Source organism: Luteitalea sp. (assembly GCA_009377605.1).
Lineage (GTDB): Bacteria > Acidobacteriota > Vicinamibacteria > Vicinamibacterales > Vicinamibacteraceae > WHTT01.
Genome location: WHTT01000047.1, coordinates 1 through 50,623, shown reverse-complemented (window position 1 = coordinate 50,623; position 50,623 = coordinate 1). Strand labels below are relative to the sequence as shown.

Below are 50,623 nucleotides of genomic sequence, written 5' to 3'. Positions count from 1 at the left end.
GGGCGCGTCAGCCTCCCGCGCCGTCACGGCCGCCTCGGCGAGGCGGCCCTACCTGTTGGCTGTAGAATCCGCGTGGCGCTGCAGATCACTCACCACCATCGGCGCCGATGAAACCACCAACCCATCCCAAGCCCGAGGGTCCCCATCATGCCTCCGATCCACCAGAACTGGGCGTGATCCCCGCCTGGCATCAAGGGAAGCGTGACGTTCATGCCGTAAAGCCCAGTAAGCACGGTGAGCGGCATGAAGATAGTGGCAATGAGCGTGAGCACCTTCATCACCTCGTTCAGCCGGTTCGACATGAACGACAGGTGCGCATCGAGCAGCGCTGTCACGCGGTCGTGGAAGGTATTGGCCTCCTCGGTGAAGCGCACGAGATGGTCATAGACATCGCGGAAGCGGTAGGCCAGCGGCTCCTCAATCGCGACGTACTCGCGGCGAGCGAGCCGCGCCACGGCGTCACGCTGCGGCACCGTGATCCGTTTCAGCAGACCGACATCGCGCTTCAGCTCCATGATTCTTCGGACGATATCTTTGTCTCGTCCTTCCAGTACATCGTCTTCCAGCGCCTCGAGCCGATCTTCGAGCTGGTCCAACTCCGGGGCGTAATGGTCGACCATCGTGTCGACAATGCGATGCATCAGCGCACCCGGGCCTTCACCGAGCAGCCGTTCGTTTCTGATGCATAGGTCTTTGATCCGCGCGATCGAGCGCGACGTGCCGTCGTGCACGGTCACCAGGTAGTGTTGCCCAAGAAAGAAGTCGACGTCGTGGGTGGCAAATGCCTCGCCGCCCGCCTGGTACGCAATGCCGTGAAGAACCAGGTAGAGGTAGTCATCATAGGACTCGATCTTCGGATGATGCACCTCGGCAATCGCGTCCTCGATCGATAGCTCGTGGAACCGGAAGAGGCCGCTCAGCAGGTCTTCAGCCGCGGGTTCGGGCAGCGCGATGTCCACCCAGAGGTTGACGAGGCTGTCTGGCGCCAACCACTGGGGGTCGACGCGGTCGGCCTGTCGTGTATGGTCATCGACGTGGGCGAAGACGCTAATCATCGCTGAGATCGCGGCCTGGGCGATGAGTATACCGGCCGGGCGCCGTCGCGTGGTCACCGGCCGTGGTCACCGGCCGATGTGGTCACCGACCGATTGACACTCGCCTCGGGACGATGGCATCGTCGTCGAAAGAGCAGGGGGCGCCCCTCGAGGGTGCCCGACGCGTAGCCGGAGCGGACGTATAATGAGTTCCTACGCAGCTTCTTCTTTGCAGGGAGCAACCATGCCGACGCAGGCGGTCACCTATGTCGATGCCATTCGGCATCTGCCGGCCGGCAGCACTTTGATCATTCCCGACGTCTCCTGGGCAGAGTACGAGCAGCTTCTAGCTGATCTGGGCGATGGCTACGCCGTCCGACTCACCTACGACCAGGGGAGGTTGGAGATCATGAGCCCTTCGTCCAGGCATGGAAGATACACCGCGTTCGTGTCGCGCGTCGCGGATGTGCTCGCCAGCGAGCTGAAGATGAACGTGGAGAGCTTTGGCTCAACCACCTTCAAGGAGCCGGCTTTGAAGCAAGGCGCCGAGCCTGACACCTGCTTCTACGTGCAACATGCGGCCCAAGTCGTAGGAAAGATGGATCTCGATCTCGCCGTCGATCCACCACCGGACGTCGTCGTCGAAATCGACGTTTCTCACAGCTCCAAACGAAAGCTCGCGTTCTACGCCAAGCTCGGCGTGCCGGAAGTGTGGCGATTCAAAGAGCCACGTGCCTCGATATATCAGCTCACCAGAACGGAATACACCGAAGCCTCGACAAGCCTTGCGTTTCCCGGGCTTACGGCTGACATGCTAACCGCGGTCCTCCTGCAAATCCGGACGGACAGTGCACAGGCTGTGCTCGAGGTATTCCGGGAATCGCTTCGGAAGCTCCGCAAGACATAAGCCCAGCGCCCCGCGATCGGTTGGCGGCCTCGCGTCGTTATTGTATGTAGCCTCTCGGCCTGGGTCGTCTCCCGGGCTCGGCGGCAGCGCGCACGAGGTGCCTCATGGCCAAGAACATCGTCGTCTGCTCCGATGGAACCGGAAACACCGCTATCAAAGGGCGGGGCACGAACGTGTTCAAGCTCTACGAGGCCGTCGACCTCAATGGACATCGTGTCGACCCTGGCCTCAGACCGCAGGTGGCCTTCTACGACGATGGCGTGGGGACGGAGAACTTCAAGCCAATCAAGATCATCGCGGGAATGAGCGGTTATGGATTGAGCCGCAACGTCAAGCAGCTCTACAAGGAGCTGGTTCGCATCTACGACCCAGGAGATCAGATTTTTATCTTCGGCTTCAGCCGCGGCGCGTTCACCGTGCGGACGTTGGCGGGCCTCATCGCCACGTGTGGAATCCTCGACACGTCGAAGACCCCTACGACCCGCGATCTACACCGAGCGGTGGCACGAGCCTATCGCCTCTATCGCTACCGGTATCGCACGTCGCTCGCCCGCGTGCTCTTCGGTCCACCAGACGACAAGCGGCTGGAGGCATTCAAGAAGGCATGCTGCCTGGGTGACGAGGCGCGCATTCGCTTCGTCGGTGTCTGGGATACCGTAGACGCCGTCGGGCTGCCCTTTCACCTCAGCGACATCCTCAACACCGTGGTCTACCGGTACAAGTTCCCGGACTACCGTCTCAGCCCGCTCGTGGACCGCGCGTGCCACGCGCTCGCCCTCGACGATGGGCGCCACTCGTTCAATCCGCTGCTGTGGGATGAAACGCAGGAGGCCAACGGGCGCATCACGCAAGTCTGGTTCGCGGGAGCGCACTCGAACGTGGGCGGCGGCTATCCAAAGCAAGGATTGTCGCTGGTGGCGCTGGACTGGATGATGACAGAAGCAGAGCGAGCCGGCCTGCGCTTCAACGTCGAGGAGCGTGAAGCTTACAGCCAGCACGCGAATGCAGACGACAAGTTGTACGACCCGCGCGCCGGCTTGGGCATCTTCTACCGGTGGAAGCCGCGTGACACCCACGCCATCTGCCAAGCCAACGGCGTTGCACCAAAGGTACATGTCACCGCGCTGGAGCGTATCGCCCACGGCACCGACGACTACGCTCCAGGGAACGTGCCCACGGGTGCGTCGCTGGTCTTCACCTCGTCGTTGCGATCTGAGGCCGATGCCTTCCGGGGCGCACGCACGACGGCGCTTCAAGAGGTCGTGCAGCTGCGATACGCGGAGCCGCTGCTCTCTGGCGTCCGGCGCGCGGTGTTCGTCGGGCGGCTCTCGTACTACCTCTACCTCGTGACGTGCACGCTCGTCCTGATCGCCGCAGCGGGTGGGAACAGCCTCCCCGCCCTGCTCGATCCGGGCACGCTCTTCGCAAACCTGGGCCGTCTCATCGCCGGCTTGGTGACGAGCCCGCTCCAGACGGCGATCGACATTGTCCGGGTGCTCCTGTCGAATCTACGCCTCGCTGCCTGGCTCTCTGCAGGTCTGATTGCCGCGTATGTCATGTCGCTCATCGCAGATCGCACGATGAGCGCGAAGTTCTCCTGTTTCTGGTTCGCCCTCCAGCGCGATCTGAGAGCGGCGTTGAAGCAGGTGCGGCAATCGTTGGTGACACTCGACGGTCAGCATCGTCCCCGTCACGTAGGATGATGCCGAACGTAGGGACAGGGGTGAAAAGGTACCCGGTTCCTTTTCTCAGCGCGCATCACTCTTCAAGCATGAACGGATAGCGGTAATCCGTCGGCGGGACGAACGTCTCCTTGACGGATCGTGTGCTGACCCACCGCAGGAGGTTGAGCTTCGAGCCGGCTTTGTCGTTGGTCCCGGACGCGCGGGCGCCGCCGAACGGCTGCTGCCCGACTACCGCACCGGTGGGCTTGTCGTTGATGTAGAAGTTTCCCGCCGCGTTGCGCAAGATGTCCGCCGCGACACGAATCGCCTGCCGGTCTCGTGCAAAGACGGCTCCGGTGAGCGCGTATGGCGATGTTCGGTCGACGAGCTGCATGGTCTCGACGTAGCGATCATCCTCGTAAACGTAGGCGGTGACGACGGGGCCGAAGATCTCTTCACACAGAAGGCGGTGGGCCGGGTCATCGGTTTCGATGAGCGTTGGCTGTATGAACCAGCCTTGCCGATCATCGGCCTGGCCACCCGCAAGGATCTTTGCGTTGCGCCGTGCCCCCTCGAGGTATCCGCTGATCTTCTCGAACGAGCGCGCATCGATGACGGCGCCCATGAAGTTCCGAAAATCGCGGATGTCGCCCATCGCAATGTCCTCGACCATTGCGACGATACGGTCGCGCACTTCCGGCCAAAGCGAGCGCGGCACGTAGACGCGGCTTGCGGCCGAGCACTTCTGTCCCTGGTATTCGTAGGCCCCCCGGACGATCGCCACCGCAGCCGCGTGCGCGTCCGCTGACCTGTGAACGACGACGAAGTTCTTCCCGCCCGTCTCGCCCACCACGCGCGGGTACGAGCGATAGCGGGCCATCTGGTCGCCGATCGTCTTCCACATCGAGTTGAAGACTTCCGTGCTCCCCGTGAAGTGCACGCCCGCGAGATCTGGGTCCGAGAGCAAGCGCCCTGAGATAGCCACTGCGTCGCCCGGTACGAAGTTGATGACTCCAGGTGGCAGCCCGGCCGCTTCGAGCAGGCGCATCGTGTAGTACGCGCTCAGCACCGAGGTCGACGCCGGCTTCCAGATGACCACGTTTCCCATCAGGGCGGGCGAACCGGTGAGGTTCCCCCCAATGGCGGTGAAGTTGAATGGCGACACCGCGTAGACGAAGCCCTCGAGTGGGCGATACTCCATCGTGTTCCAGACGCCCGCGCTGCTGATTGGCTGCTCTCCATACAGCGCTTGCGCATACGCCGCGTTGAACCGATAGAAGTCGATGAGCTCGCAGGCTGAGTCGATTTCCGCCTGGAACGGCGTCTTCGACTGACCAAGCATGGTCGCGGCGTTGAGCGTGTCGCGCCAGGTCGTTGCGAGCAGCTCTGCCGCACGGAGGAATACGGCGGCGCGGTCTTCCCATGGCCAGCGCGACCACTCCTGGTGCGCCTGCCGTGCCGCCTCCAGGGCGCGCTCGACCAGCTCAGGCGTTGCTCGATGCCAATCAGCCAGCACATGGCCGTGATCGTGCGGCATGACCGCATGTCCCAGGTTACCGGTGCGGTACTCGTTGCCGCCAATGATGATGGGAATCTCGACGCGCTCGGCTGCGATTGCGGCGAGCCGCGCCTTGAGCATCGTACGCTCCCCGGTGCCCGGCGCGTAGGAGCGCACGGGCTCGTTCACGGGCGCGGGCACGTGACGACGGCTTGAAAAGGCGCCAACGGACGAGGGCGCAGCGCCCGGGGAAAGCTCCGCAACGCTGGGTGTTGCGGCGGGGATGTCCTGGGTCGGAGTAGCCATGGGGTCTCAGGTCCTATGTCGTGGTTCGATGAATTCCACACCAATATCCTTTCCAGTTTATCAGCCCCCGGTCCGGGCTTCGAGCACCGCAGGCCGCCTGTCGAGAGACACCTGTCCCCTTTCCGCACACGCGGCTCACAACCAGTCCGGAGAAGGGGCGTTCTGGTTCGGCGACAACGGACGCCTCGGCGGGGCGTCCTACCTTCCGCTCATGGTAGGGCGCGCCGAACGCGCCGTGCTAGTTCCCGAAAACGAGCGCTGTCGCCGGTTCTGGCGCGATGAGGTCCTGCGGACCGTCCTGGTTCTCGCTGGGATTGGACCCACTGCGCTGCAGCCGCTGCTCCAGGCGCGCTCGGAAGCACGCGCCAACCTTCAGGCCCGTCCCATCATGGAGCACAACCTCGTAGTCTCCGCCCCGGGACGCACGGAGCTCGCGTATGCGTGTCACGTTCACAGCGTGACATCGGTGGATGCGCACGAACTGGTCACCGAGCCTGGCCTCGATGTCCTTCATCGTTTCGCGGATCGTGTGAGAACCGTGGTCGAGGTAGAGGCGTGCATAGTTGCGCTCCGCCTCGACCCAGTTGATCTCGTCCGGCCGCACGAACGCGGCGCGCCCCTCGTTGCGCACCACGATACGGCCGGTCATGGCGTCAATCGCTGTTGCCACGGCATCACCTCTCCCAGGGTACGGCGGCCCCAAAGTCACCTGACAAGTCACCCGACAGGGGTCGGCCTCTTTGCTCGATCTGGGACAGGTGCCGTCCGTTATCGGACACCAGCAACACGTCGAGAACCTCCACACGCCCTGCGCTCGTGTGAACGGCATCGCGGGTCGCGCGAGGCGCCAACCGAATCGCGTGTGGCGCTTTGTCCAGCAGTTGCACATGAATACGGCAATCCACCGCTCGCGGGTCCCAGAAGGACATCGATATAGACGTTGGATCAGGCCGTGCGGTGCACAGGCCCAACGTCGGAACAGATCCTGAGACAAGCGAGCGGCGTGCCAGGCGACTGCAGCGCTTTCATCGTCGTGGCAGTCGTCTCACGACCCGAGACAGCACACACCTCCCGGGTGGACATGCGCATGATCTCAACCACGAAGATAGCGCGCGCTCTACGCTCTCTTCCGCCAGTATCGGGCCAGACCTAGCCAGCAGTGCTCGAAGGGAACCGCGAGCGCATACCGTTGGAGCGTTGCCTCATCGACGTGACGTCGGAGCTCGCGACGGAGCTCCCCGACAAACCGCTGTTGTCGCGCCTCATCTGCCGCGCCGGCCTCGGGCGGCTCACTGGCCCCCTCGACGTTGGCGGCCGGCTCATCGAGCAGCCGGCGCGTCGAGACGGCCAGTCGCTCGAGGCGATCGAGCATGTCCGCAAGGTGAGGGCCCGGCGCCGTGAATGGTCCAAAGTGCGTGAGGAACAGCGTGTCTGGCTGCCACGCGCGAATTCCTGCGGTGCTCGTGCGCCACGCTTCGAGGTCGACATCGGGTGGCGGCGTCGGTGGCAGGGCGATGGATGATGAGGGAAGGCGCACCCCTGCCACATCGCCGACCAGCGCCACCCGCGACGCGGCGTCGTAGTAGCTGACGTGGTGCGAGGCGTGGCCGGGCGTGTACAACACGCGCAGCTCGCGGTCGCCAACGGTGAGCGTCTCGCCTCCCTCGAGCGACGTCACGTTGGCCGGCGGCACCGCTTCCACCTCGCCCCACAGCGCTCCCATCTCATCCCCGTACAGGCGACGCGCGCTCTCGAGCAGACGCGTCGGGTCAACGACGTGCTTTGCGCCCCGCTCGTGGACGAAGACGCGTATCCTCGGGTTCTCGCGGACGAGCGTCCCGGTCGCCCCGGCATGGTCCAGGTGGATGTGCGTCAGCAGGATGGCCTCCACGTCCGCCGTGCGGATACCGTTCCCCTCCAACCCGGCCCGCAAGCCGCCGAGCGAAGCCGCCGGTCCGGGATCGACCAGGGTAACGCCCGACGCGCCCTGTAGCACGGCAGTTGCGATGATTCCGGGCGTTTCACGATAGTGAACGTCGACGAACCCAAACCCAGACGCGAGCATCTCCATAGCCGCTCATCGTAGATCAGGCGCCGGCCACACGCTCGACGATGTCGATCCTGCGGTAGCAGAGAGAGGGCGGTCCAAGGGGCCACCCTACCTTCCTGCCGGTTCTGGGGCGCTATACTGGGATCAGTGACCCTGAGACATGGGGTTCTCGAGGGTTTCTGATTCGTACACTATGCCGGATGAGCATCCGCAGACGGGCGAGCTAGTAGACGAGCGGCCGGATCAGCGCACCCAGGAGCCGCCGCTCTTCAAGGTGATTCTCCTCAACGACGACTACACGACGATGGATTTCGTGGTGCTGATCCTCGAGGAGGTGTTTCACAAGTCGCCGGCGGAGTCGTTTCGCATCATGATGAAGGTACACCGGGAGGGGCGCGGGCTCTGCGGGTTGTACCCGTTCGAGGTCGCGGAGACGAAGGTGACGGCGGTTCACGAGCTGGCGCGCCAGTACGGGTTTCCGCTTCGCGCGAGTGTGGAACCGGAATAGAGAACCATGTTTTCCTCTTCAGTTGAGCTCCTGTTGGGTGTCGCGTATCGCGAAGCGGTCTCGCGACGCCACACGCACCTGACGCTGGAGCACTTGTTGTACGTCTTGGCACACGACCCCGAGGGCGAGCGGATCCTCGCCGCGTGCGGCGCGGATCTGCCACGACTGCGCCACGACCTGGACCGCTTCCTGCAGCAGCACGTCGAGACGCATCGACGCGGCGATCAGAAGGAGCCGGAGCAAACGCTGGCGTTCCGGCGGGTGCTCCAGACGGCCGTCCTGCACGTGCAGAGCGCCGGCAAGGGAGAAGTCGAGGCGGGCGACCTACTCGCGGCGCTGATGCAACAGACGCGGTCGCACGCGGCGCAGCTCCTCGAGGCACAAGGCGTCACCCGGCTCGACGTCCTCGAGTACATCACGCACGGCATCGCCAAAGTGCCGATGGTTCGCGAGACGAGCCCGCGCGGACCGGCGCCGGCCGGCTCTGGCGACGAAGGATCCGCCACCGCACGAAATCCGCTCGACGCGTATGCCGTGAACTTGACGGCACGGGCGCGGGCGGGGCGCCTCGACCCGCTGGTCGGGCGCTCACTGGAGCTCCAGCGGACGCTCGAAGTGCTGTGCCGCCGTCGCAAGAACAACCCAGTCTTTGTCGGCGAGGCGGGTGTGGGCAAGACTGCGCTGGCGGAAGGGCTCGCGCAGCGGCTCCTCGAGGAGGACGTGCCGGATGTGCTCGCGGAGGCGAACGTCTACACACTCGACACGACGGCGCTACTCGCCGGCACACGCTTCCGCGGCGACTTCGAGGAGCGATTCAAGGCTGTGATCGGCGCACTAGCCGCGCAGTCGAAGCCGATCCTGTTCATCGACGAGATGCACGCCACGATTGGCGCCGGTGCAACCACCGGCGGGACGATGGATCTCGCCACGCTGATCAAGCCCGTGCTCGTCGCTGGCGAGATCCGCGTCATCGGGGCGACCACGTTCGACGAGTTCAAGCAGATCGAGAAGGACCGCGCGCTCGCCCGCCGGCTGCAGAAGATTGTCGTCGAGGAGCCGTCCGTCGAGGAGACTGTCGCGATCCTCAGAGGGCTGCAGCCGCGCTACGAGGAGCACCACGAGGTGACCTACACCGATGGCGCAATTGACGCCGCAGCCAAGCTTTCGTCGCGGCATCTGCGCGACTATCGGCTGCCGGACAGCGCCATTGACGTGATCGACGAGGCGGGCGCAATGCTGCGCTTGCAGCCGCTCTCGACTGACGCGGGCGCCGCTGCCAACGCAAAGGCGGTGGCGACAGTCACGCTAACGCCCGCTCCAACGCCGCCGCCGAACGAGGACGAGCGCCCACCGCGGCGCCGCGTCGACACGGCAGACATCGAGCGTGTGGTCGCGCGCATCGCACGTATTCCAGAGAAGCAGACCTCGTCATCCGACAAGGCGCGGCTGCGCACGCTCGAGGAAGCTCTCAGGCGCGTCGTCTTCGGCCAAGACGAGGCGGTGCACGCTGTCGCGACAGCCATCAAGCGTGCCCGCGCGGGTCTCGGCAGCCCCGACCGGCCTGCCGGGTGCTTCCTGTTCACCGGGCCGACCGGCGTCGGCAAGACCGAGTTGGCCAAGCAGCTCGGGACCCACCTCGGCAACGAGTTCATCCGCTTCGACATGAGCGAGTACATGGAGAAGCACGCCGTGGCACGGCTGATCGGTGCGCCGCCCGGCTACGTCGGCTTCGAACAGGGCGGCCTGCTCGTCGACGCGATCCGTGCCCACCCCTATAGCGTGCTCCTGCTCGACGAAATGGAGAAGGCGCACCCGGACGTCTACAACATCCTGCTGCAGGTGATGGACCATGCCACACTGACCGACAACGGTGGGCGCAAGGCGGACTTTCGGCAGGTGATTCTCATCATGACGTCCAACGCGGGCTCGCGAGAGATGAGCGCCACGCCAGTGGGTTTTGGGAGCTTGTCGGCGTCGAAGTCAGGCAGAAGCCGCGCGAAGACGGCACTGGAACGAGTGTTCAGCCCGGAGTTCAGAAATCGTCTCGATGCCATCGTCACATTCGGCGACCTCACGCCGGAGGTGGTCGAGACCATTGTCGAGAAGTTCATTCTGCAGCTCGAGGCGCAGCTCGCCGAGCGGCGTGTGGCCATCACGCTCGAGCCGGAGGCGCGCGCTTGGCTCGGGCGCAAGGGGTACGACCCGCACTTCGGCGCACGCCCGCTGGCGCGGGTCATCCAGACCGAGGTGCGAGATCCGCTCACCGACGAGATCCTCTTCGGTCGGCTCGAGCATGGCGGTAACGTGCGTATCAGGCTCGACGGCGAGAAGCTCGCCTTCGACATCACGAGTTAGTGACCGCAATGGACAATCCCTCGAAGGAACGACCGAACGCCGAAACCGATCAGGACATCAAGGTCGTGGACCGCCGTTGGTGGGCGCAGCGTGACGAGCCTGCGTCGACGCGTGCCGATGCCGCAACCAATGAACCGTGGCAGCCAGGCAAGCCCAAATACGTCGAGGAGCTCGAGCTTCGCCTCGCGGAAAAGAATGAGCTCCTGCAGCAGTACATCACCCAGTACAAAGAGGCATCACGGGAGTTCGAGGAGGCGCGCGCACGGCTCAGAAAGGAGGTGGCGCGCGACGCGGAGCTGGGGCGACGCGGGCTCCTCGTCGATCTGCTCGAGGTGATCGACAACCTCGATCGTGCGCTGGAGACGGCGCGGCGCCAATCTGGCACCGAATCGCTCATTCAAGGTGTGGAGCTGGTGCGTCGTCAGTTCTTGCTGAAGCTCGAAACGTATGGCGTCACGCGTCTCGATCCGCTGGGCGAGCGGTTCGACCCCACGCGTCACGAGGCGGTCACGACAGTCCAGACGGCGGAGCCTGGCCAGGACGGTCTCATCACCGGCGTCATCGCCCCGGGCTATCTGATAGGCGCCGAGCTCTTGCGGCCCGCGCAGGTGGCCGTCGCCCAAGCCCCAGCCCTCACGTGAGAGAGAAACGGGGACAGCCCCCGTTTTTCGAATAGCGGAAAACGGGGGCTGTCCCCGTTTTACCATCATGCTCAATCCGGACCGTTACTTCGATCCTGACCCCGCTACGCGGGCGGTTGCCCGCGCGCTCTACGACCGGGCGGCATCGCTTTCCCTCATCTGTCCTCATGGCCACGTCGACCCCAGATTGCTGGCCGACGATCGGGCGTTCTCGGATCCGGCGACGCTGTTGGTGGTGCCGGATCATTACGTGACGCGGATGCTCTACTCGCAGGGGATCTCGCTGGAACGTCTAGGGATCCCCACGCTCGACGGCACGCCAGTCGAAGGAGACCCGCACGAGATCTGGCGGCGCTTCGCCGAGCACTTCCACCTCTTTCGGGCGACACCGACCGGCTGCTGGCTCAAAGAGGAGCTCGAAGGCGTGTTCGGTATCTCGACACCACTTGGCGGCGATACCGCCGACGCCATCTACGACGAGCTCCAAGACAAGCTGGCACGCCCGGAGTTCCGGCCGCGCGCGCTGTTCGAGCAGTTCAACATCGAGGTCCTGTGCACCACCGATGCCGCCACCGATACGCTGGAGCTACACCAACGGCTTCGCGCGTCGGGCTGGAAGGGCAACATCCGTCCCACATTTCGGCCAGACCTCGCGGTTGATATCCTTCACCCGAAGTGGCGGGCCGAGATCACTCGACTCGGTGAGCAAACAGGACAGGAGATTGCCGAGCTCCGCAGGTTCATCACAGCCCTCGAGGCGCGGCGCGCATTCTTCAAGGCACAGGGCGCCACAGCCACGGATCACGCGGTCGTCGCGCCGTACACGCACGAGCTCTCCGAGGCGGAAGCGGCGGCCATCTTCGCGCGTGCCTTGGCAGGGCAAGCCTCCGCGGATGATGCGCGGGCCTTCACGGCGCACATGCTCATGGAATTCGCGCGCATGAGTGTCGAGGACGGGCTAGTGATGCAAATCCACCCGGGCTCGCTCCGCAACCACAATCAGCGCATCTATCAGCGCTTCGGCCCTGACCGGGGCTGTGACATCCCGGTCGCAACCGAGTACACGCGAAACCTGCAGGAGCTGCTCAACAAGTACGGCAACGAGCCAACCTTCACCCTCGTTTTGTTCACGCTCGACGAAACCACGTACACACGAGAGCTCGCGCCGCTGGCAGGCCACTATCCCGCGGTGCGCCTCGGTCCGCCCTGGTGGTTCCACGACTCCATCGAGGGGATGCTGCGCTTCCGGCACGCTGCTACGGAGACAGCCGGCTTCTACAACACGGCCGGCTTCAATGACGACACCCGTGCATTCCCTTCGATTCCCGCGAGGCATGACCTCTGTCGCCGCGTCGATGCGAACTTTCTCGGTCGTCTCGTCACCCGGCACATCCTCGAAGAGGAAGAGGCCCACGAGCTCATCGTGGATCTGTCGTATACGCTGGCGAAGCGGACGTATCGCCTCGGCTGAAACCACCACGAAGAACACGAAGGTTCGTGGTTAACCAGCGACGTGCGGACCATACGTATCAATCGACAACGATTTGATCAGTGCGTACACTGGCCTTCCTGGTGCGAGCGCTAGCCGGTTGACGGCATCGCGGGTAACCGCTGCGAGGAGCCGTCCGTCACCGACGGCAATCTGCACGAGTTGCTCATCTGCATCCTGGGCAACAGCAGCGACACGGCCTTCCAGGATGTTGTGCAGGCTCAGCCCCTCGGGTCGCGTGACGGCGAGAATGACCTCGCGAGCGGGGATGCGCACGCGCAGGTGAGCGCCGACGGGTAGGCCTCGGTCGGGCACGAGCAGACTGCCGCCGGGAAACTGCACGTCCGCGAGCCCACGCGCGTGCTCACGGGCGCGGACCTGCCCGTCGAACACGCTGCCCGCATCCAGCGCATGGCGGGACCAGGGAATGTCCGTGCGGCTCGTGAGGGTCTCGATCGGTCCAGCAGCAACGCCCCGTCCTTGCTCCATCACGAGAACATGCGTCGCAAGACGCACGACGTCGTGGAAATCATGCGTGACCAGCAGAATTGGAATGTGCACGCGTCGCCGCAAGAGATCGAGCTCGTCGTGCAATTTCGTCCGGATCGCCCGGTCAATGGCGGCAAATGGCTCGTCGAGCAGGAGAACCTGTGGATCGCGCGCCAGCGCACGTGCCAGGGCGATGCGCTGTCGCTGCCCGCCCGATAACTCCGCGGGGCGCCGCGATTCGAGCCCGTTCAGGTGCACCGCTGCCAACCAACGGTCCGCTTCCTGGCGCCGTTCCCGTCGCCGCCGCTCGCCCAGTGCCGCCATGACGTTGCCGCGAGCCGTGAGGTGCGGGAACAACGCATAGTCCTGAAAGACCAGTCCCACGCGCCGCCGTTCCGTCGGCACGTGCAGGCCAGACTCTGTGTCCGTCCAGATCTCCCCCGCACAGGCGATGCGGCCCCGCACCGGTCGGTGCAGGCCGGCGATACACCGCAACAGTGTGGTCTTGCCGCTGCCAGATGGCCCGAACACCGCCAGAAGCTCGTCAGGACCGCACGAGAGGCTCACGTCCAATGGAATCGGGACGCGCTGCTGGACGTCGACCATCAACATGGCTGCTTCACGCATGCCGACGTCCAACCCGACGACTCAGGGCGTTGGTCATGGCGAGCGTTACCAGCGCGAGGACGAGAAGCGTCGCCGCCATGATGCCCGCGCCTCGGTCGTCGAACGCTTGCATCTGGTCATAGATGGCGATGCTCAGCGTGCGCGTCTCGGCTGGGATGTTGCCGCCAACCATCAGAACCACACCGAACTCGCCGAGCGTGTGTGCAAACGTCAACACGGCAGCGGTTACGATGCCAGGCCACGCGAGGGGCAGCTCGATGGCGAGCCATGCGCGCCACCACGGCATCCCGCAGCAGGCCGCGGCCTCACGCACGTCGACGGGAACGCTCTCGAACGCGCGCTGGATGGGCTGCACCGCGAAGGGAAGGTTGATCAGCACGGACGCGAGCAGCAACCCCTCGAAGCTGAACGCCAACGACTGGCCGGTCAGTGATGCAAAGAACTGACCTAGCGGCGATCGGGCGCCAAACGCGACCAAGAGATAGAACCCGAGGACGGTCGGCGGCAACACGAGCGGCAGCGCCACGAGCGCCTCGACTGCTCCCCTTCCCGCAAAACGGCGCACGGCCAGCATGCGGCCGACGACCACGCCAATTGGCAGGAGTAAGGCGAGCGTCCCGGCACCGAGCTGAATCGAGAGCGTGAACGCCGTCCAATCCATCTGATATCGCTTTCTCACCCTGTCAGTCGCCGGGCAGGGCGAACCCATACCGGCGTAGCACATCACGCGCCTCGGACGCCTGCAAATAGCGATAGAAGCGTTCCGCGACCGGGCCGGCACGTTCGAGCAGCACCATCCGCTGTCGCAGCGGCGGCTGATCGGCCTCGGGAAGCAGGGCGTAGGTGCCCTTGCCCGCGAGCGGCGGGGCCAGCACGGTCGAGTAGGCAAGTAGCCCGCCCACGGCGTTGCCGGTGGTCGCGAACTGCGCCGCCTGCGCGATGTTCTCGCCCAAGACGAGTGACGGCTGCAGCGGCGCCCAGAGACCTTTGGCGCGCAACACGGCCTCCGCTGCCCTCCCGTAAGGTGCATGCTCCGGATTGGCAATCGCGAATCGGTGGCTTCCGCCGCGCGCCAGCAGCGCGCGGAGCCCTTCGAGCTCCGCATCGGTCTCGAGTGGCGATCCCTCCGGCGCGAAGATCACGAGGCGACCGAGCGCGTAGAGCACGCCCCGATCACGGGTCAGGCGGGCATCGGCAAGCTTGGTCACGAACGCCTCGTCTGCGGAGAGAAATAGCTCGAAGGGCGCCCCATCGAGGATTTGACGGGTCAGATTGCCGGAGGACCCAAAGATCAAGCTCACGCCCTCTCCCTGCTGAGCGGCGAACTGCCGCCCAATCTTTTCGAGCGCGAACTTCAGATTGGCGGCCGCTGCGACGGCGGGAGGTTGCTGAGCCCCGAGACACGTCGTCAGCGCCACCCACACGAGGACCACGCAGCACGTCTCTCTCAGCGTTGACGCCAGTACTGATCTGATACGGTTGGCGTAGGATTGCGCCGTCATGACGAGACTCTTCTTGCGCGTCTATTTCCGGCCAGACGCTTGGATCGGCCCGGGCAAGGTCCAGCTCCTCGAAGGGATCCGCGATTGCGGCTCGATCAGCGCCGCGGCGCGCGCGATGGATATGTCCTATCGTCGTGCTTGGTTGCTCGTCGACAGCGTCAATCGGATGTTCCGCGAGCCAGCCGTCCGGACGCTGGCCGGCGGCAGGCGTGGTGGAGCTGCCACGCTCACACCGTTCGGCCTCGAGATCATCAACCGCTACCACGCCATGGAAGCCGCATCTCGCCGCGCGGTCGCACGGGACGCGGCCGCATTGCAGCGCCGCCTCAGACGCCCACGGCAGCGGCGCACGGCGCAGACCGCGTAGTGGCCGCCACGGTAGGCGTCCCGCACCAGCATACACGAGTCGTTATATTTCAAGGAATATAGAATCGCGCACGTCAGGCGCCGCCGAAGATGTGCGTCTCGAAGAATGCGTTGCGAAACTTGCCCTGAGGGTCGTGCGCGGCCAATAGCTCCCGAAACGCCGGTAGCCTCTGATACCGGGCACTCAGCCGTGACGAGGGGATCGTGAACAGCTTGCCCCAGTGCGGCCTGACGTCGAACGGCTCGAGGGCCTGTTCGATCACTGGAAGCAGCGCTTTGACGGCGGGCCAGTCCTGTTTCCACGTGAAATGAATGGTCAGACAGGGCTGCTGGTAGCAGGGGCTCATCCAGAAACGGTCGGCGTCGATGGTTCGCACCTCGGAGATCAAGAGGTGTGGTGCAATGCGATCGCGCAGCTCGTAGACGGCAGTCAGCGCCTTCAGTGCGTGGTCGCGAGGCACGAAATACTCCGACTGCAGCTCTTCGCCGCTGCTCGGGGTGAAGTTCAGACGGAAGTGTGGCAGCCGCTCGTGCCACGGCCCGGCGACGCCCATCTGCTCGGTACAATTCTCAGCGGAGAGCTCTGCAATGGGGTGCAAGTTCTTCGCGGCAAGCTTCGCGCCGAATAGCTCGGGCCCTCCCGTTTGGGCAGTCTCCTCGCCGATTCGGGTCTTGACCCAGACCTGGTTGACCGTGTCCCCCTGCCAGTCGGTGAACAAGCTGACGCTATAGCCGCTCGCCAGGATCTCGTCGAGATGCCCACGCACCTGCTTCACTGGCAGGTTCTGGTAGACGTCCTGCCTCACGCTGAAGGTCGGCTGGATCTCGAGCGTCACCGCGGTCACGACTCCCAGACCGCCAAGCGCCACGACGGTGCCGTCGAAGCGATCGCCATCCTTGTCGCGCGATAGCGTCAGGACCTCGCCATCGGCAGTGACGACCTCCAGCCCGAGCACTGCCGTGGCCAGATTCCCGTTCTCGACGCCGGACCCGTGCGTTCCCGTCGCGCAAGCGCCAGCAACGGAGATATGCGGCAGTGAAGCCAGGTTGTGCAGCGCAAAGCCCTTCTCGTGCAGATACTCGCTCAGCTCGCCGTAGCGCATACCGGCCCCGACGGTGACCGTCCGTGACGCTTTGTCCAACGACACGACCTGGTCGAGATGCCAGACCGAGACGAGATTTTCCGTGCTGTCTGCGATCTGATTGAAGGAATGGCGGGTGCCCAGCGCCCGCAGCTTGCGGCACCGCTTCACGACCTGCCGGACCTCGTCCAGCGTCTTGGGAGAGTGGATCTGCGCCGTGCTGTATTCGATGTTGCCAGCCCAGTTTCGCTCCGTGCTGTTTTGGGCGCTTTCGATCTCCCGCGGCAGAGCAGCGCTGGCCAGCACGGCCGCCGACATCTTCAGGAATGTTCGCTTGTTCACGGGCATGCGCTTCTCCCCACGAGACGGTTACGCTCGCTTCTTCACGACCCTGCAGCCGTTGACGAGCTTGTAGCGCTCGCCCCATGCGCTCATCGCGCTCATCACGCCACGGAGACTTTGACCGGTGGCCGTCAACGAATACTCCACCCGCGGCGGCACCTCAGGATACACTTTCCTCGTCACCAAACCGCTGCGTTCGAGCTCCCGCAGCTGCTGCGTCAGCATCTTCTGCGTGACGCCCGCGATCCCACGCTTCAACTCGGAGAACCGTTTGGTGCCCTGGAAGAGTCGGTAGATGATTAGCGGCTTCCATCTCCCGCCGATGGCCGCAAGCGTCATGTAAATCTGGCAGGTGGCAGTTTGTGCTTCGACCTCGAGGCTCACGTGGCACACAAGAAGGCGGATCCATCGCGGTCGTCTCTACAGGCGCTACCAGAATGAACATGGCCGGATCCTCCATTTACGTTGCCAGCAAGGGGGCGGCCGAGCAGTTCGTGCCCACGCTCGCCCGCGAGCTTGGACCTCGCAACATCAACGTCAACACCATCTCTCCCGGATTCACCGAGACCGACATGATGCTGAACGAGATGCGTGTCTACGGCGCATCGCTGTCGCCCTTCAGCCGGACCGGCAGCGCGGATGAAGTGGCCGCGGTCGTCGCGTTCCTTACTTCACCTGACGGGCATTGGGTGACGGCGCAGAACGTCCAGGCGGGGGGCGGTGTAGCCTTCTAATCTCCCCGTTTCTATGCCACCGTTATATGCGACCGCGCTGGAGGTTGTTCATGTCATCATCCCCAGAGATCAGCCCGGACGCACTGACGCAATTCAAAGAAGCTCAAAAGCAATCGTGGGTGCATTTCACGGCGCTCGAGGCGCTGACGACGCCGGCGGCGGCGGTGCTGGTCAAACGTGCGCAGGTCGCCGCCGGACGACGCGTGCTCGATGTGGCGTGCGGGACCGGCGTGGTCGCGGTCACGGCCGCGCGGCTGGGTGCCCACGTCACGGGACTCGATCTGACGCCCGAGCTGCTCGAGCGTGCGCGTGAGAACGCGCGTCTCGCGAGCGTCGAGATCGAGTGGCGCCAAGGCGATGTCGAAGAGCTGCCGTTCGACGACGCGACGTTCGACATCGTCCTGAGTCAATTCGGACACATCTTCGCACCAAGGCCTGATGTCGCCGTGAGTGAGTTGCTGCGCGTCTTGAAGCCGGGCGGGACGATCGCGTTCGCGACCTGGCCGCCGGAGCTCTACATCGGACGGCTGATCGCGCTCCTTGGACGCTACTTGCCCGAGCCGCCGGCCGGTGTCGTATCGCCGGCATTGTGGGGCGATCCGAGCGTCATCCGCGAGCGTCTCGGTGCCGGCGTCGCGGACGTCACGTTCGATCGCGCCCGCATGCCGGTGCCGGCGCTGAGCCCGCAGCACATGCGGGCGATGCTGGAGCGCACCTCTGGCCAGGTGATGAAGTTGGTCGAATCGTTGACGGCGGCAGATCCCGCCCGACTCGCAACATTCCGGCGAGAGCTCGACGAGCTCATTGCAGGGTACTTCGAAGACAATCTCGTTCGGCAGGATTACCTGATCACGCGCGCGACAAAGGTGTGAGCGACGGTACCGGGTGCTCGTACGCGCGTCCGTCAGCCTTGCGGCAGGAGTGAAGATGTCGTGGCACGGGTCACTATAAACACGACGTACACTCCCTCCCGACGTAACCTCGGTGCGCTCGAAACGGAAGCCGCCAGTGTGCGGGCACGCCGCTGTCGAGCTATATTTGGAATGTGGGCACACTCGCACTCCCGGGGAGTGAGCTGATTGAACGGGGTCTCCAGGAACTTGCCTTAGGCGAAGAGACTGAGGCGGCTCTCCTCGTACTCATTGGAGCTCCGCGACTACGGCGCCTCGGCGTGGATGTGCCTCGCCTGTCCGTTTTGGCCGAGAAGACGCCCGAGCTTCGTCTCTACGAGCGCCTGGCCGCTAGCGATCCCGACTCCGCGCACAGCCGCTACAACGCGCTTCTCCGGCGACTGGTCAGTTTCGAACGGGCGCTGGCATGCGTAAGCTAACCGACGTCGACCGTCTCTACCAGTTTATGCGAGCGCTAGCAGCGGAAGCTGACAAGTCGGCTTGCGTGTATTTCACAGGCGGAGCGACAGCGCTCCTCAATGGATGGCGGGCAACGACGATCGATGTTGACCTGAAGATCGTTCCCGAGCAGGACCGTCTGCTCCGGGCGATTCCACGGTTGAAGGAAGAGTTGGAGATCAACGTGGAGCTCGCCTCACCGGATGACTTCATCCCTCAACTACCCGGGTGGGAAGAGCGCAGTACCTTCGTCCAACAACAGCGCCACCTGACATTTCGCCACTACGACTACTACGCTCAGGCTCTATCGAAGTTGGAGCGGGGTCACGCCCAGGACATCACCGACGTGGAAGAAATGCTGAAGAGAGGACTGATTGACCCGAAGCGTCTCTTGGATCTCTTCACAGCTATCGAGCCAGAATTGTACCGCTACCCATCGATTGATCCCCGCAGTTTTCGCCGATCTGTCGAAGCCTGCGTCGAGTCTGCCGGTTCAGATGCGAGCTCTTCGTGAATCCGCGCGTCGTCGCCATCCGTAGGACGCGGAAAGATTACAGCCGGCAGGATCATGCTCACCGCCTGTTTCGTCGGCGAGACTGTTGGGCCATCCTTCGACGCCGTTTGCCTGTCGTTGAGTCGCGACCTGCATGCCGCCGATGTGCGCGCTCCGTGGAATGGCGTTGGTCGCCCGTTACCAAATCCATCACCCGCCCCTCTTCGTCAAGAATGTACATGGGCTCGTGACCATTCCACGTTCTGAAGAGGTCGGGGTCCCTCTCTCTGCCATAATCGATGCCGACCACAGCGCGAAACCTGTAACCCTCTTTCAAGCCGACCGCTATGAGATTCTCGTCGACGATGACGGTCGGACAGGCGGTGCAGAAGTACCCGGCTGGGGCGAACATGGCGCGCGGTGCGATGTTGGTGGCATAGATGAAGTTCGCCATCTGCTGCCGCGTCTGAGCTTTGCAGCGCGGACACTGTAGGTGGGACGCAACCGCACGCATCGCATAACCGTGCTCGACGCTTCCTCTGAAGATGGCCAGCCCCTCCTGCTGGGCCATTTCCTCCATGATCAATGGCTGCGCTTCGGGTCCGATCTCGTCTAGATCGACGGTGACCAGTGCGTTGTCGCCGCTGGCCTTGATCCGGATACCTGGTATTGATCGCTGCGCCTCCATATCGTCGGCCTGCTGCGAAAGTTCCTTGGACACGTCGCCAGCACCGAGGCGTTTGGGCCACCATCGACGAAAGTTGCTCATCGGTCTCCTCATTGCGCGCCACACGCGCATGCGCGTATACGCAGGCCACTCGTGCGAGTGGGCTCGGTGCACGCAGCATCCGCCCCGCGGCTATGCCCAACTTGAGAAAGAGGGCTTTCGTGCTACCGCGGCTCGACGAGGATTTCCGTTTTCACAGAGTTCGCGATGTAACACGATTCGTGCGCGCGGTGATGCAGCGCATCGAGCTGCTCACGCGAGGGCCGGTTTCCCGCCCACGTAACTTGTGGACGCAGGACGACCCTCAGTATTGCTATGTTACCGTTCGCGTTCTTTCCCATCTCGCCGACGGCTTCATCCTCGTATCGATCAATGACGAATTGACCCTTGGCCGCATAGGATAGGAAGAAAAGCATGTGGCAGGAGGACAGCGAGGCGACGAACGCTTCTTCCGGGTCCACGGCGTCCTCTTTCGACAGTGGCAGCTTCACCACCTGAGGCGAGCTAGAGGCTGGAACCACGGTGCCGCCGTCGAAGCGCCATTCGTGGGCCCGGGAATACTTGTTGTCATTGAACAGCTCGTCCGCTGCGCGCGTCCATACGACGGTCGTTGTGTACATGCTCATGTGCTGCTTACCTGAGGGAATGGTGATCGCGCCGTTCTGATAAGAGAGACGACGTTCGGTGTTCGTAGGGATCCGTGACCTGAACGTCCACGCCGGCAAGAACCGCGCCGAACTGGCCCCGGCCGGGGCGAGTTCGCGCATCATGCCTTCATCGTGCCGCACGAGCGACGCTCTGACAACAGAGGATATCCCACCTCGGCAAAATGCCCGCGCGACCCCGAGAGCCTCACGCACCACTGGTCCGTTTCCCCCTCACTCGGTTGACTCGTCCTTGTTTCAGAATATGATCTTCAAACCGAACATGGTCGAGAGAACACGCCTTCTCCTGTGTGTTATCTGTCTCGCCGCCCTTGGGGTGGCCGTCACCCGTACGTCGAAGAGCGCCGACGGCGAGATCTCGGTCAGTCCCACAACGGCCGTTGCGGGAGATTTCGGAACCTGGACGGTCACCTATCGTGTCGGGTCACGTGGAATTGCCAAGGGGGGTGCGCTACGCGTTCAGTTCCCCGATTCCTGGCATGCGGGCGATCGGAACTCTGCGAATCGGCTCCAGTCAACCGACGCGAAAGGCGATCACTACATCTCCAGTCGGTCTTCTCGCGACAACGTGCGGCTCGAGACGGCAGTCGAATCAGAAAGCGCGAGCTATCTCGTCAAGTCGGCGCGGCCTGGGTTGGATGGTCGGTTGGAGCGATATGTCTTTGTCGTACGAGTCACCGTTGGGGAGGGCGAGCTCCAGGAGGGCGATACCGTCTCGGTGACCTACGGCGACACCTCCATGGGCAGCCGCGGGATGAAGGCCGGCATCGTCAGCACGCCGCCCGAGCCGATCCTGGCGGCTGTAGACCATGACGGAACGGAAAAGTTTCAGCGCCTTCCAGACCACCCCACCGTGCACATTGTCAGCCGCCCGGCGGCCGAGCTACGGCTCTCCGGACAGTCGGCTCTCGTGGCCGGCACGCCAGCAACGCTATCGTTGGCGGTGGTGGACGAGTACGGCAATCCGTCCACCGCTTTTGCCGAAGAAGCGCGTCTCGACGTGGTCGAAGGAGAAGCGGATGTTCCTGCCACCGTCTCGTTCATGCGGGGACAGGGCTGGGCACGTGTGCGCTTCACCCCCAAGCGCGCTGGACTCGTACGCGTCGAAGCAACGGCACGAGGAGGGATTCTTCGAACGGCGGGCAATCCCATGATGGTTCATTCGACCCCACCGAAGCGGCGAATCTACTGGGGGGATCTGCATTCACACTCGCATTACAGTTGGGACGGCGTTGGGCGAAATCCCTACGAGTACGCTCGAGATATCGCCGGCCTGGATTTCTTCAGCTTGACCGATCACAGCCGAACTCCCGAGGGAGGATTTACCCGCGGCCTCGGACCGCACGTCTGGGAGGAATACAAGCAACTGGCGGAAGAGTACGACCAGCCCGGAGCGTTCGCGACCTTGTTCGGCTATGAAACCTCCTTTGGCGCACCCTACGGACATCGGAATGTGTATTTCCGAGGCCGGCCCGGGCCGCTGCTGGCTCCCGAGAGTGCAACGCTCCCAGACTTGTGGAAGGCCCTGAACGCAGGAGAAGGGTTGACGATTCCTCACCATACTGGGGCGTTTCCGCAAGGTGTTCGCTGGGAGCCTCACGATCCGGAATTCCAACGAAACTTCGAGATCTACTCCGCCCACGGCCTGAGTGAAGCCTACCAACCGGACCATCCGCTCGCGTTCGAGCAGAGCGACTTCAGCGAGCCGCGCCGGTCGGCTCGCGCTCCTCAATTCGCCCAGGATGCCTGGATGGCCGGTCTGATGCTCAGCACGATCGCCGCCAGCGATGACCACCGCTCGCACCCGGGCCGCCCCCACTGGGGCCTGAGCGCCGTTTCCGCGACCGGTCTGACCCGCGCGGAGATCTTCGATGGGCTCTACGAGCGTCGGACATACGGGACGACCGGAGTACGGATTCTGCTGGATTTCCGGATCAACGGCGAGCCCATGGGAACGCGGATCAGTACGCAGCACCTCCCGCTGTTGGAGGTGGAAGCGCACGGAACCGATGTGATCGAGAAATTGGAGGTGCTGCGCCATAGCCGCACGGACGGCGGGTTCGAGGTGATTTACTCCATCGAGCCGCACGCGCTCGACTTTCACTGGAAAGATCGCGATCGGACGTTTCGCGAGGACTCCATCTACTATGTTCGTTTGCGGCAGAAACGGATGGTGCGAAACCGCATTGCCATGGCGTGGTCCAGTCCTATCTGGGTTACCGACGAGCTGAGAAACGAACCGTGATCGTTGAGCGTAGACTGTTCGGAAGGCCCACCTCGTCTCGTGCGCAGCCGTGGAAGCTGCGTGTAGACTCTTACCATGCGATATCGCTTCGGTCCTTTCGCAGTCTGTCTTGCTCTCGCGCTCCTGGTGCAGGCCCTGCCGGCTGCGCAGCAGAGCGTCACCGCCCCTCGGCAGGTGCAGACACCAGCACAGTTCGTCGGCTTCGAGATCGGTGCCGACGGAGAGCTGGTCCGTTATCCGAAGGCGCTGGAGTACTTCCAGCACCTGGCGAAGCAGAGCGATCGCGTGCGGTACGAGGAGCTGGGCAAGACAACGCTCGGGAACCCCTACGCGCTCGTGACGATTAGCTCCCCTGAGAACCTGGAGCGGCTGGATCGTCTGGTGGAGATCAACCGGCGGCTGGCCGACCCGCGCGGAGTAGACGAGGCGGAGGCGACGCAGCTCGCGCGCGAAGGACGCCCCTTCTATCTCTTGTATGCCACGATCCACTCTACCGAGGTAGGCAACGGGCAGGCGATCCTGCGCGTCGCGCACAAGCTGGCGACCGACTCCGGCCCTGCGACACAGGAGATTCTGGACAACTCCGTGCTGCTGCTCGTGCCGTCGCAGAATCCAGACGGCCAGGTGATGGTGATCGATCACTGGTACAAGACGAAAGGCACGGATCTCGAGCGGGTGTATCCGGACCTGTACCACAAATATGTGGGACATGACGACAACCGCGACTGGTTCATGTTCACGCAGAAAGAGACGCGGTTGATGGTCGAGCGCGTGCAGAACCATTACAAACCAGTCATCACGCATGACATGCACCAGCAGGGGCAAACGGGGTCGCGGATCTTCGTACCGCCGTTCCAGGAGCCCTACGACGTGAACTTCCACCCGATTCTCGCGCAGGAGCAGGCGCAGGTCGGGCAAGCCATGGCAGGAGCGCTCATCGCCGAAGGGAAGGAAGGCGTCGCGTTCAACGAGCGGTACGACCTCTGGACGCCGGCGCGCCAGTACATGGTCTACCATGGCCAGCCACGCATCCTGACCGAGATTGCATCCGCGAATCTCGCAGATCCGTACTCGAGCCCGGAAGGAAAGGACACACCACTCGGCCCGCAGGAGGTGCGCGTCAACTTCCCGAAGCCGTACTCGAAGAGCGAGTGGCGGCTGTCGCAAATCGTCGACTATGGGGTAACTGCGGCGCTCGCCGGTATCTCACACGTCGCGAAGTACCACGCTGAGTTCCTCACCAACTTCTACAAGGTCCACCGTGAGTGGGTGAATTGGAAGGGCTCGCCCCACGCGTTTGTCGTGCCGGCAGGTCAGCGCGATCCGCTGGCGACCTACGAGCTGCTCGACATCCTGAGGACCGGAGCGGTCGAGATCGAGCAGGCAACGAGCGCCTTCCAGGCCGGCGGCAAGTCCTACGCGGCCGGATCGTATGTCATCCATCTTGCACAGCCTTACGGCGCGTTTGCAAAGACGATGCTGGAGAAGCAGGTCTATCCGGATCTGCGGCTCTTCCCTGGGGGCCCGCCGAAGCCGCCGTACGACGTGACAGGCCACACGCTCGGATACCTGATGGGCGTGTCGGTCGACCCGATCGCGGAGCCGTTCCAAGCGTCGCTCGAACGCGTCACGGATCTCGAGCCGGTGCAGTCGCCGCTGCCTGCGTCGCCGCGCTGGGCCTACGTGTTCGGGCCGGAGTCGAACGCCGGCTTCGTGGCGGCGGCGCGCTTGCAGAAGGCGGGTATTCCGCTCTTTCGCACGGCTTCGGGCGCAACACTCAACGGTCAGGCCCTCGCAGCAGGCACCTGGGTGGTGCCAGCCTCGAATGAGGCCCGCGGCCTGCTCGAGACCGTCGCACGCGAGACGGGCCTCGAAGTGATCGGGGCGGACGATCCGCTCGCGGTTGCAGGCTTCCGCTTGAAAGCGCCGACGCGCATTGGGCTGTGGCGCGGCGCGAACAACATGCCTGGCGGGTGGCTCCAGTGGACCTTCGAGCAGTACGGCATGAGCCACGACGTCGTTTCGTCGACAGATTTCGCCGGCGATCTCGCCAACCGTTACGATGCCATCGTCCTGCCCGACGGGATCAGCCGCGAGACTATCGTCGACGGCCTCGATCCGGCAACGCACGACAAGACGTGGGAGTGGGCCTACGGTGTGGGTGAGGACGGGTGGAAGAAGCTCGCGCAGTGGGTCCGCGACGGCGGGACGCTGGTGGCCACCGGCAGCTCGGTGGAGACGGCGCGCGCGCTGCTCGATCTGCCGATTGAAAAGGTGCTGCCCGAGTCGCGCCGCCGAGGGCGCGGGTCAAGCGAAGAGGAGACGCCCAGCGAGCCTGCGACGACAGCCGAGACGAACCAGGTGCTGCGCGAGACCTTCTCCAGCCCCGCGCGCCTGGCCGCGACCCTGAGCGAGCGCGTCATCGAGCCCGAAGCGCGGTTCTACTGCCCCGGCTCGCTGCTGCAGAACGACTTCGACGTCGATCATCCGATCGGCTTCGGCATGCCGGCATCCTGGCCGGTGTTCTTCGAGTCGGATCAGGCGTATCGCCTCACACCGTCGTTCGATATCCGCCCCGAAGTGGTCGCACGGTATCCCTCCGAGGGTCCAATCCTGCAAAGCGGCTGGTTGCTCGGTGAGGAGCTCCTCCACGATCAAGCCAACGTCGTTGCCTTCCGGGTCGGGCGTGGCTATGTCGTAACGCTCGGGACACAGGTCCACTTCCGCTCGCAGACGCGCGCGACCTACAAGCTGCTGTTCAACGCGCTGTTCCACGGCCCATCGACGCCAGTCACCGCCGCGGAGCTCGGGAAGCTCCAGAGTGCCGTCGCCGAGCCGTCGCAGGCGGCTGCGGATTCACGGAATTAGGGCTCACGTGGATGGTCGGTCGTAGCGCAGGCCTTTAGGCCTGCCCGAGCGGCGACTGGCAGGCCTGAAGGCCTGCGCTACGTGTGTTGATGCGTGGCGCGGCACGGCGTGCGCACCTCGACAGCGTGTGCTTATGACGGCCGGCCGGGCCGGGTGATCCCCAGCTTCTGTATGCGGAACTGCACCGTGGAGCGCTTCATCCCCAGACGGGCGGCTGCACCGTTGGGACCAGCAACCACCCAGTTGGTCGCCTCGAGCACGGCGACAATGTGTCTGCGATCAGCCTGCTCGAGGGTCTCCGACGGCGACGTTGGGAACGGCGCCGACTGCCGCGTGCTCAGCTCAGCGACCGGAACCTCCAATGCTGGACCACGCGAGAGAATGACCGCGCGCTCGATGAGGTTCTGCAGCTCACGGATATTGCCCGGCCAGTCGTAGCGGACGAGCGCCTCCATGCTTTCCGAAGGAATGAGCTCGATGCCCCTCCTCATCCGCCGTGCGAACTGCTGTGCGAAGTGGCGGACGAGCATGAGGATATCGTCGCGGCGCTCGCGCAGCGGCGGCACGTGAATCGGTCGGTCCAGTCACGGCCGCAGTAGAATTTAGCTGTGACCATACCGAACGTCACCACTGCGCTAATAACCGTGACCGGGCCTGACAAACCAGGCGTTACGTCCGCGCTGTTCGCGACGCTCAGCCGGCACGCGGTCGAGGTGCTCGACGTCGAGCAGGTCGTCATCAGGGGGAGATTGGTGCTCGGAGTCCTGGTTGCCTTCGACGGAGCTCCAGAGGAGTTGCAGGAGGCGGTCGGACAGACGATGGGGAGCATCGGCATGCTGGTCGACGTCGAGGTGGGCGTGGAAGAGCGATTGCCGGCGCGGTTGTCTTCGAGCCACGTCGTGGTCGTGCTCGGACGCCCGGTGACGGCTCACGCCTTCACCGAGGTGGCAGGAGAGCTCGCGTCGTTGGGCGTCAACATCGACGCAATCCGGCGTGTCGCCGACTATCCGGTCACCGGTCTGGAATTGGGTGTGTCCGTGCCAGAGGCCACGCCGCGTTCGGACGCCGAGCTCAGATCGGCCCTGGCCACCATCTCCTCGCGCGTCGGTCTGGACATCGCCGTCGAACGTGCCGGTCTGGCCAGACGGGCGAAGCGGCTCGTGGTGTTCGATGTGGACTCGACATTGATCCAGGGTGAGGTCATCGAGATGCTCGCGGCGTGCGTCGGCTGTCTCGGAGACGTCAAGCGAATCACCGACGCGGCGATGCGCGGCGAGCTGGACTTCACGGCATCGCTGACAGCGCGCGTCGCCCTGTTGAAGGGACTACCCGCGTCGGTGCTCGACGAGGTGCGAGAGACGCTCGAGCTCACACCGGGGGCGCGGACCACCGTGCGGACGTTGCGGCGGCTCGGATTCCGCTGCGGTGTGGTGTCGGGCGGCTTCACGCAGGTTGTGCAGCGGCTCGTCGACGAGCTGGGTCTGGACTTCTGCGCAGCCAATGAGCTGGAAGTCGTTGACGGCCGACTCACCGGCCGGCTGGTCGGCGACATCGTGGACCGGCCGGGCAAGGCGATTGCCCTCCGCCGGTTCGCCGAGCAGTACGGGATTCCGCTGACCCAGTCGGTGGCGGTCGGTGACGGGGCCAACGACATCGACATGCTGTCCGCCGCCGGGCTGGGCGTCGCGTTCAACGCCAAGCCGGCGCTTCGTGAAGTGGCCGACACCGCGCTCTCGCAGCCGTTCCTCGACGCGGTCCTGTTCCTGCTCGGCGTCACCAGGGCAGAGGTCGAGGCTGCCGACGCCGCCGATGGCCTGAGCCTCGAGCGCGTGCCGGTGTAGGCCCGACCTTCAGGTCGGGCGCGCAATCGCAGAACGTCAACGCCCGAGCTACAGGTCGGGCCTACCGTAGATACTGGTGGCAGGAGGCGCTCCCACATGACCTCGTTGGACGCGCTGAAACAGGATGTCCGGCTCGCCGTCCGAACGTCGGCGCGCGACCCCGGCTTCGCGGCGGCCGCTGTCATCACGCTCGCCTTCGGCATCGGTCTGGCCGCTGCCATGTTCACGGTCTTCGACGCCGTCTTGCGGCGCCCGCTGCCGGTGCAGGAACAGGAACGCGTCGTCGTGCTCTGGGGAGAAGCAGACGGAAGCCTGCGTCGCCTGCCGCTTCATTATGAGCACTTCGAGCGCTTCCGTCAGAACCCGCACACGTTGCAGGAAGTTGCTGGCGTGCTCAACATGCGCGCCTCACGTACGGCGGTGCGTGACGGCGAGCGGGCGCTCACGCTGAACGTAGCACCCGTGACGGGCAACTTCTTCGGCCTGCTCGGCTCGCCGCCGTTCATCGGACGCACGCTGCGACCGGATGACGATGTGGAAGGGGCGGAGCGGGTGGCGGTGATCAGCCACGGCCTCTGGCGCAGGCGCTTCGGTGGCAATCGCGACGTGATCGGCCGCCGCCTCACGCTGCATGAGCGGGAGCTCACGTACACGGTGGTGGGCGTGGCGCAGCCGGGGCTCGAATATCCCGGTGGCGCGGATCTCTGGGTGCCGCTGGTCCCATTCATCAAGCTCGAGGTGGTGCCGCTCGGGCGGCTGGCAGCGCACGCCACGCCGGCGCAGGCCGCCGCAGAGCTGCGGGCTTCTTTCGAACGTGAGGATCCCATCAATCGGGGCGATCTCCGTGCCGCTGCGAGCTCGCTGCGGGACGTCGTGATCGGCAATGTGCGACCGGCGCTGTTTCTCCTGTCGGCCGCCGCGGCGCTGCTCCTGCTCATCGCGTGCGTCAATGTGGCGAACCTGCTGCTCGCCCGCGCTTCGGGCCGGATGCCCGAAATTGCGACACGACACGCGCTCGGGGCGAGCAGAGGACGGATCCTGCGTCAGCTTCTCACCGAGAGCTCCGTGCTGGCTGTCGCGGGTGGGCTGCTGGGCGCCCTGCTCGCGGTGGGTCTCGTCCGCGGTCTGCTCATCCTGGCGCCGCCAGAGCTTCCGCGGCTCGAAGAGATTCGGCTCACTGGCGTCCCTCTCTGGATTGCCGCTGGCATCACGGGTGCCGCTACTTTGGCCTTCGGGCTCTTCCCGGCGCTCTTTGCCTCGCGCGCCGGGGCTTCCTCGTTGCGGGCCAGCAATCGATCCAGCACCGCGCCGAAGGGTAGACGACGCGCGCAGCATGCGCTCGTTGTCTTTCAAATCGCGCTCGCGGTCATCGTGCTCGTCGCCGCCAGTTTGCTCGGCCGAAGCCTCCGTGAGCTCGAACGCTTGGACATGGGCTTCATCTCCGACCGGCTTGCGATAGTGCAGTTGGCTCGGCCCGGAACGAAGTTCGAGAGCCCTGCGCAGGTGCGCGCGCTCTACGATCGCCTCATCCCGCGCCTCGAAGCGCTTCCGGGTGTCGTCTCGGTCGCGTCGCTGAGCCTGATGCCGTTTGGCGGCGCGATGGGGGGCATCGATGGACACTTCGTCGCCGAAGGCAAGCCAGAAGCAGCCGAAGCGACTCGCCCACTCCTCAACATGGAAGTGGTGGGCCCTGGCTACTTCCGTACACTCGACATACCGCTTCTGCGCGGTCGACCCCTCACCGACGCAGACCGCGAGAACAGCCCGCGCGCGGTCGTCGTCAGCGAGACGGTGGCTCGGCTCTTTTGGCCCGCCCAGGACGCCGTGGGAAAGCGTCTCGGCTTTGGACAGCCGAAGCAGCCGGAGGACTGGTGGACTGTCGTAGGCGTCGTCCCCGAAACGCGCTACCGGGCCATGCGTGAGCCGTTGCCCACCGTTTACCTCCCCCATCGACAGTTTGCGGGAGCCAGCTTCGTTGGGCACATGCTTGCAATCCGCACGAGCGGGGAGCCTGCCGCGGTCCTGCCGTCCATTCGCCATGCGGTGCAGGAGACGGATCCAGACGTCCTCGTGACGGAGGCGCAGACGATGGCGCGTCTCCTGGCAGGGGAGCTCGCGCAACCGCGTCTCAGCGCGGTTCTGCTCGGTGTCTTCGGCATCGGCGCTCTTCTATTGGCAGGCGTCGGGCTCTACGCGATGCTCGCCTATATCGTTCGACGGAGAACGCGCGAGCTGGCGATCCGGCACGCCTTGGGCGCATCGCCGTCGCGTCTGCGCGCGCTCGTGCTGCGCCAGGGCGCGATGATGACCGGCGCCGGCATCCTCCTGGGATTGGCCACCGCCCTCGCCGGCGGCAGCGTGCTCCAATCCCTTCTGTTCTGCGTTAGTCCCGCCGATCCCCTCACGCTGGCCGGCGTGCCGCTGGTCCTCCTCGTCGTGGCGCTCGCGGCCTGCTATATTCCCGCGCAGCGGGCGACGCGCGCGGATCCGGTCGCGGTGCTGCGGGCGGACTACTGATCGGACGAAAGTGATAGCGTGGCCCCTCATGTCCAGCTGGATCGCGTTCCTTCGCGGGATCAACGTCGGTGGCAACCACATGCTGCCGATGAAGGAGCTGGCGGCGTTGCTCGGCAAACAAGGGTTAACCGACGTTCGGACATATATTCAAAGCGGCAACGTGGTGTTCCGGAGTGCCAAGGCGAACGCACCCACGTTGGAAAAACAGATTGGCAACGCCGTGCTGAAGAGCCATGGATTCCAGCCGCGCGTACTCGTGCTCAGGGTGGCGGAGTTGGAACGCGCCGCGCGCTCGAACCCGTTCCCACAGGCCGACGCCAATCCAAAGGCGCTGCACTTGTTCTTTCTCGCGAGCAAGCCCTCCTCGCCGAATCTCGGCGCATTGCGCGAGCTCAAAGCAGGCGGCGAAGCCTTCGAGCTAATCGACAAGGTGTTCTATCTCTACACGCCGGACGGCTTCGGTACGTCGAAGCTGGCCGAGCGCGCCGTGCGCCACCTTGGCGTCGAGGCCACGGCCCGCAACTGGCGCACCGTTGGCAAGGTGCTCGAAATGGCCAAACTCCTCGGGTAGCCCGCGTCCAAACTAGTGTCGATCTAGGACGATCAGAAGATCACCGCTTATGATCCGACAATGGATGCTTCTAATGTGCTGGCCGACCTTGCAACAGAGCTCGCGGTCACCCTGGTCCGCGCGGCTGAAGGCGGCGTCTCGCGATGAGCGATCGCATGGAGCGGGCCGCCACAGCGGTTGCCATCCGTCTTGCCACTGTCGATGATGCGGCGGCATTGACAGATTTCGCGCGGCAAAGCTTTCTCGACACCTTCGCGGCCGACAACACACCCGAGAACATGGCTCTCTATGTCGCGCAGGCCTTTGGCGCGGCAACGCAGACGCGCGAGCTGACAGACGAGGCCTCGGTGACACTACTGGTGGAGCAGGACGGGCAGCTCGTTGCCTACGCTCAGATGTCCGACGCGCCGCCGCCTGCGTGCGTCGAGGGAGCGGTGCCCATGGAGCTTCGACGCCTCTACGTCGACCGCGGCTGGCAGGGCCAAGGGCTGGCGCTACCCTTGATCCGCGCGATCGAGGCGAAAGCCGTCGAGCGCGGCGCACGGACGATGTGGCTAGGCGTCTGGGACCACAATACCCGCGCCATCGCTTTCTATCGCAAAGCTGGTTATGTCGATGTCGGATGGCAGCCCTTCGTCCTTGGCCGCGACGTGCAACAGGATCGCGTCATGGCGCGCCACCTAGAGTAGCCCACACAAAGCCTGCGCCGGACTCGGAGGCCCTCATGAAACGACTGATACCGACCGTGATCGTGCTCCTGAGCGTCGCTTCGTCGGCCCCCGCAGAGTCCGGTGAGACACCCCTCGCAGGCTACGTGCTCGTCTGGTCGGATGAGTTCGAGGGAGCCTCGCTGGATACCGCACATTGGAACTATCGCACGGACTCGAAGCACTGGAGCGCGCAGGCGCCGCAGAACGTTTCAGTTGAGAACGGCGATCTACTGCTCACACTCCGCAAGCAGAAGAGAGAAGCTAAGAAGTACACAGGAGCAGGGGTGATCAGCAAGCGGCTCTTCGGCTACGGCTACTATGAAGCGCGCTTTCGTATCGCAGCCGGCAAGGGTTGGCACTCGTCCTTCTGGATGATGAAGCACGATGGCTCGGGAGGCACGGGCACCAACGCTGCCGACCTCGAGCTGGACGTCATTGAGAACGATTCCATCAACCTCAATCGTTACGGCGTGAACACACACCGCTGGAAGGGTGAGCACGCCTCCTTCGGGCATAAGAACGTTCAGACGCCACCATTGTCGGACTTTCACGTCTACGGCTGCGAATACACACCGAGCGAGGTCAGGTACTTCTTCGACGGCAAGCTCGTGCAGAGCCTGGACATCTCCGGTCAGCCTCAGGGCGACTTACATATCTGGCTGACCTCTATTGCATCCCACCTTGGCAACACGGATCGCGTCGACGACAGTCGGCTCCCAGGACACGTCTACTTCGACTACGTCCGCTTTTACGAGAAGAAGCCGCAATAATCCGCCAAGGCGGTGCTCGAGGATACCGACGGGACGTACGTTTGCGCGGAAACGCCGCGGCGGATTGCCTGCGGTGCGTCGACCGTGGTGATACGGCATGCGCCAGAAGGCAGGGGCCTCGATGGCGGCGGAAGCGGCCCTGGGGCTATTCCGCGCGTAACGCCTTCACGGGATCGACGACCGTCGCCCTGTGTGCCGGCACATAGCTGGCGAGGGCAGCAGCGGCAACGAGTCCAAGCGAGACGACGACGTACGTCGTGGGATCGAGCCGGCTAATCCCGAACAGAAGGGAGGCCATCAACCGCGTGAGCAGCGCCGCGCCCGCCAGCCCGCAGATCACGCCAATGGTCGACAGGACGAGACCGTGGCGGACGAACATTCCTGTGAGCTGTCCGTGCTGTGCGCCGAGCGCGACGCGGATGCCGATTTCGCGCGTCCGCTGCGAGACCGCATACGCGATGACGCCGTAGATGCCGACGACGCCAAGCAGGAGCGCCATTGCAGCCGCTATCGCCAGCATCACGAGCGTGAACGACGTTCGTGCCAGCGAGCGTTCGTACACATCTCCCAGCGTGCGGATTTGCGCGAGCGGAACACTCGCGTTCACGGCCCCGATTGCTCTTCGGACTTCGTCGAGAAACCCTTCGGTGCCAGTCCGGCTGCTACGGATGGCGAATGACACCGACCGTGGGGCCTGAACCCGATCGTTGAAAAAGTTCTCCATGAGCGCCGGCCAATACACGAGGGCAGGCGCCGGCTCCTGCACGCCGCGGTCATGGACGTCGCCGACGACGCCGACGATTTCACGCCAGGGGTTCTCCGTGCTCTCGCGGATGTGCTTGCCGAGTGCCGCAGCCGGTTCTCGCCACATCTCGCGCGCGAGGTTCTCGGAGATCATGACCACGGGCCTGCGCTCATTCACCTCGGCCCACGTGAAGTCGCGCCCCGCAACGAGTGGAGTGCCGACGGTCCGGAGGAATCCTGGCGACACGAACTTAAATCGGCGCACGGGAGGGCTCTGCCGCTCGGCGGATGTCTGCTCTCGGGCGAGGAGCACGGAGTCGCTGGTGCCCCCTTCCATCGGCGCGGAGCTGGTGAACGATGCCGTGGAGACACCAGGGATGGCGGCGAGCCGATCGCGCATATCGCTCTGCATGCGGAAGACCCGTTCCTCGTCCGCCACCTGTGTCTCGGGAATCCCCACGCGCACCAACTGGACGTGGTCGGGATCGCTGAATCCAGGTTGCACGGCGCGCAGCGCCAGGAACGTGCGAATCATGAGGCCAGAGCCCACCAGCAGCATCAACGCCAGGGCCACCTGGACGACAACCAACGTGTTGCGCGCCCGGTGACGCTCTTTGCTCGCACTCGACGTGCGGCCGCTGCCTCGAAGCGCTCGCGCGATCTGCGGGCCGGCGTGCTTGGCCACCGGAATACAGCCGAACAGGAGGCCCGAGAGCACCGAAACGATCAGCGTGAACCACAAGACCGTCGGATCGATGGTGATCTCGTTGAGCCGCGGGAGCGTCGCTGGCCCGATGGCGACGAGCAGCCGCAGCGCCGCAAATGCGAGCGCCAAGCCAAGTGCTCCGCCGAACAGGCCCAGCGCCAAACTCTCGATCAGCAACTCGCGCGCGATGCGGGCCCAGCCCGCGCCGAGCGCGGCGCGGATCGCCAGCTCGTGCTGACGTCCTTCTGCGCGCACCAAGAGGAGATTCGCCACATTGGCGCAGGCGATCAACAGCACGATCCCAATGGTCCCCATGAGGACCCAGAGCACGCTCCCAACGTCGCCCACTACCTCTTCCTTCAACGGACGTAGTGCCGGTGTCAGCCGGACATCTTCGAAGAACGCCCGGTCGATGCCCGGAAATGTCGGCCAGGTGTTCAGCCAGATGGGAATCATCCGCGAGACGTCTGCGTTGGCTTGCGCGAGCGTCACACCAGGCTCGAGCCGTGCGAGACCCTGAAAGCTGAACTGGCCAAGGTTTAGCTTCTCGCGCTCGAAGCGGAGTGGCTGAATGAGATCCGGATCGGCATTCAGGAATCGGAACTCTTCGGACATCACGCCGATGACGGTCCGCGGTCGCGAATCCACGGTCAGGCGACGGCCAATGACCGAGCCGTCACCGCCGTACCGCCGCTGCCAGTAGCCGTAGGTGAGCATCACCGTGTCCGGAGATCCCGGGGTATGGTCCTTCTGCGAGAACCGGCGTCCAATCAGCGGTTGCGCGCCGAGCACCTGGAGCGTGCCATGGCTGACGTACAGACTCTGGACCTGTTCCGGCTCGCCCTGTCCGGTCACGCTATCGCTGCCCGCGTTCCAGAGGCCCAACTCCTGAAAGCTGTGATTCTCGTCGCGGTAGGTGAAGAGCAACGCGGCCGACATTGACACGTCCGCATCGTCGCTCACGCCCGGTGCTGTGTGCTCCAGGCTCACCAACTCCCCGGGCTTCGGATAGGGCAACGGCTTGACGAGCACGCCGTTGACCACGCTGAAGACCGCGGTCGTGGCGCCAATGCCGAGCGCGAGCATGAGGCTGGAGACGATGGTGAATCCTGGCACCCTCCGCAGCGCACGCAAGCCGTAGCGGAGGTCGCGCACGGCGTCTTCGAGCAACGCGGAACGAAACTCATCCCGCGTGCCTTCCTTGACGCGCTCCATCCCGCCAAACCTGAGCATCGCCCGACGACGTGCCTCGTCCCGGCTCATAACAGCCCGCTCGTTCTTCTCGATTTGCTGATCGACGTGGAAGCGGATCTCTTCTTCGAGGCCGCGTTCGATCTCGTGCCGTCGCCCGATCGACCGAATCCGGCGCCAGGCCTCGGTCATCCATCTCATGAGGCTTCCCCGCTATTCGATGGTGGCCTGCAGCACCATGTTCACGGCGCGTGACATGCGCTGCCACTGCTCGATCTCATCGCTGAATCGTCGTCTTCCCTCACGCGTCAGCGAGTAGTAGCGCGCGCGGCGATTGTTCTCGGTAACATTCCACTCGGATCGAATGAGACCTTGACGCTCGAGCCGATAGAGCGCCGGGTAGAGCGTGCCCTGCCCGAGCTGCAACACGCTCTCCGACCATTGCTCGATGCGCTCGGTAATGCCCCAGCCGTGCATTGGCTCGAGCTGCAGCGCCTTTAGCACGAGCATGTCGAGTGTGCCCTGTAGAAGGTCGCTCTTGTCCTTGCTCACGTCTCTCCTTTCGATATACGAAAGAAGAATAGATCTGGTTCCTTTCGACTGTCAAGGGAACTGGCGCCTCCCCGTGGCGCCATGCTGCGACCAAACGCCATCACATTTGCGTTTGGTCGTGCTATTCGCTATTCTGACGGCATATGGTACGGCGGCGATACTGGATCGAGCGCCTCACCAAGGCATGGGAGCGGCGGTCGGTCCTCTGGCTCGCCGGTGTCCGCCGCGCCGGTAAGACGGTCCTCTGCCAAAGCCTTGATAACGTCGAGTACTTCGACTGCGAGCTGCCCCGCACGCGGCGGCTCATGGAGGCTCCTCAGGGGTTCCTCGAGGAGTTGCGCGGGCGCCGTATTGTCTTGGACGAAGTGCATCGTTTGCCCAACCCATCCGAGCTCTTGAAGATTGCCGCGGATCACTTCCCAGAGACCCAGGTCCTCGCGACCGGCTCCTCGACCCTCGAGGCGACGGCGAAGTTTCGAGACACCTTGGCCGGCCGCAAGGAAACCGTCTGGCTGACGCCCATGCTTCTGCCCGACCTCGAGGACTTCCGCCGCAGGAACCTTACACATCGCTTCCTGCGAGGTGGTCTGCCCCCATTCTTCCTCGCCGACGAGCTCCCTGAACGAGATTTTCAGGAATGGATGGATGCCTACTGGGCGAAGGACATCCAGGAGCTGTTTCGTCTCGAGCGGCGGTCGTCGTTTCAGCGGTTCGCAGAGTTGCTGTTCGCCCAGAGCGGCGGCCTGTTCGAGGCGACGCGGTTCGCGGCGTCGTGCGAGGTCAGCCGCCAAACGATCATGAACTATCTGGGCGCGCTGGAGGCGACGTTCGTCGTCCACGTCGTACGCCCTTACAGCACCCACAAACCGACCGAGATCGTGGCGGCTCCCAAGGTGTACGCCTTCGACACCGGCTTTGTCTGCTACCACCGCGGGTGGGTCACGCTACGACCGGACGATATGGGGCTGCTGTGGGAGCACGTCGTCCTCAACGAGATACAGGGACGCTTGCAGCACCGGGCCCTGCGTTACTGGCGCAACAAGCGAGGTGCCGAAATAGACTTCGTGCTGCCTCGCCGTGGCCGGGGTGACCCGATCGCCGTCGAGTGCAGGTGGACAACGGCGTCGTTCCACGAGAGCTGCCTTCTCGCCTTTCGGCGTCTCTATCCCAAGGGTGAGAGCTTCGTGGTCGCCAGGGACGTCGAGCAATCGTTCGTGCGCACGTACAACGGTCTCCGGGTCAGGTTTGTCTCCCTGGAGGGCCTAATCGCCCAACTCTCCGGTGAACCGCTGGCCGCGGCATGATTCCGAGCGACCTTTACTTGGCCTGGAGCATCTCCGTGTAGCGACGTTGCATTTCGGCACCGGAGACCTCTTCGATCTGATGGCCAATGTTCCAGCGATGGCCGAAGGGGTCCCGGATGCAGCCGGAACGCTCGCCGTAGAACTCGTCTTTCGGCTCCATTTCAATGGTCGCGCCCGCGCCGACGGCACGCCGAATCACCTCGTCCGCGTTGTCAACGTGAAGATGGATGGTGACGGGCGTGCCCATTCCGGGCTGCGGCGCCCTGATGCCGTACTCCGGGAACTCGTCGGACAGCATCAGCGTCGCGCCGCCGAAATCGAGCTCGGCGTGCCCGATGCGGCCACTGGGCTCGGTGAGGCGAAGCTTCTCCTTCGCCTCGAACGCTGTCGTATAGAAAGCAATGGCCTCCGCCGCGTTCGTGACGCAGAGGTAGGCGAACAATTCGCGAACCGCCATCGTGTCCCTCCTCTCGACGAAAGAACCAACCAACCCCTGGGAGCACAGTAGCGCCGTCGGCCTACTACCGACCCGAGGTGTCGTCCACGGCGTCGAACAGGCGCAACGGGTCGTCGGAAAGACGAAGAGCGATGTGCGCCTGCCCAGTCGGCAAGACATGTTCACGATGGGCCAGGAACGGCCGTGGCCCCTGCACTTCGTCCGTCGCCCAGACGACCTGCACGAACGGCCGCAGGGCCGGTCGGGGAGCTCGCTTCAGCACCATGGCATCGGCCAGAGACGTGTCGCTTCCATTGTGGCCCCGCGACCATCGGTTCTTCAAGGCGGAACGAGCATGACGCTCAGCTCCCGCGCCGGTTCGACGGCGGTGACGCTGTCCGGAGGTGGAGCAGTCATCCACCTAGGTATATCTTCGTGATCCATAATGTTCTCTACCTCATCTGCTACGTGCTCAAGCCTTGGAGTCTGAGATGCGCTACTTCGCCACGCTGTTCCTCGGTGCCGCGGCTGTCCTGCTCGTGGGGCCCGGGCCCGCACTCGCGCAGATCGACGCGCGAATGTTCCGATACCCCGACATCTCGGCCACGCACATCACGTTCGTGTATGCGGGCGACATCTGGATCGTTCCGAAGGAAGGGGGCGTCGCCTCGCACCTCAGCTCGCCCGCGGGCGAGGAGGCGTTCCCCCGCTTCTCTCCCGACGGATCACACATCGCGTTCAGCGCCAACTACGATGGCAACCTCGACGTGTACGTCGTGCCGGCGATGGGCGGCGATCCGGTGCGCGTCACCCATCATCCGGCGGCCGATCGGCTCCTGGACTGGCATCCCGACGGAGCGCGCGTGCTCTTCGCCTCGCAGCGCGAGAGCGGTCGCCAACGCTTCAACCAATTCTTCCTCGCTTCGGCTGAAGGCGGCCTGCCCGAGAAGCTGCCGGTCCCCTACGGCGAGTTCGCCGCCTTCTCGCCAGACGGTAAGGAGCTCGTCTACCTGCCGCAGTCGCAGGCATTCCGCACGTGGAAGCGCTATCGCGGCGGCTGGGCGCCCGACGTGTGGCTCTTCAACCTCACGAGCCTCGACGCGAAGAACATCTCGGCGAGCGAGGCAATCGACGAGCATCCCATGTGGCACGGCAACACGATCTATTTCGTGTCCGACCGCGGCCCCAGGCAGCGGCACAATATCTGGGCCTACGACCGAGCCACTGGGGCGGTCCGTCAAGTGACACGGTTCGACGAGTTCGACATCACGTTCCCTGCCATCGGTCCGAGCGACATGGTCTTCGAGGCGGGAGGGCGCCTGTACCGCCTCGACCTCGAGACCGAGCGAGTAGCCGAAGTCGCTATTCGTGTCGTGACCGATCGCTCGACGCTCAAGACGCGCACCGTGAAGGTTGGCGATTCGATCACGTCCGCCAGCGTGTCGCCGACCGGCAAGCGCGCGGTATTCGAGGCACGGGGTGATGCGTTCACGGTGCCGGCCGAGCACGGGCCAGTTCTCGACGTCACGCGCAGCTCCGGGGTCGCGGAGCGTTACCCCCGCTGGTCACCAGACGGTAAGACCCTTGCTTACTGGACCGACCGCTCCGGCGAATACGAGCTCGCGCTTCGTCTCGTCAGCGGAGCGGGCGAGGAGCGAGTCGTCACGAAGCTCGGTCCCGGTTACCGCTATCCTCCGCACTGGTCGCCGGACAGCACGCGCGTCGCGTTTGCCGACGAAAAGCTCCAGATTCAGCTCTACGACGTCGCGCGCAACGAGGCAACGGTGATCGATCAGAGCCCGATCTTCATGGACAACGGGACGCTACAACGCCTGCCGATCCACTGGTCGGCCGACTCTCGCTGGATCGCCTGGGCCCGGCCGGACGCGCAGACACGCAGCGAAGCGGTGTTCCTCTATGACACGAAGACAGCGCAGCGCCACCAGGTGACGTCTGGCTACTTCCAGGACTCGAGCCCGGTCTTCGATCCGGAAGGGCGCTACCTGTACTTCTTCTCGAACCGACACTTCGAGCCCGTCTACAGCGATTTCGACAATTCGTGGACCTACCCGAACGCCACGCACATCGTCGCCGTGCCGCTGAGAAAGGACGTGCCGTCGCCGCTGGCCGCGCGCAACGACGCCGAGGGGGAAGACGAAGCAGAGGAGGATGACACCGACGAGAAGAAGAAGAAGGAAGCAAGCGAGCAAGACGAGGCAGATGAGACGGAGAGCGAGCAAGACGAGAAGGATGCGACTGACGAGAAGGATGAGAAGCCGAAGCCGGTGGAGATCGACATCGAGGGCTTCGAAGCGCGGGCCGTCGTTTTGCCGCCGAAGCCAGGCAACTACGCGGATCTCTTCGCCGTGAACGGCAAGGTGCTCTACCGGCGCGGGCCGCGTACGGGCTCCAGCGACGAGAAGAGCCCCCTTGTCTATTTCGATCTCGAGGAGCGCGAAGAGAAGACCGTGCTTGCGGATGCCGACGGTTTCGAGCCGACCTTCGACGGCAAGAAGCTGTTCGTCCTCCACGAGAAGAAGTACGCGATGGTCGAGCTCGACGAGAAGCAGAAGTTCGAGAAGCCGATGCGGACTGCCGAGATGGAGGCGGTCATCGATCCGGCGGCCGAGTGGCGACAGATGTTCGCAGACACCTATCGCCTCGAGCGTGACTTCTTCTACGACCCGAACATGCACGGCGTCGACTGGGCGGCGGCGCGCGACCGCTACGCGAAGCTGCTGGACGCGGCCGTCACACGGTGGGACGTGAACTTCGTCCTCGGGGAGTTCATCGCCGAGCTGAACGCGTCGCATACCTACCGCGGAGGTGGCGACGAGCAGAAGGCACCCACGCGTGGCGTCGGCATGCTGGGCGCGGACTGGGCGCTCGAGAACGGCGCGTATCGCATCGCGCACATCGTGTCGGGCGGGACGTGGAGCGCCGATGTGCGGTCGCCACTGGCCGAGCCCGGTGTCGACGTCGAACAAGGCGACTACGTGCTCGCCGTGAACGGCAGTCCACTCGATACGGCAAAGGACCCCTGGGCGGCGTTCCAGGGGTTGGCCAATGAGACGGTCGTCCTCACGGTGAACGAGAAGCCCACGGTCGATCGTGCCCGACGTGTCGTCGTCAAGTGCCTCACGGACGAGACGGAGCTGCGGTTTCGGGCGTGGGTCGAGGAGCGCCGCCAGCGCGTCGCAGAAGCCACGAAGGGCCGTGTGGGCTACGTCTACGTGCAGAGCACGGGGAGAGACGCGCAGAACGAGCTCATACGGCAGTTCATGGCGGCCTGGCGCAAGGACGGCCTGATCATCGACGAGCGGTTCAACAGCGGCGGGCAGATTCCGGACCGCTTCGTCGAGCTGCTCAATCGCCCGATTCTCAGCCACTGGGCCGTCCGGCACGGCGAAGACTGGCAGTGGCCACCGGTGGCACACCGCGGACCGCAAGTGATGCTCATCAACGGCTGGAGCGGCTCGGGCGGCGACGCCTTTCCGTTCTACTTTCGCGAGGCGGAGCTCGGGCCGCTCATCGGGACGCGAACCTGGGGCGGCCTCATCGGCATCAGCGGAGCGCCGGGCCTGGTCGATGGCGGGACGGTCACCGTCCCCACGTTCCGCATGTACGACGTGAAGGGACAGTGGTTCGCCGAAGGGCACGGGGTGGAGCCGGACATCGAGGTGCCCGAAGATCCCTCGGAGCTCGCACGAGGTACGGATCCTCAGCTCGAGCGGGCGATAGCCGAAGTGCTCGACCGGATCGCGAAGCAACCCGCTGCACCGTCGCGCCCGGCGTATGAGCGCCGCGTGCCGAAGCCAGTGATTGAAACGGGAGGGCGTTAGAGGTCCTTGGTTCCTGGTTCGAGGGTTCGGGGGTTAGGGCCTGTCAGGGAATAAGTGTGCCGTTCTGGGTGTCGAGGCGCCCGTCTGGCGAGGCGCGAGGAGTGCGCATACCGGGAGTATGTAAGCGACGAGCAACGCTGCCAGACGGGATGCATCGGCAGCCAGAATGGTGCACTTATTCCCTGACAGGCCCTTAGCCTGAACGAAGAAGCGTGAGCAGAAAAAGGGGACAGGGCCCTCTTCGGGCGGCGTCAGTTCCGAAAGAGGAGTCTGTCTCCTTTCTCGAGCGTCACGTTATCGGGAAACGCGCTCCCCATTCGGCGTCGCAGGTGCGCTTCCGTGCGGATGATCTCTCCATCGGCAGCGAGGGGCCGCACCAGATGAACCGTCGCAGGTGCGGCCAGCGCCATCAGCTCGGGCAGGTCCGTCACCTCGAGCACGCCGGGTAAGAAGAGACGAGCGGGCGCTCGATAATCGCGCGTGGCCGCGAGATCGGAGTAGCTGACGATCCCCTCTTCGACCCACAGCGCATTCACATCGTTTTGGGCGGCGGCAAAGAGCCCTGCCGGCGTCACGATGCCAGCGACGTGCAGGACACGCTCGGACGCAGGGTCCGGCAGCTGCTGTTCCAGGAACGCCAGGCCCGTCAGGAGATCGCGCGCCTGCCAGGCAACCACGCTGGTGCCGAGGAGCCACGCACGCGCGGCGAGCTGGTAGTCGGACGAGTAACCACCGTCCTGTCGCGACGGCGCCAGCAGACCAGCGCCACGCACGTTCAGCTCGAGGGCAACGTAGCCGCGCTCTGCCCAAGCGCGCGCAGCCTCGCCAGGTTCATCGGATGCGTTCTCACTCTCCGCGCTCTCTCGACCATCGGCCACGAGCACCGTTCCGCGCGGGCGCTGCTCCCGCGGATGAACGAGTAGCGCGCGCAACGTCAGGTTGGTATCGACGGTCAGCTCCAGACGCTCGGTTCGCAGACCACGCGTTGGCCCCACATCTTCGCGATGCACAGCAGACGCTGCTGGAAACTCGTCGGGAAGCTGCAGCAGCGCGCGCAGCGAGGCTGGCGTTGCAGATGAGCGGGTCTGCTTCAAGCGCCGCGCACGATCGAGGTTGACGTCGAAGATCGTGCGCGACTCGAAGGCTGTCGCCACCTGTCCAGTTGGTGTCGCACGCAACGCTTCGGCCGTCTCTATCGTCACGTCGCCCTCGGCCGAGCCGGCAGCGCCGCCGCGCCACCATTTCTGGAACCACGCATACGCCGCTTCGCGTAGTGGCTGCGACCAGCCGTGCTTGTCGTCGTGCTCGGCGTGTGCCACGCGGTCGGCCGCGTCAATCGCCTCGTACGCACGCCGCACTTCAGCCATGGTCGCGCGTGCGCCGTCGATTGGGAAAAAGTCCTGGATGGCGCTCGATACGAGGTACGGCCGTGGCTGCGCGGCGATGATGAGATCCGAGAAGTCGAGCCCACGTGCCAGGAATCCGGGCAGAACCTGCTCCATGTCCTGCGGTCCCCGCTCTTTCCACAGCTCTGCCCAGGACGTGATGTAGCAGGACGAGTTGATCGCCGAGAGGCGCTCCTCGACCACGGCGAGCCAAGCCGTCTGGGTGCCGCCGCCCGAGTTGCCGGCCACACCCAGACGCTTGGGATCGACGTCTGAGCGCGTCAACAGATAGTCGATCGCTCGAACGCCGTCCCACGCAAAGTAGCGGGCGATGCTGGTGCCCGTGAGCAGACACTGTTGGCCCGCGTGCCTATGCTCGGGGGTGCCAATGCCAACGCGTGACGTGCCGGTCGCCGGATCGAAGTATTCGAGACGCTCACCTTGACCGGGTGGATCGTAGGCCAGAACGATGATGCCGCGGCGTGCGAGGCTGATCCACACGTGCTGGTAGATCGGCGCCGCCTTTCCCTCGTCTGAGTGTCCAGCCGTGCCGAGCAGGGCCGGAAAGGGGCCGGATCCAGTCGTGGGCACGTAGAGATTGGCTGCTACGAAGAAGCCCGGGAGGCTCTCGAAGACCAGGCGCTCAATGCGGTAGTCGCCGCGATCGAGCCGCCCGGTGATGCGTGCGTTCAAGGGGGCACGCTCTGCCGGAAGGCCGCCCATCGCTTCGAGCACTTGACGGCGAACCTCGGTGGCCCGACGCCGGATCTCCTCGGCGGTCGAGGCGTCGCTTCTCTTGCGAGCGCCGTTGCTGAGGGCCTGCTCGGCCTGGGCATCAAGCCAGTCGTCGAACCGCGCGGCCGGCGTGGCGTCCTGAGCCGCATGCGCTTCGCGTTGGGTCTGTGGTGTAGCGCAAACGACCAGAGTCGCCGCAAGTACCAGCAGTGCTCGGGAGGGCATGACCACCGATAATAGCCCAGAGCGACCGAGCCGGCACCAGTGGCAGCACTTCCTGAGGAACGCCGATCAGCGCTCGACCTCCTGATCCGCGGCTTCCATCCGGAAGAAGCTGTCGTCGATGGCTGGATTGATCTTCACGCCGCTCAGCGTAATGGTCGTCATGGGGCGGCCGTTCATGAGCATCTCGGTCCGAAAGGGCAGCATGATGCCGTCGACCTTTCGCCAGTCCGAAAGGCGCTCCTCGCGCACGACCTTCTTGCCCTGGACCTCGGCCTGCATGACGACTCGGAGAATGAGCCCCGTTGCATCATCCAGGTAGAGCACGGGACTCGGACCCTCGGGATAAGACAGTTGCAGCTTGTGCGCCCTCTTGCCGTCGACCTGCACGGTACCCTGCTCGTCGATCTCGATGTCGCGTTCCTCGTAATCCAAGAAGGGCGGATCGAAGGTCGCTTCGGCTCTCGCCGACTCTGCAGCCTCGCCGGTCACGAGCTGCGGTTTATCCCCCATGCGCGGATGACGCACCCAGAGGTCTTTCCCGTCGAACGCGTTCGTGATGATCTGATCGTCGATGCGGACATCCTGGCGTCTCAAGTTCGGGCGCTTGGTCCACAGCGTGAGCTCCGCCTTCTGCCCTTCGGGACCGGTCATCGTGCCATTGCTCTGAATGGCTTCGAGGCGCCGCCATGCGGCCTCGCCGCCCAACGCGGTCAGGTTCTTTCGAGCGAGCTCGTCGACGGTCTGTGCGAAGCCGTCCGAGCCCCAAAGACACAGGAGTCCGACCAGGGCGATGCTCTTGATGAGCTTGTGCATGATTTTCCCTCCGAACGTGCAGACCATGGCGACACGATCTGCATTCTCATCGTAGCGCAGGGGCGGACGAGCTGTGCTATGTACCCGCCATGGACTGGTCGACATGAAAATCCTGTCGTGGAACGTCAACGGTATTCGGAAGCGAGCCGGTGAGGTTGCCGAGTTGCTCGCCCGCGAGGCGCCTGATGTGGCGTGCCTGCAAGAGATCAAAGCGTCGGCGGATCTCGTGCCAATTGCCCTCTTCGAGATGGCCGGCTACTGGAGCTACTGGCATGGCGGCAAAGGGTACTCGGGCATCGCGCTGCTGGTTCGGCGCGCGCACAGCGCGCGCCAGCCGGAGTTCTCCCATCCCGACTTCAACGTCGAGCATCGGATTGCCACGACTTCCATGGGAGGTCTCACGATTGCGTCCGTTTACGTGCCCAACGGCGGACGGGACTTTCCAGCCAAGCTGCGGTTTCTCGAAGCCATGGGGAACTACGTGGCGGCAACCCGGACACAAGGGGAATCGGTCGTGCTGTGCGGTGACATGAACGTCGCGCGAGCGGAGATGGACGTCCATCCGAAGGAGCGGAAGGCCAACGCCGTCGGCCAACGTCCAGACGAGCGTGCGCTGTTCGAGCGTGTGCTCGATCAGGGTCTCGTCGACGTCGGCCGGACGTTCGATCCGGACAACGATGGCCTGTTCACCTGGTGGGCGCCGTGGCGCAGCATGCGTCAACGGAACATCGGCTGGCGCATCGACTACATCTTGGCGGCAACGCCCGTGGCTGGAGCGACCCGGAGCTCCCGTGTCCTCGCGGAATTCGGCACCAGCGATCATGCGCCGCTCGTCGCGGAGTTCGACGTCTGATAGTCTCGCACGGCGCGCTCGGCGAACGCGCGCTACCAAAGAAAGGTAGGGCCGCCTCGCCGAGGCGGCCGCGCGGTACGGACCAACCACGAAGGACGGCGGCCAGCCGTCAACCTTCACCCTTGCGGAGCTGCTCCTTCAAGTAATCACAGGACCGCACGGTAAGCGCCATGATGGTCAGCGTGGGGTTCTGGCAACCACCGGACGTGAAGCCTGCCGCGTCCATGACGAAGAGATTCTTGACGTCGTGTGCTTGTTGGAACTGATTGAGCACCGACGTCTTTGGGTCAGCACCCATACGAGCGACACCCATCTCGTGGATGCCGAAGCCGGGAACTCGATCAGGGACGGCGAACGGCACGATGTTCTTTCCGCCCGCCGCCTCCAACATCTCGGCGGCCGTCTCCGCCATGTCCGGGATGATCGCCCGCTCGTTCTCACCCCACGCCATGTGAATGCGGAGCACGGGAATGCCGAACGTATCGACGACGCCGCGGTCGATCTCGACATAGTTCGTCTCGTACGGCAAGCACTCGCCAAACCCGGAGAGCTTGACCGTGGTCAGGCCCTCTTCCACGGTAGCTTTGTATCTCGCGCCGAATCCAGCCGCACCCATGTTGAACGAGGTGGCCCCGCCCCCCTGGAAGCCGTAGCCGCGCAGGAACTTGCCAAACGGCCTCTCACTCTTGCGGTTACGAAAGCGAATGACGTACAGGCCGTTGGGCCGCCGCGGGGCGTTGTGGGATGGCTTCTGGGAAAATTGTGGAAACTCCGCCTCTGCGCCGCCCGCCACCCACATGTGGTCCATCAGGTACTTACCAAGGACGCCGCTCGAGTTCGCCAGACCGTTCGCGTACCGCCGGGTCGCGGAGTTCAACAAGATGCGGACCGATTCGAGCGCCTGCGCGCACAATATGACGACGCGGCCGAAGATCTCTTTCGGCTGTCGCGTCACGCGATCGATGTAGACGACACCCTTCGCGCGGCCGGTTCCCTCGTCCATCACGACCTGATACGCCATCGCGTTGGGCACGAGCGTGCAGCGGCCGGTCTCGATAGCATCCGGAATCGTCGTGAACGCCGCGTTGAAATACGAGCGGGTCACGCAGCCGCGCTCGCAGGGGCCGCAGTAGTGGCACGCTGCGCGTCCATTCACAGGGCGCGTGAGATTGGCGGATCTGCCAAGCGTCACGATCCGGCCGAACTTTGCCTTGACGTTCGTGCGCAGGGCTGTCTCTGCGCATGTCATGCCCATGGGTGGCAAGAAGTGACTATCCGGCAGCTCCGGCACGCCCTCGGCAATACCCGTGATGCCGACGTACTGCTCGACGATCTCGTAGTACGATGCCAAATCCGCGTGGCTGAGCGGCCAATCCATCCCAAAGCCATCGGCTGAAGCCGCCTTGAAGTCGAGATCGCCGAACCGATAACTTTGGCGTCCCCACACGTTCGTGCGCCCACCGACGATCCGCATGCGCCCTTGCCAACTGAAAGGCTTGCCGTCCGGCGTGGTGTACGGCTCTTCGAGGTCGTTGGCGAACCAGTCGTAGTTGTACTCCTGGCAGGCGTAGCAGTCTTTTTGGCGCGGCCGCGTGCGGCGAATCAGCTCCGCGACGCGATCGCGATACTTCACCTGGAAGGGCGGGATATGCTCCCGGTTGTCTTCGGCCGTGTGCGGCCGGCCGGCATCGAGCAAGGCGACCTCCAACCCTGCCTCGGAGAGGCGCTTCGCCGCCCACCCCCCGGAGGCGCCCGCGCCGACCACGACCACGTCGAACGTCTTGCCCGCCGCCTCGCCACCCTGCTGCAACACCCGAACCTCCTTGCTCCCACCGGGAACCGGTGTCGATTGAGTTGTGAGTTCTCGGAGCTTAATGCAAGACCAGGATGTGTGTCATCTCTTCATCTCCTCCTGTATTCTTGGCACCAAAGCAACGCGCAAGTCACGTTCAACCCGAGGAGGGGCCATGGGATTCAGACGCGCTTCGATGTTCGCCCTGGTGGCAGCGTTGCTGCTGCCGCCGAGCATGCTCACGGCGCAGGCACCGCCGCCACAGACTGACGAGGCGGACGCCCCGCGCACGGTCTGGTACTTCTACCGGGTCAAGTGGGGGGCCCAGGAGCGGTTCCTCGATCTCTTCCAGAAGAACCACTACCCCGTTCTCCAGGAACAGCTCGGGTCGCGGCTCGTGTCCATCAACACCTACGTGCCGACGTATCATGGCGACGGCCGGGCCGATTGGACGTTTGCCGTGGCCCTGACGTTCAAGAACACCGCGGCGCTCGTGCAGCCAGTCGATGAAATTGCGATTGCACGACAGCTCTACAAGGATTTCGCCGTCTGGCGTCAGGAAGAGCGCGAGCGCTTCGAGCTCCTAGAGGCGCACTGGGATGTGCCGCTGAACGAGATCGACCTCGAAACGCGGGAACCGTCAGGCGAGGGAGCACGCTAACCAGGCACCGGCCATCGGGAGCCAGCGGTGCACAGAGCGACAGTACGCTTCGTCGTCGTCGCCAAACAGCCGGCGTAGTGTCGGCTCTTCCTAGAGGACGACGAAGAGGTGAACGATTATGGCGAGCACTGCCGTCACCGCAAGCACGGACCAGGAGCGCCAGAGAAGCCCCAAGCCGAGCCAGGTCAGCAGGCCACCGACGTACATCGGGTTCCGAACGTAGCGATACGGTCCGACAATGACCAGCGCTCGTGGCGGGTCGAACGGCGCGGGCGTTCCGCCGCCGCGCACGACAAAGCAAGCTGCGCACGCTAGAGCGAGGAGGCCACCAGTCAACATCAGCGCCGCGCCGACCGGCATTACGCTCGCTGGAAGCATTGTGTCGGAAGGCGCGTCGAGGTCTGGCGCGCTGAGCGCGAGCCACGTGAAGGCGAGAACGAAGCCAGCCATGTAAGTGACGGCACGGATCGCAACGGCGATCGTCTGCATGACACCCTCCACCTTGTCACCCAATGCCAAGGAGATCGTTCAAGGAGCCTACGAGGTACTTCCAGAGGAGGTAGTACGCCACCAAGCCGAGCGGCAAGACCACCGGGAACAACTGTGCGGCGGTCAACGGAAAGGGAACGCCTACGGCCCTCGCCACGAGATATCCAGCCGGCACGAGCAGGAGTGGTAGAAGCGCGCCGTGGAGACCAATCGGCCAGCTCACGCGCTTTCGCAGCCACACGTAGAGGATGTTCCACGCGCCCCAGGAGTTTGGCACGGCCGCCATCGGAAAGACGACCACACGCTCGACTGGCACGTCGACGTCGTAGACGTAGCGAGCGATGACGAAGGCCGTCAGGATGACCAGCAGAAACAGCGTCGGCAGGGTGATCCCTGCCATGTACGCTCGGATGTACGGGTGCGTCTTCATACCGAGCTCCGAGATGGTAGGGCGCGCTCGCCGAGCGCGCCGTTACGGCCGCCTCGGCGAGGCGGCCCTACCTAGAGCAACGACAGGAATGGCAACAGAATCTCCGGCAGGAAGGCGGCCGTTGCCACTAACCCTCCAACGAGCACCCAATCGACGAGCGACACACGTCGCGGCGGCTCGTCCAGGCGCCTCGCCATGCGCGGCCACAGGTCGCGACGAAGCCGCAGGTCGACGGGCGGCAGCGCCTGCTGCAGCAATGCTCGGATTCGCTCCTCACGTTGATTCGCCATCGTCACTCCACGAGATCACTGAGCCAGCGTCGCATGTGGCGCACGGCGCGGAAAACACGCGACTTCACAGTGCCCACCGACACACCCAGCGCGTCGGCAATCTGGTCGTATGGCTGTTCCTCGACCAATGCGAGAGTCGCGGCGGCGCGCAGCTTCGGTGAGAGGCGGTCCAACGCGCCGCCAATCCTCTGTCGTATCTCTCGTTGTTCGAGCACATCGACCGCATCCGGCTGAGTCTGCGGCTCGGGCACCCTCGAGGGATCGAGCTCGACCTCCACGCGGTGCCGCTTCAGGTGCTCCAGCGCGAGATTCGTGGCTATCCGCCGCGCCCAGGCGCCAAAGCTTCGCGTCGCGTCGAACCGAGCATGAGCACGGTAGATGCGCCAGAAGGCGTCGATTGTCAGCTCCTCGGCCACGGACGGGTTCCGGACGAGGCGAACGATCCAGCCGTACACCTCTCCTTGGTGCTGGCGGAACAGCGTCTCGAACGCGTCGAGATCGCCGGCCGCAAACCGTTGCAGCAGGTCCATCCACGTGCTCTAAAGGCTCTTACCGCCGAAGGGACGCCGCGGTTCCCTCCGCTGCCCGACCGACGGCCGCACCAAGCAACACCTGAGATCGGCGCCAGTCCACGGAGGCGGTTCATGCCGACAAGGCCGGCGTGCTTCCTCTCTCTGTGCTTCCTCTCTCTGTTGTTGACAAGTGAAATGTCCGGTTCTTGTTTGACACGTGATCTGTCCGGTTCGTTCTCAACTCCAAGGAGAAGAATGGCTGTGGGAATGTGGGAATCTCGCGTTCTGTGCGAGATTTCCAAGCGCCTGTGGGCATCGTTCTGTGATGTCCACCGGCGCGTCATTTCCACAGCGGGGTTCATGCCGTTGCCGCTGTGGCGCCCGTGCTGCGGGTGCGGGCTTGGCACCTACAGCCATCTGGCCGATCTGGTCGCGCCCGCGGAAGGCGATATCGGATCCTCGATGGCGGACAAGGAGTCGCCTCACGCGTGGGCGGCGTTCCGCGACGAGCGGATTGCAGCCCTCCGGCGCGCGGGCGGGCGGATGATCTGGCAGTTCAACGAGAACGAAGAGCTGACGCGCCTCCTGCTGGACGACGCGTGCGATCGTGGCACGCGCATAGCAGTTTTGGCGATTACCGGCGCTCTTGGAATGTTCGCGTCCGTGCTCGCTGATTCCGACCCGGCCGCGGAGCGCTTCTGGCCTCAGTGGCGTGGGCCGGAGGCAACGGGTGGGTCGAAACAGGCTGATCCACCGATCGAGTGGAGCGAGACGAGCAACATTCGATGGAAGGTGGAGATCCCCGGGCGCGGCTCGGCGACTCCTGTGATCTGGGGTGATCGGCTCTTCCTCGTGACCGCGGTTCCGAAGGATGTGTCAGGAGCGGATGCTCACGAGCCGCGAGGCGGCGTCGAGCCGAGAGAGGTTCACCGCTTCACCGTCATGGCGCTCGACCGGCGTACGGGGCGGGTTGTTTGGGAGCAGGTCGCCAAGGAAGGAGCCCCTCACGAAGGGGCGCATCGCGAGCACGGCACCTGGGCCTCGAGCTCGGCGGTGACCGACGGTGAGCGTGTGTTTGCCTCCTTCGAATCGCATGGCCTGTACGCCTATGACATGGATGGCAAGCTCCTCTGGCAGAAAGACCTCGGCGACAAGCAGATGCGCAACGAGTTCGGCGAAGGAAGCACGCCCGCGCTCTACAACAATCGGCTCGTGCAGGTCTGGGATCATCAGGGCGACTCCTTCATCGTGACGCTCGATGCACTGACCGGAAAGGAGCTCTGGCGGCGCGAGCGTGACGAGATCGACTCCTG

Annotated in this window: 46 protein-coding genes; 23 read left to right on the top strand and 23 right to left on the bottom strand. The window is 64.3% G+C overall.

Annotated elements, in window-relative coordinates:
- Positions 1 to 89: 89 nt before the first annotated feature.
- Entirely contained in the window at positions 90 to 1,055 is a 966-nt protein-coding gene (gene corA / locus GEV06_16360) for a magnesium/cobalt transporter CorA (GenBank protein MPZ19470.1), read from the bottom strand.
- Positions 1,056 to 1,239: 184 nt separating this feature from the next.
- Between corA and GEV06_16355 the strand changes: the two genes are divergently transcribed.
- Both GEV06_16355 and GEV06_16350 read left to right on the top strand, forming a co-directional pair.
- Complete coding sequence (locus tag GEV06_16355; GenBank protein ID MPZ19469.1) at positions 1,240 to 1,941, top strand: Uma2 family endonuclease; 702 nt, start codon at positions 1,240 to 1,242, stop codon at positions 1,939 to 1,941.
- A 104-nt stretch (positions 1,942 to 2,045) separates the two neighbouring features.
- On the top strand, positions 2,046 to 3,644 hold the full coding sequence (locus tag GEV06_16350; GenBank protein ID MPZ19468.1) for a hypothetical protein: 1,599 nt from the start codon (positions 2,046 to 2,048) through the stop codon (positions 3,642 to 3,644).
- A gap of 55 nt (positions 3,645 to 3,699) precedes the next feature.
- On the opposite strand, the gene pruA is transcribed toward GEV06_16350, so the two are convergent.
- From pruA to GEV06_16335, 3 genes are all read right to left on the bottom strand, one after another.
- A complete protein-coding gene (pruA, locus tag GEV06_16345) occupies positions 3,700 to 5,409 on the bottom strand; it encodes an L-glutamate gamma-semialdehyde dehydrogenase (protein ID MPZ19467.1) in 1,710 nt (569 codons plus the stop codon).
- A gap of 238 nt (positions 5,410 to 5,647) precedes the next feature.
- Entirely contained in the window at positions 5,648 to 6,298 is a 651-nt protein-coding gene (locus GEV06_16340; GenBank protein ID MPZ19466.1) for a hypothetical protein, read from the bottom strand.
- 228 nt (positions 6,299 to 6,526) lie between these two features.
- A complete protein-coding gene (locus tag GEV06_16335) occupies positions 6,527 to 7,480 on the bottom strand; it encodes an MBL fold metallo-hydrolase (GenBank protein MPZ19465.1) in 954 nt (317 codons plus the stop codon).
- Positions 7,481 to 7,652: 172 nt separating this feature from the next.
- On the opposite strand from GEV06_16335, the gene GEV06_16330 reads away from it, so the two are divergent.
- From GEV06_16330 to uxaC, 4 genes are all read left to right on the top strand, one after another.
- Entirely contained in the window at positions 7,653 to 7,967 is a 315-nt protein-coding gene (locus GEV06_16330) for an ATP-dependent Clp protease adaptor ClpS (GenBank protein ID MPZ19464.1), read from the top strand.
- Positions 7,968 to 7,973: 6 nt separating this feature from the next.
- A complete protein-coding gene (clpA, locus tag GEV06_16325; GenBank protein ID MPZ19463.1) occupies positions 7,974 to 10,322 on the top strand; it encodes an ATP-dependent Clp protease ATP-binding subunit ClpA in 2,349 nt (782 codons plus the stop codon).
- Positions 10,323 to 10,330: 8 nt separating this feature from the next.
- Positions 10,331 to 10,963: a nucleotide exchange factor GrpE gene (gene grpE, locus GEV06_16320; protein MPZ19462.1), complete on the top strand. Its 633-nt coding sequence runs from the start codon at positions 10,331 to 10,333 to the stop codon at positions 10,961 to 10,963.
- Between the two features lie 67 nt (positions 10,964 to 11,030).
- Positions 11,031 to 12,434 (top strand): glucuronate isomerase, encoded by a 1,404-nt coding sequence (gene uxaC, locus GEV06_16315; GenBank protein MPZ19461.1) that lies wholly within the window; start codon positions 11,031 to 11,033, stop codon positions 12,432 to 12,434.
- A 30-nt stretch (positions 12,435 to 12,464) separates the two neighbouring features.
- On the opposite strand, the gene modC is transcribed toward uxaC, so the two are convergent.
- The 3 genes from modC to modA are packed head-to-tail and all read right to left on the bottom strand — an operon-like array spanning position 12,465 to position 15,070.
- Positions 12,465 to 13,568: a molybdenum ABC transporter ATP-binding protein gene (gene modC, locus GEV06_16310; protein MPZ19460.1), complete on the bottom strand. Its 1,104-nt coding sequence runs from the start codon at positions 13,566 to 13,568 to the stop codon at positions 12,465 to 12,467.
- The gene (gene modB / locus GEV06_16305; protein MPZ19459.1) at positions 13,561 to 14,229 is read right to left on the bottom strand and encodes a molybdate ABC transporter permease subunit; all 669 of its coding nucleotides are present in this window, start codon (positions 14,227 to 14,229) and stop codon (positions 13,561 to 13,563) included. The genes modC and modB overlap by 8 nt, the downstream gene beginning before the upstream one ends.
- 22 nt (positions 14,230 to 14,251) lie before the next feature.
- The gene (modA, locus tag GEV06_16300; protein MPZ19458.1) at positions 14,252 to 15,070 is read right to left on the bottom strand and encodes a molybdate ABC transporter substrate-binding protein; all 819 of its coding nucleotides are present in this window, start codon (positions 15,068 to 15,070) and stop codon (positions 14,252 to 14,254) included.
- Here modA and GEV06_16295 point away from each other — a divergent pair.
- The gene (locus GEV06_16295) at positions 15,069 to 15,437 is read left to right on the top strand and encodes a LysR family transcriptional regulator (GenBank protein MPZ19457.1); all 369 of its coding nucleotides are present in this window, start codon (positions 15,069 to 15,071) and stop codon (positions 15,435 to 15,437) included. The genes modA and GEV06_16295 overlap by 2 nt on opposite strands.
- Positions 15,438 to 15,510: 73 nt before the next feature.
- Here the strand turns inward: GEV06_16295 and GEV06_16290 are convergent, their stop codons facing one another.
- Positions 15,511 to 16,866, bottom strand: a complete 1,356-nt coding sequence (locus GEV06_16290) for an FAD-binding protein (GenBank protein MPZ19456.1) — start codon at positions 16,864 to 16,866, stop codon at positions 15,511 to 15,513.
- A 21-nt stretch (positions 16,867 to 16,887) separates the two neighbouring features.
- Complete coding sequence (locus GEV06_16285) at positions 16,888 to 17,199, bottom strand: transcriptional regulator (GenBank protein MPZ19455.1); 312 nt, start codon at positions 17,197 to 17,199, stop codon at positions 16,888 to 16,890.
- 98 nt (positions 17,200 to 17,297) lie between these two features.
- Between GEV06_16285 and GEV06_16280 the strand changes: the two genes are divergently transcribed.
- From GEV06_16280 to GEV06_16265, 4 genes are all read left to right on the top strand, one after another.
- Positions 17,298 to 17,594 (top strand): SDR family oxidoreductase, encoded by a 297-nt coding sequence (locus GEV06_16280; protein MPZ19454.1) that lies wholly within the window; start codon positions 17,298 to 17,300, stop codon positions 17,592 to 17,594.
- A 50-nt stretch (positions 17,595 to 17,644) separates the two neighbouring features.
- Entirely contained in the window at positions 17,645 to 18,466 is an 822-nt protein-coding gene (locus GEV06_16275; protein MPZ19453.1) for a methyltransferase domain-containing protein, read from the top strand.
- Positions 18,467 to 18,639: 173 nt separating this feature from the next.
- On the top strand, positions 18,640 to 18,924 hold the full coding sequence (locus tag GEV06_16270) for a hypothetical protein (protein MPZ19452.1): 285 nt from the start codon (positions 18,640 to 18,642) through the stop codon (positions 18,922 to 18,924).
- Positions 18,912 to 19,457: a hypothetical protein gene (locus GEV06_16265; GenBank protein ID MPZ19451.1), complete on the top strand. Its 546-nt coding sequence runs from the start codon at positions 18,912 to 18,914 to the stop codon at positions 19,455 to 19,457. Before GEV06_16270 ends, GEV06_16265 begins: the two co-directional genes overlap by 13 nt.
- Positions 19,458 to 19,515: 58 nt before the next feature.
- On the opposite strand, the gene GEV06_16260 is transcribed toward GEV06_16265, so the two are convergent.
- Both GEV06_16260 and GEV06_16255 read right to left on the bottom strand, forming a co-directional pair.
- The gene (locus GEV06_16260) at positions 19,516 to 20,205 is read right to left on the bottom strand and encodes a hypothetical protein (GenBank protein MPZ19450.1); all 690 of its coding nucleotides are present in this window, start codon (positions 20,203 to 20,205) and stop codon (positions 19,516 to 19,518) included.
- 122 nt (positions 20,206 to 20,327) lie between these two features.
- A complete protein-coding gene (locus tag GEV06_16255; GenBank protein MPZ19449.1) occupies positions 20,328 to 20,789 on the bottom strand; it encodes an OsmC family peroxiredoxin in 462 nt (153 codons plus the stop codon).
- A gap of 142 nt (positions 20,790 to 20,931) precedes the next feature.
- Between GEV06_16255 and GEV06_16250 the strand changes: the two genes are divergently transcribed.
- Together GEV06_16250 and GEV06_16245 are read left to right on the top strand one after the other, a co-directional pair.
- The gene (locus GEV06_16250) at positions 20,932 to 23,073 is read left to right on the top strand and encodes a DUF3604 domain-containing protein (protein MPZ19448.1); all 2,142 of its coding nucleotides are present in this window, start codon (positions 20,932 to 20,934) and stop codon (positions 23,071 to 23,073) included.
- 75 nt (positions 23,074 to 23,148) lie between these two features.
- Positions 23,149 to 25,941, top strand: coding sequence for a hypothetical protein (locus GEV06_16245; GenBank protein ID MPZ19447.1), 2,793 nt, complete (start codon positions 23,149 to 23,151; stop codon positions 25,939 to 25,941).
- 131 nt (positions 25,942 to 26,072) lie between these two features.
- On the opposite strand, the gene GEV06_16240 is transcribed toward GEV06_16245, so the two are convergent.
- Positions 26,073 to 26,471, bottom strand: coding sequence for a hypothetical protein (locus GEV06_16240; GenBank protein MPZ19446.1), 399 nt, complete (start codon positions 26,469 to 26,471; stop codon positions 26,073 to 26,075).
- A gap of 78 nt (positions 26,472 to 26,549) precedes the next feature.
- Between GEV06_16240 and serB the strand changes: the two genes are divergently transcribed.
- The 5 genes from serB to GEV06_16215 all read left to right on the top strand — a co-directional run bounded on the left by serB (position 26,550) and on the right by GEV06_16215 (position 32,350).
- Positions 26,550 to 27,782: a phosphoserine phosphatase SerB gene (gene serB / locus GEV06_16235; protein MPZ19445.1), complete on the top strand. Its 1,233-nt coding sequence runs from the start codon at positions 26,550 to 26,552 to the stop codon at positions 27,780 to 27,782.
- A 96-nt stretch (positions 27,783 to 27,878) separates the two neighbouring features.
- Positions 27,879 to 30,299 carry an FtsX-like permease family protein gene (locus GEV06_16230; protein MPZ19444.1) on the top strand — a complete coding sequence of 807 codons (2,421 nt, stop codon included), beginning with the start codon at positions 27,879 to 27,881 and terminating at the stop codon, positions 30,297 to 30,299.
- A gap of 28 nt (positions 30,300 to 30,327) precedes the next feature.
- Complete coding sequence (locus GEV06_16225; protein MPZ19443.1) at positions 30,328 to 30,870, top strand: DUF1697 domain-containing protein; 543 nt, start codon at positions 30,328 to 30,330, stop codon at positions 30,868 to 30,870.
- A 143-nt stretch (positions 30,871 to 31,013) separates the two neighbouring features.
- Entirely contained in the window at positions 31,014 to 31,559 is a 546-nt protein-coding gene (locus tag GEV06_16220) for a GNAT family N-acetyltransferase (GenBank protein ID MPZ19442.1), read from the top strand.
- Complete coding sequence (locus tag GEV06_16215; GenBank protein ID MPZ19441.1) at positions 31,493 to 32,350, top strand: family 16 glycosylhydrolase; 858 nt, start codon at positions 31,493 to 31,495, stop codon at positions 32,348 to 32,350. The genes GEV06_16220 and GEV06_16215 overlap by 67 nt, the downstream gene beginning before the upstream one ends.
- 145 nt (positions 32,351 to 32,495) lie before the next feature.
- Here the strand turns inward: GEV06_16215 and GEV06_16210 are convergent, their stop codons facing one another.
- Together GEV06_16210 and GEV06_16205 are read right to left on the bottom strand one after the other, a co-directional pair.
- A complete protein-coding gene (locus GEV06_16210) occupies positions 32,496 to 35,033 on the bottom strand; it encodes an FtsX-like permease family protein (protein ID MPZ19440.1) in 2,538 nt (845 codons plus the stop codon).
- A gap of 171 nt (positions 35,034 to 35,204) precedes the next feature.
- On the bottom strand, positions 35,205 to 35,543 hold the full coding sequence (locus tag GEV06_16205) for a PadR family transcriptional regulator (protein ID MPZ19439.1): 339 nt from the start codon (positions 35,541 to 35,543) through the stop codon (positions 35,205 to 35,207).
- 143 nt (positions 35,544 to 35,686) lie between these two features.
- Here GEV06_16205 and GEV06_16200 point away from each other — a divergent pair, with 143 nt between their 5' ends.
- On the top strand, positions 35,687 to 36,847 hold the full coding sequence (locus GEV06_16200; GenBank protein MPZ19438.1) for an AAA family ATPase: 1,161 nt from the start codon (positions 35,687 to 35,689) through the stop codon (positions 36,845 to 36,847).
- 13 nt (positions 36,848 to 36,860) lie between these two features.
- On the opposite strand, the gene GEV06_16195 is transcribed toward GEV06_16200, so the two are convergent.
- Together GEV06_16195 and GEV06_16190 are read right to left on the bottom strand one after the other, a co-directional pair.
- The gene (locus GEV06_16195) at positions 36,861 to 37,304 is read right to left on the bottom strand and encodes a VOC family protein (protein MPZ19437.1); all 444 of its coding nucleotides are present in this window, start codon (positions 37,302 to 37,304) and stop codon (positions 36,861 to 36,863) included.
- Positions 37,305 to 37,368: 64 nt separating this feature from the next.
- Positions 37,369 to 37,626 carry a hypothetical protein gene (locus GEV06_16190; GenBank protein MPZ19436.1) on the bottom strand — a complete coding sequence of 86 codons (258 nt, stop codon included), beginning with the start codon at positions 37,624 to 37,626 and terminating at the stop codon, positions 37,369 to 37,371.
- A gap of 148 nt (positions 37,627 to 37,774) precedes the next feature.
- On the opposite strand from GEV06_16190, the gene GEV06_16185 reads away from it, so the two are divergent.
- A complete protein-coding gene (locus tag GEV06_16185) occupies positions 37,775 to 41,125 on the top strand; it encodes a peptidase S41 (protein ID MPZ19435.1) in 3,351 nt (1,116 codons plus the stop codon).
- Between the two features lie 251 nt (positions 41,126 to 41,376).
- On the opposite strand, the gene GEV06_16180 is transcribed toward GEV06_16185, so the two are convergent.
- Both GEV06_16180 and GEV06_16175 read right to left on the bottom strand, forming a co-directional pair.
- Positions 41,377 to 43,470, bottom strand: coding sequence for a hypothetical protein (locus GEV06_16180; protein MPZ19434.1), 2,094 nt, complete (start codon positions 43,468 to 43,470; stop codon positions 41,377 to 41,379).
- Between the two features lie 66 nt (positions 43,471 to 43,536).
- Positions 43,537 to 44,283 (bottom strand): hypothetical protein, encoded by a 747-nt coding sequence (locus tag GEV06_16175; GenBank protein MPZ19433.1) that lies wholly within the window; start codon positions 44,281 to 44,283, stop codon positions 43,537 to 43,539.
- Positions 44,284 to 44,386: 103 nt separating this feature from the next.
- Between GEV06_16175 and xth the strand changes: the two genes are divergently transcribed.
- A complete protein-coding gene (gene xth / locus GEV06_16170) occupies positions 44,387 to 45,136 on the top strand; it encodes an exodeoxyribonuclease III (protein ID MPZ19432.1) in 750 nt (249 codons plus the stop codon).
- Positions 45,137 to 45,245: 109 nt separating this feature from the next.
- On the opposite strand, the gene GEV06_16165 is transcribed toward xth, so the two are convergent.
- A complete protein-coding gene (locus tag GEV06_16165; GenBank protein MPZ19431.1) occupies positions 45,246 to 46,949 on the bottom strand; it encodes a GMC family oxidoreductase in 1,704 nt (567 codons plus the stop codon).
- 154 nt (positions 46,950 to 47,103) lie between these two features.
- Between GEV06_16165 and GEV06_16160 the strand changes: the two genes are divergently transcribed.
- Positions 47,104 to 47,589 (top strand): hypothetical protein, encoded by a 486-nt coding sequence (locus GEV06_16160; GenBank protein ID MPZ19430.1) that lies wholly within the window; start codon positions 47,104 to 47,106, stop codon positions 47,587 to 47,589.
- Positions 47,590 to 47,679: 90 nt separating this feature from the next.
- On the opposite strand, the gene GEV06_16155 is transcribed toward GEV06_16160, so the two are convergent.
- The 4 genes from GEV06_16155 to GEV06_16140 form a co-directional block, all read right to left on the bottom strand.
- The gene (locus tag GEV06_16155) at positions 47,680 to 48,078 is read right to left on the bottom strand and encodes a hypothetical protein (GenBank protein ID MPZ19429.1); all 399 of its coding nucleotides are present in this window, start codon (positions 48,076 to 48,078) and stop codon (positions 47,680 to 47,682) included.
- 16 nt (positions 48,079 to 48,094) lie between these two features.
- Positions 48,095 to 48,508: a hypothetical protein gene (locus GEV06_16150; protein ID MPZ19428.1), complete on the bottom strand. Its 414-nt coding sequence runs from the start codon at positions 48,506 to 48,508 to the stop codon at positions 48,095 to 48,097.
- 71 nt (positions 48,509 to 48,579) lie between these two features.
- On the bottom strand, positions 48,580 to 48,798 hold the full coding sequence (locus tag GEV06_16145) for a hypothetical protein (GenBank protein ID MPZ19427.1): 219 nt from the start codon (positions 48,796 to 48,798) through the stop codon (positions 48,580 to 48,582).
- A gap of 2 nt (positions 48,799 to 48,800) precedes the next feature.
- Positions 48,801 to 49,328, bottom strand: coding sequence for a sigma-70 family RNA polymerase sigma factor (locus tag GEV06_16140; GenBank protein MPZ19426.1), 528 nt, complete (start codon positions 49,326 to 49,328; stop codon positions 48,801 to 48,803).
- Between the two features lie 114 nt (positions 49,329 to 49,442).
- Here GEV06_16140 and GEV06_16135 point away from each other — a divergent pair.
- Positions 49,443 to 50,623 (top strand): PQQ-binding-like beta-propeller repeat protein (locus tag GEV06_16135; protein MPZ19425.1); only part of this gene is annotated, 1,181 nt, incomplete at its 3' end.

What these genes read in the sequence shown, in the direction of transcription:
- corA (MPZ19470.1), bottom strand. Translation starts at nt 1,055, where the DNA reads ATGATTAGCGTCTTCGCCCACGTCGATGACCATACACGACAGGCCGAC.
- GEV06_16355 (MPZ19469.1), top strand. Translation starts at nt 1,240, where the DNA reads ATGAGTTCCTACGCAGCTTCTTCTTTGCAGGGAGCAACCATGCCGACG.
- GEV06_16350 (MPZ19468.1), top strand. Translation starts at nt 2,046, where the DNA reads ATGGCCAAGAACATCGTCGTCTGCTCCGATGGAACCGGAAACACCGCT.
- pruA (MPZ19467.1), bottom strand. Translation starts at nt 5,409, where the DNA reads ATGGCTACTCCGACCCAGGACATCCCCGCCGCAACACCCAGCGTTGCG.
- GEV06_16340 (MPZ19466.1), bottom strand. Translation starts at nt 6,298, where the DNA reads ATGTGCAACTGCTGGACAAAGCGCCACACGCGATTCGGTTGGCGCCTC.
- GEV06_16335 (MPZ19465.1), bottom strand. Translation starts at nt 7,480, where the DNA reads ATGGAGATGCTCGCGTCTGGGTTTGGGTTCGTCGACGTTCACTATCGT.
- GEV06_16330 (MPZ19464.1), top strand. Translation starts at nt 7,653, where the DNA reads ATGCCGGATGAGCATCCGCAGACGGGCGAGCTAGTAGACGAGCGGCCG.
- clpA (MPZ19463.1), top strand. Translation starts at nt 7,974, where the DNA reads ATGTTTTCCTCTTCAGTTGAGCTCCTGTTGGGTGTCGCGTATCGCGAA.
- grpE (MPZ19462.1), top strand. Translation starts at nt 10,331, where the DNA reads ATGGACAATCCCTCGAAGGAACGACCGAACGCCGAAACCGATCAGGAC.
- uxaC (MPZ19461.1), top strand. Translation starts at nt 11,031, where the DNA reads ATGCTCAATCCGGACCGTTACTTCGATCCTGACCCCGCTACGCGGGCG.
- modC (MPZ19460.1), bottom strand. Translation starts at nt 13,568, where the DNA reads ATGCGTGAAGCAGCCATGTTGATGGTCGACGTCCAGCAGCGCGTCCCG.
- modB (MPZ19459.1), bottom strand. Translation starts at nt 14,229, where the DNA reads ATGGATTGGACGGCGTTCACGCTCTCGATTCAGCTCGGTGCCGGGACG.
- GEV06_16295 (MPZ19457.1), top strand. Translation starts at nt 15,069, where the DNA reads ATGACGAGACTCTTCTTGCGCGTCTATTTCCGGCCAGACGCTTGGATC.
- modA (MPZ19458.1), bottom strand. Translation starts at nt 15,070, where the DNA reads ATGACGGCGCAATCCTACGCCAACCGTATCAGATCAGTACTGGCGTCA.
- GEV06_16290 (MPZ19456.1), bottom strand. Translation starts at nt 16,866, where the DNA reads ATGCCCGTGAACAAGCGAACATTCCTGAAGATGTCGGCGGCCGTGCTG.
- GEV06_16285 (MPZ19455.1), bottom strand. Translation starts at nt 17,199, where the DNA reads ATGACGCTTGCGGCCATCGGCGGGAGATGGAAGCCGCTAATCATCTAC.
- GEV06_16280 (MPZ19454.1), top strand. Translation starts at nt 17,298, where the DNA reads ATGAACATGGCCGGATCCTCCATTTACGTTGCCAGCAAGGGGGCGGCC.
- GEV06_16275 (MPZ19453.1), top strand. Translation starts at nt 17,645, where the DNA reads ATGTCATCATCCCCAGAGATCAGCCCGGACGCACTGACGCAATTCAAA.
- GEV06_16265 (MPZ19451.1), top strand. Translation starts at nt 18,912, where the DNA reads ATGCGTAAGCTAACCGACGTCGACCGTCTCTACCAGTTTATGCGAGCG.
- GEV06_16260 (MPZ19450.1), bottom strand. Translation starts at nt 20,205, where the DNA reads ATGAGCAACTTTCGTCGATGGTGGCCCAAACGCCTCGGTGCTGGCGAC.
- GEV06_16255 (MPZ19449.1), bottom strand. Translation starts at nt 20,789, where the DNA reads ATGAGCATGTACACAACGACCGTCGTATGGACGCGCGCAGCGGACGAG.
- GEV06_16250 (MPZ19448.1), top strand. Translation starts at nt 20,932, where the DNA reads ATGCCTTCATCGTGCCGCACGAGCGACGCTCTGACAACAGAGGATATC.
- GEV06_16245 (MPZ19447.1), top strand. Translation starts at nt 23,149, where the DNA reads ATGCGATATCGCTTCGGTCCTTTCGCAGTCTGTCTTGCTCTCGCGCTC.
- GEV06_16240 (MPZ19446.1), bottom strand. Translation starts at nt 26,471, where the DNA reads ATGCTCGTCCGCCACTTCGCACAGCAGTTCGCACGGCGGATGAGGAGG.
- GEV06_16230 (MPZ19444.1), top strand. Translation starts at nt 27,879, where the DNA reads ATGACCTCGTTGGACGCGCTGAAACAGGATGTCCGGCTCGCCGTCCGA.
- GEV06_16225 (MPZ19443.1), top strand. Translation starts at nt 30,328, where the DNA reads ATGTCCAGCTGGATCGCGTTCCTTCGCGGGATCAACGTCGGTGGCAAC.
- GEV06_16220 (MPZ19442.1), top strand. Translation starts at nt 31,014, where the DNA reads ATGAGCGATCGCATGGAGCGGGCCGCCACAGCGGTTGCCATCCGTCTT.
- GEV06_16215 (MPZ19441.1), top strand. Translation starts at nt 31,493, where the DNA reads ATGGCAGCCCTTCGTCCTTGGCCGCGACGTGCAACAGGATCGCGTCAT.
- GEV06_16210 (MPZ19440.1), bottom strand. Translation starts at nt 35,033, where the DNA reads ATGCTCAGGTTTGGCGGGATGGAGCGCGTCAAGGAAGGCACGCGGGAT.
- GEV06_16200 (MPZ19438.1), top strand. Translation starts at nt 35,687, where the DNA reads ATGGTACGGCGGCGATACTGGATCGAGCGCCTCACCAAGGCATGGGAG.
- GEV06_16195 (MPZ19437.1), bottom strand. Translation starts at nt 37,304, where the DNA reads ATGGCGGTTCGCGAATTGTTCGCCTACCTCTGCGTCACGAACGCGGCG.
- GEV06_16185 (MPZ19435.1), top strand. Translation starts at nt 37,775, where the DNA reads ATGCGCTACTTCGCCACGCTGTTCCTCGGTGCCGCGGCTGTCCTGCTC.
- GEV06_16180 (MPZ19434.1), bottom strand. Translation starts at nt 43,470, where the DNA reads ATGCCCTCCCGAGCACTGCTGGTACTTGCGGCGACTCTGGTCGTTTGC.
- GEV06_16175 (MPZ19433.1), bottom strand. Translation starts at nt 44,283, where the DNA reads ATGCACAAGCTCATCAAGAGCATCGCCCTGGTCGGACTCCTGTGTCTT.
- xth (MPZ19432.1), top strand. Translation starts at nt 44,387, where the DNA reads ATGAAAATCCTGTCGTGGAACGTCAACGGTATTCGGAAGCGAGCCGGT.
- GEV06_16160 (MPZ19430.1), top strand. Translation starts at nt 47,104, where the DNA reads ATGGGATTCAGACGCGCTTCGATGTTCGCCCTGGTGGCAGCGTTGCTG.
- GEV06_16155 (MPZ19429.1), bottom strand. Translation starts at nt 48,078, where the DNA reads ATGCAGACGATCGCCGTTGCGATCCGTGCCGTCACTTACATGGCTGGC.
- GEV06_16150 (MPZ19428.1), bottom strand. Translation starts at nt 48,508, where the DNA reads ATGAAGACGCACCCGTACATCCGAGCGTACATGGCAGGGATCACCCTG.
- GEV06_16145 (MPZ19427.1), bottom strand. Translation starts at nt 48,798, where the DNA reads ATGGCGAATCAACGTGAGGAGCGAATCCGAGCATTGCTGCAGCAGGCG.
- GEV06_16140 (MPZ19426.1), bottom strand. Translation starts at nt 49,328, where the DNA reads ATGGACCTGCTGCAACGGTTTGCGGCCGGCGATCTCGACGCGTTCGAG.